The 57,671-nt window shown below is 44.1% G+C and carries 52 protein-coding genes (1 of these 52 running past the window's edge); 33 read left to right on the top strand and 19 right to left on the bottom strand.

Annotation, left to right across the window (positions count from 1 at the left end; all coding sequences use genetic code 11):
* Positions 1–390: the 5' portion of a ribulose-phosphate 3-epimerase gene (gene rpe, locus Q4B82_RS02350; protein WP_303064824.1), read on the bottom strand. It extends 288 nt beyond the left edge of the window; only the first 390 of its 678 coding nucleotides appear in the window; its start codon is at positions 388–390; its stop codon lies beyond the left edge, outside the window.
* A gap of 100 nt (positions 391–490) precedes the next feature.
* Positions 491–1,684 (bottom strand): amino acid aminotransferase, encoded by a 1,194-nt coding sequence (locus tag Q4B82_RS02345; protein WP_303064823.1) that lies wholly within the window; start codon positions 1,682–1,684, stop codon positions 491–493.
* A 66-nt stretch (positions 1,685–1,750) separates the two neighbouring features.
* On the opposite strand from Q4B82_RS02345, the gene Q4B82_RS02340 reads away from it, so the two are divergent.
* Entirely contained in the window at positions 1,751–1,975 is a 225-nt protein-coding gene (locus tag Q4B82_RS02340; RefSeq protein WP_303064822.1) for a hypothetical protein, read from the top strand.
* Here Q4B82_RS02340 and Q4B82_RS02335 read toward each other — a convergent pair.
* Genes Q4B82_RS02335 through Q4B82_RS02320 form a run of 4 tightly spaced genes read right to left on the bottom strand, consistent with a single transcriptional unit; the run spans position 1,970 to position 4,683 of the window.
* Positions 1,970–2,563 (bottom strand): outer membrane lipoprotein carrier protein LolA, encoded by a 594-nt coding sequence (locus Q4B82_RS02335; RefSeq protein ID WP_303064821.1) that lies wholly within the window; start codon positions 2,561–2,563, stop codon positions 1,970–1,972. The two genes, Q4B82_RS02340 and Q4B82_RS02335, sit on opposite strands and share 6 nt — an antisense overlap.
* A 23-nt stretch (positions 2,564–2,586) precedes the next feature.
* Positions 2,587–3,024 (bottom strand): thioesterase family protein, encoded by a 438-nt coding sequence (locus Q4B82_RS02330; RefSeq protein ID WP_303064820.1) that lies wholly within the window; start codon positions 3,022–3,024, stop codon positions 2,587–2,589.
* Positions 3,017–3,949, bottom strand: coding sequence for a glycosyl transferase family 2 (locus Q4B82_RS02325; RefSeq protein ID WP_303064819.1), 933 nt, complete (start codon positions 3,947–3,949; stop codon positions 3,017–3,019). The genes Q4B82_RS02330 and Q4B82_RS02325 overlap by 8 nt, the downstream gene beginning before the upstream one ends.
* Complete coding sequence (locus Q4B82_RS02320) at positions 3,946–4,683, bottom strand: glycosyltransferase family 2 protein (RefSeq protein ID WP_303064818.1); 738 nt, start codon at positions 4,681–4,683, stop codon at positions 3,946–3,948. Before Q4B82_RS02320 ends, Q4B82_RS02325 begins: the two co-directional genes overlap by 4 nt.
* Before the next feature lie 132 nt (positions 4,684–4,815).
* Here Q4B82_RS02320 and Q4B82_RS02315 point away from each other — a divergent pair, with 132 nt between their 5' ends.
* Both Q4B82_RS02315 and Q4B82_RS02310 read left to right on the top strand, forming a co-directional pair.
* Entirely contained in the window at positions 4,816–5,196 is a 381-nt protein-coding gene (locus Q4B82_RS02315) for a CidA/LrgA family protein (protein ID WP_303064817.1), read from the top strand.
* A complete protein-coding gene (locus Q4B82_RS02310) occupies positions 5,189–5,902 on the top strand; it encodes an LrgB family protein (RefSeq protein ID WP_303064816.1) in 714 nt (237 codons plus the stop codon). The genes Q4B82_RS02315 and Q4B82_RS02310 overlap by 8 nt, the downstream gene beginning before the upstream one ends.
* 193 nt (positions 5,903–6,095) lie before the next feature.
* On the opposite strand, the gene Q4B82_RS02305 is transcribed toward Q4B82_RS02310, so the two are convergent.
* The 5 genes from Q4B82_RS02305 to Q4B82_RS02285 form a co-directional block, all read right to left on the bottom strand.
* Positions 6,096–7,748, bottom strand: a complete 1,653-nt coding sequence (locus Q4B82_RS02305; protein ID WP_303064815.1) for an AMP-binding protein — start codon at positions 7,746–7,748, stop codon at positions 6,096–6,098.
* Positions 7,693–8,751: an FAD:protein FMN transferase gene (locus Q4B82_RS02300; RefSeq protein ID WP_303064814.1), complete on the bottom strand. Its 1,059-nt coding sequence runs from the start codon at positions 8,749–8,751 to the stop codon at positions 7,693–7,695. The genes Q4B82_RS02305 and Q4B82_RS02300 overlap by 56 nt, the downstream gene beginning before the upstream one ends.
* Positions 8,752–8,823: 72 nt before the next feature.
* Positions 8,824–9,819: an SDR family NAD(P)-dependent oxidoreductase gene (locus Q4B82_RS02295; RefSeq protein ID WP_303064813.1), complete on the bottom strand. Its 996-nt coding sequence runs from the start codon at positions 9,817–9,819 to the stop codon at positions 8,824–8,826.
* A gap of 62 nt (positions 9,820–9,881) precedes the next feature.
* Positions 9,882–12,158, bottom strand: a complete 2,277-nt coding sequence (nrdA, locus tag Q4B82_RS02290) for a class 1a ribonucleoside-diphosphate reductase subunit alpha (RefSeq protein WP_303064812.1) — start codon at positions 12,156–12,158, stop codon at positions 9,882–9,884.
* A 239-nt stretch (positions 12,159–12,397) separates the two neighbouring features.
* Positions 12,398–13,306, bottom strand: a complete 909-nt coding sequence (locus Q4B82_RS02285) for a LysR family transcriptional regulator (RefSeq protein ID WP_303064811.1) — start codon at positions 13,304–13,306, stop codon at positions 12,398–12,400.
* A gap of 265 nt (positions 13,307–13,571) precedes the next feature.
* Here Q4B82_RS02285 and Q4B82_RS02280 point away from each other — a divergent pair, with 265 nt between their 5' ends.
* From Q4B82_RS02280 to Q4B82_RS02260, 5 genes are all read left to right on the top strand, one after another.
* A complete protein-coding gene (locus Q4B82_RS02280; RefSeq protein ID WP_303064810.1) occupies positions 13,572–14,837 on the top strand; it encodes a M23 family metallopeptidase in 1,266 nt (421 codons plus the stop codon).
* A 141-nt stretch (positions 14,838–14,978) separates the two neighbouring features.
* The gene (gene thrB / locus Q4B82_RS02275; protein ID WP_303064809.1) at positions 14,979–15,905 is read left to right on the top strand and encodes a homoserine kinase; all 927 of its coding nucleotides are present in this window, start codon (positions 14,979–14,981) and stop codon (positions 15,903–15,905) included.
* Between the two features lie 31 nt (positions 15,906–15,936).
* Entirely contained in the window at positions 15,937–17,859 is a 1,923-nt protein-coding gene (mutL, locus tag Q4B82_RS02270) for a DNA mismatch repair endonuclease MutL (protein WP_303064808.1), read from the top strand.
* A gap of 98 nt (positions 17,860–17,957) precedes the next feature.
* Positions 17,958–19,199 carry a murein hydrolase activator EnvC gene (locus Q4B82_RS02265; RefSeq protein ID WP_303064807.1) on the top strand — a complete coding sequence of 414 codons (1,242 nt, stop codon included), beginning with the start codon at positions 17,958–17,960 and terminating at the stop codon, positions 19,197–19,199.
* Positions 19,200–19,262: 63 nt separating this feature from the next.
* Positions 19,263–19,649 (top strand): diacylglycerol kinase, encoded by a 387-nt coding sequence (locus tag Q4B82_RS02260; RefSeq protein ID WP_303064806.1) that lies wholly within the window; start codon positions 19,263–19,265, stop codon positions 19,647–19,649.
* Between the two features lie 414 nt (positions 19,650–20,063).
* On the opposite strand, the gene fmt is transcribed toward Q4B82_RS02260, so the two are convergent.
* The 5 genes from fmt to Q4B82_RS02235 all read right to left on the bottom strand — a co-directional run bounded on the left by fmt (position 20,064) and on the right by Q4B82_RS02235 (position 25,230).
* Positions 20,064–20,993, bottom strand: coding sequence for a methionyl-tRNA formyltransferase (fmt, locus tag Q4B82_RS02255; RefSeq protein ID WP_303064805.1), 930 nt, complete (start codon positions 20,991–20,993; stop codon positions 20,064–20,066).
* Positions 20,994–21,106: 113 nt separating this feature from the next.
* The gene (locus Q4B82_RS02250) at positions 21,107–21,847 is read right to left on the bottom strand and encodes a pseudouridine synthase (protein ID WP_303064804.1); all 741 of its coding nucleotides are present in this window, start codon (positions 21,845–21,847) and stop codon (positions 21,107–21,109) included.
* 74 nt (positions 21,848–21,921) lie between these two features.
* The gene (locus Q4B82_RS02245) at positions 21,922–23,124 is read right to left on the bottom strand and encodes a heme biosynthesis HemY N-terminal domain-containing protein (protein WP_303064803.1); all 1,203 of its coding nucleotides are present in this window, start codon (positions 23,122–23,124) and stop codon (positions 21,922–21,924) included.
* Between the two features lie 3 nt (positions 23,125–23,127).
* Positions 23,128–24,453: a uroporphyrinogen-III C-methyltransferase gene (locus tag Q4B82_RS02240; RefSeq protein ID WP_303064802.1), complete on the bottom strand. Its 1,326-nt coding sequence runs from the start codon at positions 24,451–24,453 to the stop codon at positions 23,128–23,130.
* A gap of 51 nt (positions 24,454–24,504) precedes the next feature.
* Entirely contained in the window at positions 24,505–25,230 is a 726-nt protein-coding gene (locus Q4B82_RS02235; protein ID WP_303064801.1) for a uroporphyrinogen-III synthase, read from the bottom strand.
* Positions 25,231–25,406: 176 nt separating this feature from the next.
* On the opposite strand from Q4B82_RS02235, the gene Q4B82_RS02230 reads away from it, so the two are divergent.
* From Q4B82_RS02230 to nfsA, 17 genes are all read left to right on the top strand, one after another.
* Positions 25,407–27,071, top strand: coding sequence for an electron transfer flavoprotein-ubiquinone oxidoreductase (locus Q4B82_RS02230; protein WP_303064800.1), 1,665 nt, complete (start codon positions 25,407–25,409; stop codon positions 27,069–27,071).
* 112 nt (positions 27,072–27,183) lie between these two features.
* Entirely contained in the window at positions 27,184–27,771 is a 588-nt protein-coding gene (locus Q4B82_RS02225) for a DUF1415 domain-containing protein (protein ID WP_303064799.1), read from the top strand.
* Positions 27,768–28,424, top strand: a complete 657-nt coding sequence (locus Q4B82_RS09490) for a YbaN family protein (RefSeq protein WP_368501322.1) — start codon at positions 27,768–27,770, stop codon at positions 28,422–28,424. Before Q4B82_RS02225 ends, Q4B82_RS09490 begins: the two co-directional genes overlap by 4 nt.
* Positions 28,425–28,467: 43 nt before the next feature.
* Positions 28,468–29,574, top strand: coding sequence for an FAD-dependent oxidoreductase (locus Q4B82_RS02215; protein WP_303064798.1), 1,107 nt, complete (start codon positions 28,468–28,470; stop codon positions 29,572–29,574).
* 9 nt (positions 29,575–29,583) lie between these two features.
* Positions 29,584–30,198 carry a thiamine phosphate synthase gene (thiE, locus tag Q4B82_RS02210; RefSeq protein WP_303064797.1) on the top strand — a complete coding sequence of 205 codons (615 nt, stop codon included), beginning with the start codon at positions 29,584–29,586 and terminating at the stop codon, positions 30,196–30,198.
* A gap of 58 nt (positions 30,199–30,256) precedes the next feature.
* On the top strand, positions 30,257–30,451 hold the full coding sequence (thiS, locus tag Q4B82_RS02205; protein WP_303064796.1) for a sulfur carrier protein ThiS: 195 nt from the start codon (positions 30,257–30,259) through the stop codon (positions 30,449–30,451).
* A 21-nt stretch (positions 30,452–30,472) separates the two neighbouring features.
* Entirely contained in the window at positions 30,473–31,261 is a 789-nt protein-coding gene (locus Q4B82_RS02200; protein ID WP_303064795.1) for a thiazole synthase, read from the top strand.
* Positions 31,262–31,357: 96 nt separating this feature from the next.
* Positions 31,358–31,837 (top strand): S-ribosylhomocysteine lyase, encoded by a 480-nt coding sequence (locus tag Q4B82_RS02195; protein WP_303064794.1) that lies wholly within the window; start codon positions 31,358–31,360, stop codon positions 31,835–31,837.
* Positions 31,834–32,547, top strand: a complete 714-nt coding sequence (locus Q4B82_RS02190; protein ID WP_303064793.1) for a 5'-methylthioadenosine/adenosylhomocysteine nucleosidase — start codon at positions 31,834–31,836, stop codon at positions 32,545–32,547. Before Q4B82_RS02195 ends, Q4B82_RS02190 begins: the two co-directional genes overlap by 4 nt.
* Positions 32,548–32,621: 74 nt before the next feature.
* On the top strand, positions 32,622–33,374 hold the full coding sequence (locus tag Q4B82_RS02185; RefSeq protein WP_303064792.1) for a Nif3-like dinuclear metal center hexameric protein: 753 nt from the start codon (positions 32,622–32,624) through the stop codon (positions 33,372–33,374).
* Between the two features lie 457 nt (positions 33,375–33,831).
* Positions 33,832–34,215, top strand: a complete 384-nt coding sequence (gene sdhC / locus Q4B82_RS02180) for a succinate dehydrogenase, cytochrome b556 subunit (protein WP_303064791.1) — start codon at positions 33,832–33,834, stop codon at positions 34,213–34,215.
* Complete coding sequence (gene sdhD / locus Q4B82_RS02175) at positions 34,209–34,556, top strand: succinate dehydrogenase, hydrophobic membrane anchor protein (RefSeq protein ID WP_303064790.1); 348 nt, start codon at positions 34,209–34,211, stop codon at positions 34,554–34,556. The genes sdhC and sdhD overlap by 7 nt, the downstream gene beginning before the upstream one ends.
* Positions 34,557–34,560: 4 nt before the next feature.
* The gene (gene sdhA, locus Q4B82_RS02170; protein WP_097114594.1) at positions 34,561–36,321 is read left to right on the top strand and encodes a succinate dehydrogenase flavoprotein subunit; all 1,761 of its coding nucleotides are present in this window, start codon (positions 34,561–34,563) and stop codon (positions 36,319–36,321) included.
* 155 nt (positions 36,322–36,476) lie between these two features.
* Positions 36,477–37,181 (top strand): succinate dehydrogenase iron-sulfur subunit, encoded by a 705-nt coding sequence (locus Q4B82_RS02165; protein WP_097114595.1) that lies wholly within the window; start codon positions 36,477–36,479, stop codon positions 37,179–37,181.
* Between the two features lie 107 nt (positions 37,182–37,288).
* On the top strand, positions 37,289–37,537 hold the full coding sequence (locus Q4B82_RS02160) for a succinate dehydrogenase assembly factor 2 (protein ID WP_303064789.1): 249 nt from the start codon (positions 37,289–37,291) through the stop codon (positions 37,535–37,537).
* A gap of 77 nt (positions 37,538–37,614) precedes the next feature.
* The gene (gene gltA / locus Q4B82_RS02155) at positions 37,615–38,898 is read left to right on the top strand and encodes a citrate synthase (RefSeq protein ID WP_303064788.1); all 1,284 of its coding nucleotides are present in this window, start codon (positions 37,615–37,617) and stop codon (positions 38,896–38,898) included.
* Positions 38,899–39,212: 314 nt separating this feature from the next.
* Positions 39,213–39,959 carry an oxygen-insensitive NADPH nitroreductase gene (gene nfsA / locus Q4B82_RS02150; protein WP_303064787.1) on the top strand — a complete coding sequence of 249 codons (747 nt, stop codon included), beginning with the start codon at positions 39,213–39,215 and terminating at the stop codon, positions 39,957–39,959.
* 797 nt (positions 39,960–40,756) lie between these two features.
* On the opposite strand, the gene Q4B82_RS02145 is transcribed toward nfsA, so the two are convergent.
* The 3 genes from Q4B82_RS02145 to Q4B82_RS02135 all read right to left on the bottom strand — a co-directional run bounded on the left by Q4B82_RS02145 (position 40,757) and on the right by Q4B82_RS02135 (position 44,173).
* Positions 40,757–41,749, bottom strand: coding sequence for a hypothetical protein (locus Q4B82_RS02145; RefSeq protein WP_303064786.1), 993 nt, complete (start codon positions 41,747–41,749; stop codon positions 40,757–40,759).
* A gap of 72 nt (positions 41,750–41,821) precedes the next feature.
* Positions 41,822–43,339, bottom strand: a complete 1,518-nt coding sequence (gene putP / locus Q4B82_RS02140) for a sodium/proline symporter PutP (protein ID WP_303064785.1) — start codon at positions 43,337–43,339, stop codon at positions 41,822–41,824.
* A 462-nt stretch (positions 43,340–43,801) separates the two neighbouring features.
* Positions 43,802–44,173 carry a SirB2 family protein gene (locus Q4B82_RS02135; protein WP_303064831.1) on the bottom strand — a complete coding sequence of 124 codons (372 nt, stop codon included), beginning with the start codon at positions 44,171–44,173 and terminating at the stop codon, positions 43,802–43,804.
* Between the two features lie 130 nt (positions 44,174–44,303).
* Between Q4B82_RS02135 and parC the strand changes: the two genes are divergently transcribed.
* The 8 genes from parC (at position 44,304) to proB (ending at position 57,285) form a co-directional block, all read left to right on the top strand.
* A complete protein-coding gene (gene parC / locus Q4B82_RS02130; RefSeq protein WP_303064784.1) occupies positions 44,304–46,583 on the top strand; it encodes a DNA topoisomerase IV subunit A in 2,280 nt (759 codons plus the stop codon).
* Positions 46,580–48,187, top strand: a complete 1,608-nt coding sequence (locus Q4B82_RS02125; RefSeq protein WP_303064783.1) for a sensor histidine kinase KdpD — start codon at positions 46,580–46,582, stop codon at positions 48,185–48,187. The genes parC and Q4B82_RS02125 overlap by 4 nt, the downstream gene beginning before the upstream one ends.
* A complete protein-coding gene (locus Q4B82_RS02120) occupies positions 48,184–49,848 on the top strand; it encodes a sigma-54 dependent transcriptional regulator (protein ID WP_303064782.1) in 1,665 nt (554 codons plus the stop codon). Before Q4B82_RS02125 ends, Q4B82_RS02120 begins: the two co-directional genes overlap by 4 nt.
* Before the next feature lie 93 nt (positions 49,849–49,941).
* Complete coding sequence (locus tag Q4B82_RS02115) at positions 49,942–51,780, top strand: SurA N-terminal domain-containing protein (RefSeq protein WP_303064781.1); 1,839 nt, start codon at positions 49,942–49,944, stop codon at positions 51,778–51,780.
* Between the two features lie 71 nt (positions 51,781–51,851).
* On the top strand, positions 51,852–52,703 hold the full coding sequence (panC, locus tag Q4B82_RS02110; RefSeq protein WP_303064780.1) for a pantoate--beta-alanine ligase: 852 nt from the start codon (positions 51,852–51,854) through the stop codon (positions 52,701–52,703).
* A gap of 74 nt (positions 52,704–52,777) precedes the next feature.
* Positions 52,778–54,667 carry a monovalent cation:proton antiporter-2 (CPA2) family protein gene (locus Q4B82_RS02105; protein WP_303064779.1) on the top strand — a complete coding sequence of 630 codons (1,890 nt, stop codon included), beginning with the start codon at positions 52,778–52,780 and terminating at the stop codon, positions 54,665–54,667.
* A 327-nt stretch (positions 54,668–54,994) separates the two neighbouring features.
* Positions 54,995–56,035, top strand: coding sequence for a zinc-dependent alcohol dehydrogenase family protein (locus tag Q4B82_RS02100; protein WP_303064778.1), 1,041 nt, complete (start codon positions 54,995–54,997; stop codon positions 56,033–56,035).
* 113 nt (positions 56,036–56,148) lie between these two features.
* Entirely contained in the window at positions 56,149–57,285 is a 1,137-nt protein-coding gene (gene proB, locus Q4B82_RS02095) for a glutamate 5-kinase (protein ID WP_303064777.1), read from the top strand.
* Positions 57,286–57,671: the final 386 nt, after the last annotated feature.

Raw genomic sequence — 57,671 nt, 5'->3', positions numbered from 1 at the left:
ATCCAAAACATTTTCTAAAACCGAAACCGATGTAGCGGGATTCAAAACCAAACCTGCTTGCTTGCCCAAACTGTGAATCAATTGCAAACTTCTGTCCACATGGCGACTGGCTTCGGGATGGAAAGTAATCATGTCTGCTCCCGCTTGGGCAAATGCCACAATCAAATCATCAACAGGCTCTACCATCAAATGTACATCAATCGGAGTTCTGCCTGCATAAGGTTTAATCGCAGCACAAACAGCAGGACCAAAAGTTAAATTCGGCACATAATGGTTGTCCATCACATCAAAGTGAATCCAGTCTGCACCTGCGGCAATGACGTTTTTCACTTCTTCACCTAAACAGGCAAGATTGGCGGCAAGAATACTGGGGGCAATGCGGTATGTCATAAGAATTTTCCACAAAATGAATTGAACAAATTGAATGAAACAAGCAAGCTGCCTGAAAGCAAAATATGCTTTCAGGCAGCCTTTTATTATCGGCTTAAATTCACAAATCAGCAAACACCGCTGCCAACGCATTGGCAACATAATCAATATTGCTATCGTTCAAACCTGCCACACACAAACGCCCTGTCTGCAGCACATATACCGCAAATTCATCTTGCAGACGTGCAACTTGATGAGGCGATAATCCCGTGTAGCTGAACATGCCGCGCTGTTTCACAAAATAGCTGAAATCTTTTTCAGGCAATTTTTGGCTCAAAACAGTGTACAATTTTTCACGCATGGCACGAATGCGGTCGCGCATTTCGTACACTTCGCTTTGCCATTGTTGGCGAGTTTGTGGATTGGACAATACGCCATACGCTGTTAAACCACCTTGTGCAGGTGGGCTAGAATAAATGCGGCGCACTCCGAATTTCAAACGACCGAGTACCAAATCGGCTTCTACACTATTTGGCGCAAGCACACACAGACCGCCTACGCGCTGACCGTAAAGCGACATGTTTTTGGAAAACGAACAACTCACAAACAGAGCCACGCCCAATTCTGCTGCACGGCGAATGGCATAGGCATCACTGTCAAAATCACCACCAAAACCCTGATAAGCAATGTCCATAAACGCAATCAATTTGCGTGCTTGCACAATGTCCAAAACTTCGTCCCATTGTGCTGGATTTAAATCCACGCCCGTTGGATTGTGGCAACAAGGATGCAAAATCACGATGCTGTTTTCAGGCAGCGTATGGAAAAATGCCGTCATTTCAGCAAATTTTACGCCTACTGTATCGGGGTCATAATAGGGATAAGTTGCCACTTCGCAACCTGCTCCCTCAAAAATGCCACGATGATTGTCCCAAGTAGGGTCGCTCACATACACTTTGGATTGTGGAAACCAAGCATGTAAAAAATCCGCCCCCAATTTCAATGCACCCGAACCGCCCAAAGTTTGTACCGTTGCCACACGTTTTTCATGTAAAACGACATTGTCTTCCCCAAATAACATTTCAGCAATTGCAGTACGCAAACCTGCATGACCCTCCATAGGTAAATAAGGCTGTGCGCCATTGCCCACCGCTTCACTTGCTTGGCGTACACTTTCAGGCAGCGGCATTTTGCCAGTATTATCAAAATAAATGCCAATGCTCAAATTCACTTTATTCGGACGTGGGTCGGCTTTAAATGTTTCCACCAAACTCAAAATCGGGTCGCCCGCATAAGGCTCAATATGTTGGTACATCAATATTCTCCTACAAAATAAACAATAAACTGAGATTTCAGCTATCTGAACAGTACACGACATTTTATGTCAAACCGTGTGGAGTATGTCCCCAACACCATTTTCAGGCAGCCACCTAATTTTGTGTCGTATGCGAAAGGTCGCCTGAAACAAACACATTGTATCGCCGATTGCATGGATAAAACAGTTTTAAATCACCTGTTGTTTATGGAAAATCATCAAGAATGTTTGATAAAAACTTGTATATCTATGCACCAACTCAAATGGTTTCAGGCAGCCTGCAATTTATAAAGCCTGCTGTGCGAATTCAGACAAGGTTTGATTGATTTGAATGTGTTTGAATTGCATCACAGTTCGGTCGCCCTGTTTCTCATGTAATTCAATGCGTCGCACCACATTGTCACCCTGTATGTCAATTTGTTTGAAAATTTGTTGCATCAATACACTTTTGGGTAGCAATTGTAATGTCCATTTTTGTGGGCTGCCTGAAAGTTGCAAAACAAATTGTTTTTCCAAACCTTGTGTGTTACCACCCAATAAATCCAAAAACAATTGAATTTGTTGGCTTTGACCCGATAGTTTGCCATTATTTGGATTCAACCATGTTTTGCCATTCCATTGCATAATGCCATCGCTGCGTACACGCAAAATGCTGTTAAAGGGTTTTTGCATTTGCCACAACAAACCTTTTTGTGGCATCAATACGAATTGTCCTGATGTCAGCATGGGTTTGGATAGGGATTTTAAATGTCGCTCTTGTGTGAATTCGCCCTGTAAATGATTGGGCTTTTGTAATGTTTTTGCCAATTCACTGGTGGAAAACGCCCACAAAATGGGACTGAACAAGCACAATAAAGCGGAGAATAAATGTTTTTTCATGAAATATACCCTTGATATGTTTTTCAGGCAGCCTGAAAAGTGGGGTAGGTTTGCACAGCATGAAGCCAACTGTTTGGTGTTTGAAACTGCAATTCACCGCTTTCTTGCGCTACAACTGCTTGTGTGGTACTGGCTCGGGTTAATTTAGCACCTGTTTGGACATCAAAAATGGTGTAATCAATCCGTAAACAACTTTCTATTTCTACCACCGCCAACTCCACACGGATTTTTTGCCCAAATCGTGCAGGTTTGATGTATTTAAATTGCATTTGCACAACGGGCCAACTGTAACCCTGTCGCCCCATCTCATTGTAATCATATTGAATGCTTGCCAAAAAATCACAGCGTGCCATTTCTAAATATTTCACATAATGCCCATGCCAAACAATGTGCATGGCATCAACATCAAAAAAAGGAATGGTCAATTCCATGCTATGACGACAATAAACGTGTTTAGCCATCGTGTTTATCATTCCAAAAATTGTAAAAATTAAACCATTGTAAAGGATTTTGGCGGCATTCTTCTGCCAAGAAATTGGCAAATTGTTGTGCAGCATACACCACTTCGGTTTGACGTGTACCACGTTGCCATGTTTGCGTGTCCATAAACCGCCTTAATTTCAAATGATAACGTCCATTTTGTTTGACACAAAATAGCGTGTGAATTTGCGTTTTCAATAAAGCCGCCAACAGCCATGCACCTTGTGGCATTTGGGCAGACTGACCCAAAAATGTAACCTCAACGGTTTTTTCACCACGCACAGGTACACGGTCTGCCGCAATCGCCAACCATTCGCCTGCTTCAATTCGTTGGTTCAGCATCATCATGAGTTGCGCGTCCAAATCGTCCACTTGAATCAACTGAATACGGTCTGCTCCTGCTTTTTCCAATGCCACATTAAAGGCTTGTGCATGGCGATTGTGTACCAAAACATTGAGTTTAAAATGCTGATGATGTGACACCAGCGCACGACAAATTTCCACATTACCGAAATGGGAACACACAAAAATTTGTCCACGAGCACTGTTTTTGATTAAAGCATATACATCATCTGGGTCGTGCAAAACCAAGTTTTCATAAGTTATTTTGCGTTGCCAAACGGCAAAACGATCACAAATTGCCGTACCAAACGCCAAAAATTGCTGAAAAACGGGCATGGTTTCAGGCAGCCTCACATCTGAAAAAGTGTTTTTCAAACGTTGTTGATACCGCGTAATGTTGCGGCGCATTTGTGGTGCAGTCAAATAAAAATACGCCACCACAAAAACAATGCACGGTTTCAGCAAGAAAGCAGGCAAATGACGTACCATAAATGCTGTTAAATTCAGAAACAGGCGATTGCCACGTTCATTTTGTGCTGCCCAATGTTGATGTTGTGTTGTCATTTTTCAGGCAGCCTATCGCGTTTTAAACCGAAACACCGCAGCAACATTCCAAAAAACAAGCGTGCGTGCATTTTGCTAATCAAAACATTGTCTTCCCACGCACGAAAATGCGATACGCCCCCTGCTTCATAGCGTACTGGTGTTTTAATCCAAATAAAAGGAACACCTAACCAATGTAGGCGTACCAAAATTTCATTGTCAAAATCCATACGGTCGCCCAAATTGACCGTACGCAATAAGTGAACACAAGGTGCAAGCGGATACAAACGAAAACCACACATGCCGTCTTTAATATCCGTAGATAAAGTATGAATGCCATTCCAAAAATCGGTGATTTTGCGACCATATAATCTGGATTTAGGTGCATCATCGCTATATTGTGGTTGAGCGCAAATCACCGCTTGGGGATTATCTCGGGCTGCCTGAATGAGTTTAATGCTGTCATTCAAATTGTGCTGTGCATCTGCATCAACTTGTAAAACATGGGTATAGCGATGTTGTTCGGCATACCATAAACCTGTTTTCACAGCCGCACCTTTGCCACCATTTTTAGAACGAAAAACAACATGAACGTGTTCTGAAACCAAATCGCGCAAAAGCGCATGACATTCATCACGCGACCCGTCATCTACCACCAATACTGTCAAATCCAAATCGCGCATGGCGGCAACAACTTGGGCTATGGTTTTGGGGTGGTTGTAATGAGGAATTAGGGCAAGAATATGGGGGTTCATGGATTGTTTCATTGTGTAAAAGTTTTCAGGCTGCCTGAAATCGTGCTTATTCTGCGTTACAGTGTTTTTTGCTATTAAATTGTGATAGGATAAACAATTTTTGTTATTGTTTTTGCATTTCAAGGTTAATTCATGCAGCTCATGGGTTTTTTATTGGTTTTTGCTTGTTTATTTGTCGGCGAAATGGTGGTTTTTATCACAGGTTTACCCTTACCGCCAAGCATTATTGGGCTTTTACTTTTGTTTACTTTATTATCCAGCAAAAAAGTTAAATTGAATATGGTTCAGCCTGTGGCAAAAACCATGTTGGACTATTTGGCGTTTATGGTGGTACCTGCCTGCATTTCCATTATTCAATATTTAGACGTGATTCGTACTGATGCTTTTCCGATTGTTTTGAGTACGATATTGAGTACTTTGCTGGTGTTATGGCTAACAGGCAAAACCCATTCTTTTACGCGCCATGCATTGAAAAACCGTGCCAACAACGACAAAGGAGAACATGATGAATGAATGGACATCGGTGTTCAATAGCCCATATTGGTTGTTGTTTTTACTGTTTTTTTTATTTCAATTCAGTTTATGGCTGAAAAAACGCCTGAATTTGGCACTCATTAATCCTACTTTGATTACCACAGTAGGATTGATTGCTTATTTATTAGCAAGTAACACACCTTACGAGAAATTCAACGATGCCAGCCGTTATATTACCTTTTGGTTGCAACCTGCGGTGGTGTGTTTGGCCGTGCCTTTGTATGTGCAATGGCAGAAAATCAAATCACAATGGCTGGCAATTATGGTTTCACAAATCGTGGGCTGCGTGGTGGGCATTGCATCGGGTGTTTTATTGGCACTTTGGCTCGGTGGTAGTCAACAAGCTGCTTTATCGGTAGCAGCAAAATCTGTAACCATGCCGATTGCGATTGAAGTTACCCGCAATATCGGTGGTGTGGTGGGCATCAATTCTGCAACGGTATTGATTGCAGGCGTTTTGGGACAAATTGTCGGTCTGGCTTTTTTTGCCCTAACCCAAATCAAAAGTCCAATGGCACAAGGTGTCGCAATGGGAACGGCCTCACACGCTTTGGGCATTGCCAGTATCATGCACTTTGGGGCGCGTTATGTGGCTTATGGTACAGTGGGCTTGATTGTGAATGGCATTTTAACAGCGTTTATCGCACCTTTATTGGTGCCTGTGCTAATGAAAATGGCGATTTGAATTTTCAGGCAGCCTTAAAGACAATACGACAAAAATCTTTTAGGCTGCCTGGAACTTATCTTCTCTCTCGTTTGGAACGCAGACTTGCGAATTATTAAATTGATACCGCGTAGTTCAGATACTTGTATCCAACCTACGAAGAACTTGGCACATCTGCCAGATGGGAAAGAAACAGATGTGTCAAATTGTCGCGTTACGCAAACACAATCCGACCCGAAGCATAAATAATCTCATCATTGCTCAATTTAAACACGAGTTTGTCTTTTTCCACATCATATTGTAATAACACAGAAACCACATCATTTGGACGCAAAAACTGCTGATATTTCAAATTTTCCACACGCACAATCGAACGTTTTCCCCATGCAAAACGGGCAGCCAAATCCAACACCCATTGCAATTCAATTACACCAGGTACAAGCGGAAATTGGGCAAAATGTCCTGAAAAATATAATAAATCCAAAGGCACGCTCCCTGTAAAACACCAAGTATCAGGCTTTTCAGGCAGCTTGTGTTCTTTCCAAATGGGTTCGGTTTGTGGAGTGGTTAAGGCTGCCTGAAAATCAGCAGCAGCAATTTTGGCTTGTGCGTTACGTGGTAATGCACAAGCCAAACGCCAATAACGCGGTAAAGCAACGGCATCTTGTGTATCAGCAAGAAAACGCTTTAATTCTGCCAACACAGCCGCTCTACCGCGTTCGCGCAAAGCCACAATCCCAGTCTCATTCAATGCCAGCCAAACGGCAATGCGTTGATGCTTGGGATGTTGCCCACAATGTGCATCTGATAGCCATTCATGGCGCAACAATTCATGTTCAATCTGTGTGAGCGACACACGCTTATCTTCAAATTTTACGATGCGGTCTTTTCGTCCTAACAAAATAAACCCTTCTGCTTGCATTTCCGCCACATCAGCACTTTGCCACACGTCATCTATCCATGGTGATTGTATCGCCAACGCACCATCTGCATCTTGTTGTAACAGTACCTGTTCAAATGGCTGCCAGCATTTATCGTATTGACGCGCGGCCACCACACCTGTTTCAGTACTGCCATAAATTTCATAAGGACGCACAGCATGCTTCTCCAACAAATCTGCCGTATTTTCAGGCAGCGCACCGCCTGCGGACACTATACCAATCAAGCTGCCTGAAACCGCTTGCCAGTTGCGTGCTTCGCCCATGCGATTTAATACCGCAGGACTGACAATCCACACTGCTTGCTCTACTGATGCTGCTTCCAACAACAAATCTTCTGGATACACTGCTTGACGGCGCACAATTTGCCAGCCCATTGTCAGCGATAAGGCAAAACGGAATGTAAAACCATACATGTGTTGTGGCGACACGCTGCCAATCACACTTGCACCTTGTTGTCCGAATGGCATCACAGCTGCCAAAGCCAATGCTTCTGCTTGCATTTGTGCCACCGTCTTCACAACGATTTGTGCTACACCACTTGAACCCGAGGTTTTCAATACCGCCTGTGCAGACAAAGCTATGGCAAAGTCCTCAACCTGTGTGTCGGGTAAAGCGGTCAAACATTCAGGCAGCTGCCACACACGACCCTTATCTAGGCTGCCTGAAAATTGCACCACACAATCTGCTGAATCACTCAATACCATATCAGCCGTTTTCGCCCAATTCACATTCTCGTTTGCCAAATTCGGTAACAATAAAGCGCGCGCACCAGCATGCCAAGTTGCCAATAAAGCGCAGGTAAACCATGCTGCATCATCAAACCACAATGCCACAATTTGAATGTTCTGCGCTTTCAGGCTGCCTGAAAAATCAAGGCTGTGCCACAAATTTAGTAAATTCAGGCGATTGTTTCGTTTCAAAGCCATTTTCGGTTTTGATGATGAAAAACACCGCCAATTTGTGCCGTTCTGCAACGCGCATGGCTTCCGTTTCGCCTAACACAAACAAGCCAGTTGCCAAACCGTCTGCCGTCATCGCGCTGTCGGCAATCACACTGACCGATGCCAAATTGTGGCTAATCGGCTGTTGCGTGCGCGGATTAATGATGTGCGACAAGCGTTTACCGCGCTCATCGGTGTGGAAATTGCGGTAATCGCCCGAAGTCGCCAACGCACCATGCCCCAAAGATACCACAATTTGACTGTTTTGTTGTTGCGCTAAACTGGGCTGCTCTATGCCGACTGACCACGCTTTTCCTTGCAAATTTAAACCTTTGCCACGCAATTCGCCGCCAATTTCCACCAAATAATTTGCCACACCCAAAGTCTCTAAATGCGACGCAACTTTGTCCACACCAAAACCTTTGGCGATTGCCGACAAATCCACATACAAGCCGTCTACTTTTTTGGTGAGTGTGGCGAATTTGCCGTTTTCAGCGTGCTGAAAAATCAATTTATCTATACCAACCATTTGATTTATTTTTAATAATTCTTCGGTTGTAGGCGATTTGTTCACGGATTTGTCTGCGCCAAAACCCCACGCATTCACTAACGCGCCCAACGTAACGTCCAATGCACCTTCGGTTTGCGTATGTAAGCGCAAGGCTTCTGCCAACACGGTGGCAAAATCATTACCAATCGGCATGGCATCTGCGCTGGCGGGCATTTGGTTGAATTGGCTGATTTCTGAATTTTTGTCATAAGTGGACATTTGGCGATTAACTTCTTTCAGTAAATCATCAATTTGCTTTTGTACTTGTTGGCTGTTGGGCAATTTTTGATTGGGCTGAGTGATGTATTTAACGGTGTAAGTCGTCCCCATCGTTTTACCGTTGAGCGTGGTCATTTGGGCGGTGGGTTGAGATGGGGAACAGGCATTTAAAAGTATACCCATACACATCAATAGAATTAAGGATATGATTTTTTTCATATTTTTATTACTTAAACGGGATTAAAGGCTGCCTGAAACAGTTCAGGTAGCCTATTTTTATCTTTATTACTATTACTCGCCTTGCCAACGTTTGAATATCAGGGAAGTGTTCACACCACCAAAAGCAAAATTGTTATTGACCACATAATCGGTTTGAATATTGCGTCCAGCGTTACCACAAATGAAATCCACATGACCGCAATTTTCATCAATATGCGTCAAATTAAGGGTGGGTGCGAACCAAGCATCACGCATCATCTCAATGGAAAACCAACTTTCCAATGCACCACATGCACCCAACGTATGCCCGAAATAACTTTTTTGTGAGCTCATGGGCACGAAACCGAATACGTCTGCGGCAGCTTGGGTTTCTGCAATGTCGCCTTTTTCGGTGGCTGTACCATGCCCATTAACATAACCCACTTGTTCTGCACAAATACCTGCATCTTTTAATGCCAATTCCATACAACGTTGCATGGTATCTTTTTGGGGTTGGGTAACATGACTGCCATCGCTATTGGCACCATAACCCACAATTTCAGCATGAATTTTTGCACCGCGTGCTTGAGCGTGTTCCAAACTTTCCAATACCAAAATGCCTGCACCTTCGCCAATAACCAAACCATCTCGGTTTTTATCGTAAGGACGCGGTGTCAATTCAGGTTCTGTATTGCGACGACTGGCAGCGTATAAACTGTCAAACACATAAACTTGTGATGGACAAAACTCTTCGCCACCACCTGCCAACATACTGTCCCAATCTTCATCTTCCAAAGCAGGAAAAGCATTGTCTCGGGTTAATCCTGCATTCAATACCACACCATAATACGCGCCATGCTCTGCTACATCGGCAGTTAAAATCTCACGACAAGCGGCACGGTTTGCCACATCAAATTGCAAAACACGCACTTGCCTGCCTAAATCACGAATTTCCGCAGCCACCATTTCGGCTTCGCCAATGCGACTACGACAATGCAGCACAATATCCAAACCATCTTGTGCCAAAGCCAAAGCGATTGCTTTACCAATACCGCGATTAGAACCTGTGATTAAAACGGTTTTATTCATGTTGTCTCTTAAAAACGGATTTTTAAAAAGCTGCCTGAAACTTTTCAGGCAGCCAATTCAAATTAGATTTTGCACGCACCACCCGCACAACTATCGTCCTGCAAATCAAACTGTGTGTCATCTGCACCATCGCGTGTATTATGATAATACAATGTTTTCAAACCATATTTATATGCAGATAACAAATCTTTCAACATTTGGTTCATCGGCACACGACCACCTTCAAAGCGTTTGGGGTCGTAGCTGGTATTAGCAGAAATCGCTTGGTCCACAAATTTTTGCATCACACCAACCAATTTCAGATAACCCTCGTTACCGCCCATTTGCCACAACGTTTCGTATTGTCCACGCAAACGATCAATTTCGGGTACAACTTGTTTCAAAATGCCATCTTTGGACGCTTTAACCGTTACCAAACCACGCGGCGGCTCAATGCCATTGGTGGCGTTGGCAATTTGCGAACTGGTTTCACTGGGCATAAGCGCAGTTAAAGTACTATTGCGTAAACCATATTTTACAATATCCGCGCGTAACATTTCCCAATCTAAATGCAAAGGTTCAGTACAGAATTTGTCCAAATCCGATTTGTAAGTATCAATCGGCAAAATGCCTTGTGCGTAAGTCGTCTCGCGAAACAAAGGACATGCGCCATATTCTTTCGCCAAATTCACAGACGCTTTCAATAAATAATATTGAATGGCTTCAAAAGTGCGATGAGTTAAGCCAATTGCACTGTCATCACTGTATTTTGCACCGTTCTTCGCCAAATAATAGGCATAGTTAATCACACCCACACCCAAAGTGCGGCGATTCATGGTCGCTTTACGCGCCGCAGGAACAGGATAATCTTGATAGTCCAATAGTGCGTCCAAAGCGCGGACAACCAAATCACTTAATGCTTCAAATTCACCCAAATCATTGATTGCACCTAAATTCAATGCAGATAAGGTACACAAAGCAATTTCGCCCTTTTCATCATTAATATTGTCTAATGGCTTGGTGGGCAAGGCGATTTCCAGACACAAATTGGATTGACGCACAGGAGCAACTGTCGGGTCAAATGGGCTATGCGTATTGCAATGATCCACATTTTGAATATAGATGCGCCCTGTACCTGCTCGTTCTTGCATCAAACTGGAAAAAAGTTCTGCCGCAGCAACTGTGGTTTTGCGTATGCTCTCATCTTGTTCATATTGCACATATAGGCGTTCAAATTCATCTTGGTCGGCAAAAAATGCTTCATACAAACCTGGTACTTCATTGGGCGAAAATAAGGTAATGTTGCCGCCTTTAATCAAACGGGTATAGAGCAAACGATTGATTTGTACACCATAATCCAATTGGCGAATGCGGTTGTCTTCCACACCACGATTGTTTTTTAACACCAATAAGCTTTGTGCTTCAATGTGCCAAAGTGGATAAAACAATGTTGCTGCACCACCGCGTACCCCACCTTGTGAACATGATTTAACGGCTGCCTGAAACATTTTGAAAAACGGAATACAACCTGTATGACGTGCTTCGCCACCGCGAATTTCGCTGCCTAAACCACGAATACGACCACCATTGATACCTATACCTGCACGCTGGGAAACGTATTTCACAATCGCACTGGTTGTGGCATTGATGCTGTCTAAACTATCATCACATTCAATCAAAACGCAAGAACTAAATTGGCGTGTAGGTGTACGCACGCCTGCCATAATTGGTGTAGGCAAGGAAATCTTAAATAGCGAAACAGCATCATAAAAACGTTTCACATAATCCAAACGCGTGTTTTTGGGGTATTGAGCAAACAAACACATTGCCACCAAGATGTACAAAAACTGTGGACTCTCATAGATTTGCCCTGTAACACGATTTTGTACCAAATATTTGCCTTCCAGTTGTTTAACTGCGGCATAAGAAAAATTTAAATCGCGTTCATGGTTCAAATAGTCATTGAGTTCATTAAACTCTGCTTGGCTATAATCATTTAATAAATGCTTATCGTATTTCCCCATGTCCACCATTTTGCTGACATGAGCAAACAAGTGCGGTGGCGTGTAATCACCATAAGCGATTTTACGTAAATGAAACACCGCCAAACGTGCGGCAAGATATTGATAATCTGGCGTTTCTTCTGAAATCAAATCGGCGGCGGATTTAATGATGGTTTCATGAATGTCTTGGGTGCGAATGCCATTGTAAAACTGAATGTGCGACTTCATTTCCACCTGCGATACCGACACATGATTCAGTCCTGCCGCCGCCCATTCAATCACACGGTGGATTTTATCTAAATTGATGTTTTCCAAACGCCCATCGCGTTTGGTTACTTTGATTGTGCTGGTGTTCATGATGTGCTATCCAAAAATAATAAAAGGCAAAACGCGATTTCCGTGATTGCGGTGGCGTTTTGCGGTTCAATTTGATTGGGAGTAATGATACGTTTTTTTAGACGACCTGAACAGTCTTGACGAAAATATTTTAGATTTAAACACATGTTTTAAAATAAATTTTATTTACTTTAAAATACAAAAAATCCGCATAAAAAAGTAAATTTTTTATAAACAGCAGTTTACATCATACAACATTTTCAGGTAGCCTCAATCTCCCTTAAATTATTAGGCGACCAAACTCTTCTAACGCATTCCAATAACAGTTGTAGAGCAGGATCTTCGCCAAACTCGTCCAAATAAATGAAATTCAAAGGCAAACTTTGCTCAAATTCGTCCAAAATGGCAATCGCCTTACCTTGTTCCTGCGCAGCAAGTGCGGTATGTTTGGGCACCATTGCCAGACCCACACCGCTTGCTGCCAAATCAATAATAGTCTGTGGATAATCACAGATAATTTGTTTTTTTGGTGAGAGTTTATGATGATGCCAAAATTGTTTCAAATTTTTGTGGCTGCCTGAAATACCCGACATTTCCACCCATGTGTAGTGGTTTAAACTTTTGGGCAAGCCTGCTCGCAGATTTTTTTCGTCTTGCAATGGACAAATCAATGAATAAGCGATGTTTTCCAGAAAATGGGTTTGTAAACTGCGTTGTTCTAAATGCCCAAGAAAAAAACCACCATGTAATTTTTTCCCCAATAGACGACTGAGAATTTCGCCACTCATGCCATATTGGATGTGTAATTGAATATCGGGGTGTTTGAGCATGATGCAGTTGGTCAATTCGGTTACTTTATGTGAAGCAATCGGGTGAATCAAACCCAATTGTGCGCTGGCAGCAAAATGTTCTGACAGGCTTTTGGCGAAAACGTCCACACGGTGTTTGTGTTGCAATAAGGCCTCGGCTTCGGGCAACAGAACTTCGCCTGCTCGTGTCAGTTGCATACCATTATTCGTACGGACAAATAAAGGAGTACCCACGTCATTTTCTACGGCTTTAATCTGTGCCGAAACAGCAGGTTGTGAGAGAAACAGCTTTTCTGCGGCTTGGGTTAAATTGCGGGTATGCGCCACAGTAATGAATGCACGCAGTTGATTGATGTCCATAAGTTTCCTATTGATTTATTTGTGTAAATGCACCCAAAACAGCCGCGCATTCTATCATTGTTTTGCCTTTTGATGAAACCGTTATTGTGTCAACTTAATACTACCATCGCTTTTCAGGCAGCCTGATATTTCATGTAAACATGACATGAGACTGGCATCAATTCAACAACAATTCAGCATAAAACTGCTATTATCTCCGTTTTGACGATGCTGATTTTGTACCACAACCATGAAGCACTTTACCCTTTTTATCAAACGCAACAAAATGCTGCTATTTTTTTTGCTCATCATATCTTTATCAGTTGGAATATGGGCGTGGACAAATACAAATGCACACATTGATTCTGCAATACCACTAATTGAATCTGTACAACAAGAGTTGCCCCTTCCCTACACCGCTAAACCTGCCATCAATTCAGCTTACTGGCATGATGAAACAGTACAAACAGGCGACAATTTAAGTTTGGTACTAGAACGTTTGGGTATAAGCAAACACAATATTCAAACTTTTTTACAAAACAGCCCGATTGATACCCAAAAATTGCAACTTCAAGCAGGACAAATCATCAGCGTACGCATTGATGCCGAACAAGCAATCAGCAACATTCAGTTTTTCCACGATGATGATAACGGCGAACGCAATTTGATTGTCATTCAAAAAATAAAGGACAAATGGCAACTGCACACAGATACAGTCGATACCGTAACCCTACCATCATTGCGTTCAGCCATTGTGGGGACATCGGCATCAGGTGCAATGGCACGAGCAGGCATGCCTGTAGAAATTCGCACAACACTCAAAGAAATCTTTGCCGATAAAATCAATTGGGATAATTTACACGAAGGCGACCACATCAGCGTTTTATATGAAAGCCTGTATTTTCGTGGGCAAGAAGTCGCTACAGGCAATATTTTGGCAGCCGAAATAGAACACAATGGGCAAATTTTTCATGCCTATTATTTTGAACACAGCAACGGTAGCGGCACTTTCTACGATGAAAACGGAGCAGCCCTAAAAAAAGGTTTTGAAGGACAACCCATTGAACATTTCAGTCGCATCTCTTCACCTTATGGTATACGCGTTCACCCTGTTTTGGGTGTGGTCAAAATGCACACAGGCATAGACTACGCCGCCCCAATTGGCACAAAAATCCTAGCACCCAGCGATGGCACAGTTAGCTTCACAGGCTGGAAAGGCGGTTACGGTCATACCATTATGCTGACACACAACAATGGTATAGAAACCCTTTACGGTCATATGTCAGCATACATTAATGGTGTGGTAGTCGGCAAACACGTCAAAGCAGGAGATGTGATTGGTTTAGTGGGCAGCACGGGACGTTCAACAGGTCCACACCTGCATTACGAAGTCCGCATCAATGGACAACACGTCAATCCCGCCACCGTTGCCCTGCCCACACCACAACTTTCCATTCAGCAACGGGCTGCCTTAAAAAAATACCGCGAAGCAACAGACAACACACTCAAAACCGTGCGCGGTTTACCCGTTATGGTTGCACAACACGATTAAATGACCATTTGCGTCATTTTCAGGCAGCTTAAAACCACCTTATCAACCCAGAATTAGATTAATACCAACACAATACAAAGGCTGCCTGAAACCCATTATTTTGCTATCATATGCACTTCTTTTTTCAGGCAGCTTCCAACCATGTCCGTTTACACCAGCGTTTCCGATGAAGAAATGCGTCAACTGCTCACACGCTACCCACTCGGTCGTTTCAAATCCCTACAAGGCATCGCACAAGGCATTACCAACAGCAATTATTTTTTGCACACTACCGAAGGCAGCTATGTTTTAACCGTCTTTGAAACACTCAAAGCCGAAGAATTACCTTTTTTCATGGATTTAACCCGTCATTTAAGCAAAAATGGCGTAGCTTGTCCTGCACCCATTGCCCAGCACGATGGCAGTTTAACCACCACCTTATCGGGCAAACCTGCTTGCATTGTCAGCAAACTTTCAGGCAGCGACACATCATTTCCCACCGCCACACAATGTCGCAACACAGGTGCAATGTTGGCAAAAATGCACTTGGCAGGACAAAGTTTTGAGCAAAACATGAACAACCCCCGTCATGCCACTTGGTGGACACAATCCATGCGCGATTTATTGCCCATGCTTGCACACAAAGACGCACAATTATTGCAAGATGAAATCACATTCTTGGCACAAAATCCCGACACCGATTTACCCAATGGCATCATTCACGCCGATTTATTCAAAGACAATGTCTTATTAGATGGTGAACAAGTTGCAGGCTTCATTGACTTTTATTATGCCTGTAATGGCAGTTTCGTCTACGACATTGCCATTGCCGTAAACGACTGGGCACGCCGTGCCGACAATCACATTGACACCAACTTGGCACACGCATTTTTAGACGGCTATCAAAGTGTTCGCCCCTTAACCCAAGCCGAAAATGATTATTTACCAATTGCCTATCGTTCAGGCTGCGTGCGTTTTTGGGTCTCGCGCTTACTGGATTTCCATTTCCCTGCCGCAGGAGAAATGACCTTCATCAAAGACCCAGATGTTTTCCGCAATTTGCTTTTGGCATACCGAGAGGCTGCCTGAAAACCATATTCTTGAATTTTAAAGTCCAACCATGTCCCGAATTGCCCCTTTACCCGACCATTTAATCAACCAAATCGCCGCAGGCGAAGTGGTTGAACGCCCTGCCAACGCCTTAAAAGAAATTGTGGAAAACAGTTTGGACGCAGGTGCAAGCCAAATCCAAGTGGAACTGGAAAACGGTGGTATTAAACTCATTCGTGTCAGCGACAACGGCAGCGGCATTCATCAAGACGACCTCATTCTCGCACTTTCACGCCATGCCACCAGCAAAATCCGCAACTTATCCGATTTAGAACGCGTTGCCAGTATGGGATTTCGTGGCGAAGGTTTAGCAAGCATTGCTTCCGTATCACGCTTATTACTTATCAGTCGTACCCCAGATAGCCCTCACGCATGGCAAATTCGTGCCGAAGATGGCACTTTGGGACACATTACCGCTGCTGCTCACCCAGTTGGTACAACGATTGAAGCCGCAGAACTGTTTTTCAACACCCCAGCACGGCGCAAATTTTTGAAATCCGAAGCCACCGAATACGCCCATTGTGCCACCATGTTGGAGCGTTTGGCTTTGGCATATCCCGAAGTGGCATTCAGCTTGATACACAATGGCAAAACCATTTTTGATTACCCCACACACAATCAAAACGAACGCATTGCCGCTGTTTTGGGTAGCGATTTTCAGGCAGCCTGCCTGAATATTGCAGGTGAAAGTGGCAATTACCGTTTACATGGCAGTATTTCCAAGCCCACTTTCGCCAAAGGGCGCAGCGACAAACAATATTGTTTTGTAAACCGCCGTTTTGTACGTGATAAAGTCATGCTCCATGCAGTTAAACAGGCTTATCGTGATGTATTGCACCACCAAATCACACCTGCTTTCGCCCTATTTTTGGAAATGCCACCTGAAATGGTAGACGCCAATGTCCACCCAAGTAAAACCGAAATCCGCTTTCGCGATAGTCAAGCTGTACATCAACTGGTTTTTCACAGCTTAAACAAAGCCCTAGCTGATACACGCGCTGATTTAACCGACAGCATCAGCCATGCCACACATTTATTACATGACAAGTCATCTGTACTTTCAGGCAGCCTAAATCGTGATGACAACACAAATAACAAACCCTTCTTTTCAAATAGCATCAATGCCATCAATCAAACCCACTTTGCGGGCAGCCACCCACCCGTTGCCTATTCTGCCACACCCATTCGCACACCACAGCAACGCAGTTTAAGTTTGCGTGAAAGCCGTAAAGCCATAAACACTTACGCTGAACTGTATCGCAAAGACAATGAATTAGCCGAATATGAGCAAACAAGGCTGTCTGAAAGCCCCATGCAACCCGAGCCAATATACGATGCTGACCAAGAAGACTACCCTTTAGGTTTTGCCATCGCACAACTTTTGGACATTTACATTCTCGCACAAGCACACAATAGTCTGATTTTGGTGGACATGCACGCCGCCGCCGAGCGTGTCAATTACGAAAAAATGAAAGCCCAGCGACTTTCAGGCAGCCTATCAAGCCAGTCTTTACTGATACCGCCTGTATTTACCGCCACTCATGAACAAATTGCCGCTGCACAAGAATTTGCCGATATTTTACCGCAATACGGTCTGAAAGTGGCAATCCACAATGAAACCCAACTGGCTGTACTGGCTGTTCCTCAAATGCTAGGCAAAGCCAATCCCGAGCTTTTGCTACAAGATGTATTGCGAGAACTTACCGACAATGGCAGCAGCCAAACCATTGAAACATTAGAAAATCAACTGTTATCCACTATGGCATGTCATGGTTCTGTACGCGCAGGTCGCCGCTTAACGTTGCCTGAAATGAATGCCTTATTACGCGACATGGAAAACACACCACGCAGCAATCAATGCAACCACGGTCGCCCTACTTGGGTGCGTTTGAGTTTAGACGATTTGGACAAACTGTTTTTACGTGGACAATAAACCAAGCTGCCTGAAACATTTTTCAGGCAGCCTAATTATCTGTTTTATTGAATTGATTGTGTTTATAATCACGCTGTTTTAATTTTGTAAAACCCACCATGAAATACCATTTTGCCCCCCTGTTATTCACCTTATCTTTATTTGCAGCACCCAGTTTCGCTCAAAAAACCACATCTAACACACAATTAAACCATGTGCGTCAAGCCATTGAAGCAACACAAAAAGATTTAGATGAGAAACAAGCCGCACAAAAAGCCACCGAACAACACTTGGAACAAACCCGCTTGGCTTTAGAGAAAATTCAGCGCGAGTTAGAAGAACTCAATCGCCAACAACGAAATGCGTGGGAAAAACTACAAGAATTGCAAACCCGCTTAACCCAGTTGCAAACTGAAACCGCAGGTACAAAAGCCCAAGTATCGCGCTTACTGATTGCCAACTACAAAAACCGCCGTCCCAATGCGGTGGTACTGTTTTTGGAAAATGCCGACCCCAATCAAAAAAGCCGTTTTTTGAATTACACACGCTACATCAATCAATCCAATGAGCGCGTGCTGAAATTGCTTACCCAGCAACAAAACGAATTAAGCCAGCAAGAAACCGCCATCAATACCGAATTGGAACGTTTGCGCCAGCTGACTGTGGCGCAACAGAAAAAAATGCGCGAATTAGGTCAAAATCGCAGCAAAGCCCAAACCGTTAGTCGCCAACTCAATGCCGACATCACTCGTCAAAAAGCCCATTTAGACAAATTGCGTGAAGATGAGCAACGTTTAAGCAATGTGATTGCCGACATCAGCGCACGCCGTTCTGCTGAACGTCAAGCTCAAGCCAATGCACAAACCCAAGCAGCTCAACAACGCGCCCAAAATGCATCTCAACAAAATACCGACAATACCTCAAATCAAAACGATGCTTTAACTTTATCCGATAGCCAAACCATTTCTGAAAACAGCGGTTTAAGTCGCAAAAAAGGTCGTCTTCCCTTACCTACACAAGGCAAAATCAGCGGACGCTTTGGTGCAGAACGCGTCAGCGGTGGTGTATGGCGTGGTTTATTCATTGAAACCCCTGTTAGCGCAGTCAACAGCATTGCCGCAGGTAAAGTTTCCTATGCAGCCCCTTTAACAGGCTATGGCAACACCATCATCATTGACCATGGTGAGGGCTATATGTCGGTGTATTCAGGTTTAAGCAGCATCGCTATCAGCAATGGCAGCCACGTCAAAGCAGGACAAACTATTGGAAACAGTGGCAAATTGCCCGCAGGTGAAGAAGGCTTGTATTTTGAATTGCGACACCGCAATCAAGCCATGAATCCAAGTGGATGGGTCAAATAAATTTACCCTTTTTAAGCTGCCTGAAACCCAAATAAATATCAAACAATTAAATGGAAAAATCAGATGAATCAACAAGAACCAACCCATGTAAACGACATGAAAGGCAAAGGTGGCATTACTCGTATCATCAATGCCGCCCATTACTCCAAAGATGGTTTACACGCCGCTTGGCAAAATGAAGCCGCATTCAGGCAGCTGGTCTGGCTCAATGGCATTTTGCTGATTTTGGTGTGGTGTTTAGATTTGGGCAACAACACCCGCATGATTTTAATTACCGCATCGTTCTTATCACTGATTGTGGAATTGTTCAACACAGGCATAGAAGCCATTGTGGATTACATTTCATTGGAAAAACACCCTTTGGCAAAACGTGCCAAAGATGTCGGTTCCGCAGCACAATTGCTGGCAATGATTTTATTGACGATTTTGTGGGGTATTGCCTTATTTTAATGGGTTAGAAATAAGAAAATTTATGGTTGTTTCAAATAGTAAATACATAATGGCGTTGACAATGCTGTATATCTGTATTTGAAAAGACCATAAATTAGGGACTTGCACCCACCATTTTAATGTATTTGGCTTACTTTCTTAAAAAAACAGTTACCGAAGACAAAACCGTTTTTCTGTCGTAAATTGTCAAGCTGCCTGAAACAGAATAACTCGCATTTTCTCTGTGAATGTAGTATTCCACACTTTGAACAAACACACGCCAAACTCTCCGCAGGTCGGATACTTATATCCGATATTTTCCTGAAATCACAAGATTTATCGAATACAAGTATCCAATTTACGCTGTATCAAATTGGATAACTTGGTAAATTGGTACGCTTTTTTGTAGCAACACGAAACAAGTTCGGGCAGCATTCACGCAAAAAATTCGCCCACCGCCACATCGCGTCCAGCCAAAAAATCTTTGCTATTCAAACGTTTTCCGCCAGCCGCTTGCAATTCGCTTATGCAAATTGCGCCATCGCCACACGCCACGATGATGCTGTTGGCGTTTGCCGCCAGCACCGTGCCTGCCGTGCCATTTTGCGCCACCGGGTGTGCCGTCCAAATTTTCATCGGCTTGCCCTGCCACAGCGTCCACGCGCAAGGCACGGGGTTGAACGCGCGGATTTTTCGCGCCACGATTTCGGCAGATTCTTGCCAGTTGATTTGCGCCTCGTCTTTGGACAATTTTTGTGCGTAAGTGATGCCATTTTCAGGCTGCGGCACACTTTTCAGGCTGCCTGAAACTTGCAAACGCTGCAAATCCGCCACAATCGCTGCCGCACCCAATTTCATCAATTCATCGTGAACTTCGTTGGCGGTGTCGGTGTTTTTGATGATGTAGCGGTGTTCGCTGACGATTGCGCCCGTGTCCAAACCCGCGTCCATTTGCATGATGCACACGCCCGTTTCCGTGTCGCCCGCTTCAATCGCGCGTTGAATGGGCGCAGCACCGCGCCAACGCGGCAGCAAAGACGCATGAATGTTCAGGCAGCCATGTTGGGGCGTGTCCAGCACATCTTGCGGCAAAATCAAACCATAAGCCGCCACCACCATCACATCGGCTTGCACATCGCGCAAGATTTGCAAAGCCTCATCGTTGCCACGCAATTTTTCAGGCTGCTCAACGCGCAAACCGTGCGCCAAAGCCGCCAATTTCACAGGGCTGGCTTGCAACTGCATACCGCGACCTTTGGGGCGGTCGGGTTGGGTCAAAACCAAAGGCACATCAAAGCCAGCGTCCACAATCGCATTTAAGGCAGCCGCCGCAAAATCGGGCGTGCCAGCAAAAATCACTTTCATTGTGCTATTTCCTTTTTTGTTTCATCAATCACTTTTCAGGCAGCTTGAAACCTTTGCAAAAATTTCAGCCTATTCCTAAAAAATGCTTACTCGTGTTTGAAATACATGTAATCCTAAAACCGCTCATTGCTTGACAAATAACGCCATTTTCCTTCGGGCAATCGCCCCAATTTGATTTTGCCAATCCGAATGCGTTTTAAACCCACTACACGCAAACCAACCAGTTTACACATACGGCGAATTTGACGTTTTTTCCCCTGCTTTAACACAAAACGCAGTTGATCTTCGTTTTGCCATTCTACTTTGGCAGGGCGCAATTTTTCGCCGTCCAAACTTAAACCGTGATTGAGTAAAGCCAATCCATTTTCAATGAGCTGTCCTTTTACGCGTACCAAGTATTCTTTTTCGCTGCCTGAATGTTCACCAATTAATTGTTTGGCAATGCGTCCATCTTGGGTTAAAACCAATAAGCCAACTGAATCAATATCCAAGCGTCCTGCGGGTGCCAGTCCTTTTTTGTGATTTTCTTGAAATGCAATGCGACTGGTGTCGCCGTCCCAGTGATTCTCGGCAGTAATCAGCTCCACCGCCGCCCGATAATCTTTTTCAGGCTGCCCACTGACAAAACCAATGGGCTTGTTCAATAAAATGGTTACGCGTTCGGCTTGTTTTTGGTATGCCAATTTGTCTAAATCAATGCGGTCGCTGGGCAGAACTTTTTGCCCCAATACCGCAATTTGTCCGTTTACTTTGACCCAGCCTTGTTCAATATAGCTGTCGGCTTCACGGCGAGAACATAAACCCAATTCTGCCATGCGTTTGGACAGGCGAATGGGAGAAATTGCATCATTCATTGCGTTTCTTTCATCAGAATAAATCAAGCTGCCTGAAACCGTTTTGGCTTTCAGGCAGCCTTTGTCATCGGGAATTATGCCGTTTCATTTTCCGCTAAATTGTCTAATACCAAGCGGCGTTGTGCCACAGCCTGTTGGGTTTCATTCATCTGTTCCAATACTTTTGCCAATACCAAGCGTGCCACATTACTGGGAGAGATGGCAAGGCTGGCTTCTAAATAAGCTTTGGCTTTACCCCACAGTTGCTGACTGTATGCCAATTCACCTAAATGCATCAATAACTTGGCATCATCGGGATTATGTTTGAGCCACGCATCGGCGGTATCAATTGCTTTACGTTGTGCGTATTCATCCAAATAGGGGACGCTTTGCACAAAGCTTGGTAATAAATCGGCATTTTGATTAGTGGGATAATGTTTGTTCACCCAATCTACCGCCTGCCCATATAAACCAAGTGAAACGTATTTTTGAGCAATGCTGACACTTAATGCACCATATTGATGCGCTTCAGGAATACGTTTCAGGCAGGCTTTTATGCTGGCTGCATCACTTACCATGTCAATTAGACTGCGATAAGCCTGTTCGGTATAAGCATTGACTTCTGATTGACCCATCGCACCTGCTCGGTTCAATTTGTCAATTTTATCCAACACCAATAAAGGCTGATTTTGTGCAGCAGCTTGACGTAGTTGTAACCGTACCAAACGTGTTAAGCGTGGATTGATTTGTGCAGCAGCTTTGAGATTGTGTTCCGCTTTATCGTGGTCTTGGGCATTAATGGCACTTTCTGCTACCAACAAATAACGTGAAAGCTGTTGTTTTTCAGGCAACTTGGCAATTTCAGCAAGGTATTCATCACGCAAAGCCACATTGCCGCTTTGGTCGGCGGCGTGCGCACCCAACATCAATGCCAAAACACGGTTTTTTCCTACTTCTTTATTTTTCAATAATTTAGCGGTCAATTGTTCTGCATCTTGATAACGTCCTTCAAAAAATGCCAAGCCTGCTGCATTCAATGTTTCTGTTGCCTTACGACCTTTTCGGCGACTACCGAATAAACTCAATTTTTCAGGCGTAGTCAAAATCCCAATCAGCAGCTTAATCAATAAATACAACACAAAAACCGCGATAATTAAGCCCAGAATAAAGGCATGAAGATTGATGCGTATCAAATGGGTTTCCACCATAATGAACACATTACCGCTGTATGTGGTTGCCATGATTGCCAAACCAATGGCAATAGCAAACAAAACCACAATCCAAATCAACTGTTTCATGGTTTACTTCCCTTCTTTTTTCGTACTGCTTTGACTGGCTGCCTGAACCACTTCGCTGGCTGTTTTGACTTTTGATATTTCAAGCAATTCTGGATTGGAAGCAATTTTTGGTGCAAACGCATGACTGGCACTTTGTGCAACGGGTGTAGAAGCAGGAACTGATACGGCAGAAGCAGTCATTGCTGGTGCGGTTTCAGGCAGCTTCACAGGCAACGCTGTGCGGACGTTGTTTTGATATTGTCGCACGGCTGCCAAACTGTTTTTCAAAGCATCATCAGATACCATGCGTACTTCCAATGATTTTAACTCTTCCAATTCTTTTAACCATGCCTGTGTATTGGGCGATGCGGTGTCAAAATACTGTTTTACCGTTGTTGCAACCGCATTCAAATCGTTTTGATAGATTTCACCATTGTGTTGCAGTAAAGCCAAACGCGCATCAAGCAAACGTAAACGCAGGTTTTCACGCACAAAATAAACTTGTTCGGGTGAAAGCAACATGGTATCCGAGCTGCTTAAATGGCGTACTTCAAACATATTTTTGGTTAAAGCTACTGTACTATCCCAAGTACGTTGCCAAAAACCACCTGATTGTGGTATCGCTTCGGGGGCATTTTTTTCTTTTAGGGTATCGTCCAAAGTCAGCGGTAAACTGGATACCGCACTTTGCAAACGGTCTAAACGCAAAGTCAAAGCCGTTACATTCAAATATGGACGGTTTTTCAAATCTGCCAAATCTTGACTAATTGCTTGTTTAATCGGCAATAATTCCGCTTGTTCAAAACGACTTAGGCGTTGCTCCACATTTTCCAATACCCCAACCGCCACAGGCACATTGCCTGATAAAATCAGTTGCTGCGAAGCAATATTCAATGTAACTTCGGTTTCATCAACCAACCAATTCACGCGACCTTTCAGCAATTCAGCATAAGCCGCATCAATGCCTTTGATGTGTTGTGTGGTGGCATTTTGTGCATGGTTTAGTTCCATCAATTGCTGATGTAATTTTTCTTGTTGATTTAAACTGTTTTCCAATAAAAGTGCGTTTTGACTATTGCCCAAACCCGCTTTATCCAATTCACGAATAAAACGCAAATCTTGGTTTTTCAAGGTATTTTGACCTTGAACAAACAACAAACCACTTGCACCTAAAGCCAAAACAGACAATACCAATGCACCGACAGCAAAACCTTTGCCACCATTTTGTTGCACCACAACAGGCGATGTAGCTGCCTGAACAGGGTTGGATAAGGTATTTTGAGCATGATATTCGCTGTTTATGACGGTGTTTTTGTCATCTTGCGTGGGTGTATTAGGGGTATCGCTCATCATGGTCTCCGTATCTGAAAATGTGTTAAAACACAGATGAATTGTAAATTTTTAATTACTGTTCAATATATTGAGTGCAAATTGCAAGTCTGGCACCACATGAACGTTGAGCGCACCCAACTCAAACAAAACTTGGGCAATGCGCGTGTGATGCGTGAAGTATAACAAGGATTGCAGCTTTTGCGCCATTGTCTGCGGCACTTGTTCAAATAAGGCATATGCTTGTTGCACCGAAGTTAGCCATGCTGCTTGTGCTTGGGCTGCCTGAAACACCGACCAATCCAATTTCTGTATTTCTCGACGATAAATTTCAGCAAATTGAACTTGAAAACCACGTTGCCTTAATTGTTGCGCCAAAAATGTACGCCCACCTTCGCCACGCACAATCAAAATATTGGCATTTTCAGGCAGCCTGTCCCAAACAGGCAATGCCAATGCCGCTTCGCTGTCATTTCCTGTTTGACTAACCCAAATTTCCGATGCCCCACTTTGTCGCAACATCTCTGCGCTGGCTTGTCCTACTGCAATGTGTCGCGCATTTTGCCAATCGTGTACTTGTAAAACATCAGCCGCCATCTCTACCGCAGTAGGACTGACCCAAAAAACCGCTGCCGCAGCCCACATTTTTTCAGGCAGCATATTCATGTTTTCAGGTAGCTCTTGAATGCAAATCGGCGAAAATGGTACAGCTTGCCAAGCATTTTGCTGACATAACACACAGTCTGCTACCACGCGATTGGCTGGACGCACCAGCAAAATGGTTTTTTGCACACTCATCAATCGTTCTCAATCAAGCAAAACCAAATTGTACGGCAGTTTAAGGCTGCCTGAAAACTGCTGCAAAAAATGTTAAAATACAGTTTTCATATTTAGTTAGGCAGCCACCATCGCATTTTCTGATTTTTCAGGCAGCCACATAACCACATTCATACATAAAAATCAAAAGGAACACCATGAATCCCACCCAAATTGAACGCGACAGCATGCAATATGATGTGGTGATTGTTGGCGCAGGCGTGGCTGGCTTAACCGCCGCCATCAAATTAAAACAAATTGCCCAACAAAATCAACGTGAAATCAGCATTTGCGTTTTGGAAAAAGGCAGCGAAGTGGGCGCACACACCCTTTCGGGGGCGATTATTGACCCGATTGCTTTGGGCGAATTGTTTCCGAATTGGCGCGAATTGGGCGCGCCGCTCACACGCACGGTTACGCAAGACAAAATTTTGTTTTTGACTGAAAATCAATCGTTTACCATGCCGATTACGCCACCCAGTTTTCAAAACGAGGGCAATTACATCATCAGCTTGGGCTTGTTGTGCAAATGGCTGGCTGAACAGGCCGAATTGTTGGGCGTGGAAATTTACGCAGGTTTTGCCGCCAGCGAGATTTTGTATCACGAAAATGGCAGCGTAAAAGGCGTGGCAACAGGCAATATGGGCGTGGACAAAAATGGCAGCCCCACCGAAAATTTTCAGGCAGGCATGGAATTGCACGCCCAACAAACGCTGTTTGCCGAAGGCGCGCGCGGTTCGTTGAGCAAACAAATCATCAAACAATTTGCGCTGGACAAACACAGCCAACCGCAAACTTATGGTTTGGGCATTAAGGAAATTTGGGAAGTGTCGCCCGAGCAATGTCAGGCAGGTTTGGCAATGCACACCGTGGGTTATCCTTTGGACAGCAAAACCTATGGCGGTTCATTCATTTATCATTTGGACAACAATCAAATTGCCATTGGTTTGGTGGTGGGTTTGGATTATCAAAATCCCTATTTGTCGCCTTTTGAAGAAATGCAACGCTTGAAACTGCACCCCGCCATTCGCCCCATGCTGGAAGGCGGCAGACGCATTGCCTATGGTGCGCGCGCTTTGGTAGAAGGCGGCTTGCAAAGTTTACCTAAATTGGCGTTTGAAGGTGGGGTTTTGATTGGCGATGCGGCTGGTTTTTTGAACGTGCCGCGCATTAAAGGCAGCCACGCGGCAATGAAATCTGCCATGCTTGCCGCCGAAGCGATTTTTCCGATTTTGGACGATTTGGGTGATGCACTGCCTGAAAAAGGCAAAATCGCCACACAGTATCAAACTTTATTTGAAAACAGTTGGTTGTATCAAGAATTGCACCAAGCGCGCAATATTCGCCCTGCGTTTAAATGGGGTTTGCTGCCTGCCATGGCATACACGGCTTTGGAACAATATGTTTTCAAAGGCAAAACGCCTTGGACAATTTCCCATCACGGCAGCGATTCAGGCAGCCTGAAAAAAGCCGATTTGTTTCAAGCCATTCACTATCCCAAGCCAGATGGCAAGCTCACTTTTGACCGATTGAGCAGCGTGTTTTTGGCAAATGTGTCGCACGAAGAAAATCAACCCGTTCATTTGCAATTAAAAAACCCCAGCTTGGCAATCGATGTGAATTACCGCGATTATGCCAGCCCCGAAACGCGCTATTGCCCTGCTGGTGTGTACGAAATTGTGCAAGAAAACAACGTACCGCGTTTGCAAATCAATGCCGCCAACTGCGTGCATTGCAAAACCTGCGACATCAAAGACCCCACCCAAAACATCAATTGGGTTTGTCCAGAAGGTGGCGGTGGACCCAATTATGGCGCGATGTAGTTTTCAGGCAGCCTGACCGAAATATCGGCTTTCAGGCAGCCTGAAATATGTTAAACTCGGTAAATAATTAAACCCATTACCATTTTCAGGCAGCTGAAAAACAATGCCATTTATGAATACCCACATACCATTTGATGATGAAACCATTATTCTCCACACAAATGCATGGTTAGAAAAAGCCGTTATTGGTTTGAATTTATGTCCTTTTGCCAAAGCTCCTTACGTTAAAGGACAAATTCGCATCGCGGTAAGCCATGCCAAACATTTAGATGGTTTTTTAGAAGATTTAGACCGCGAACTGCAATTATTACTGGAGAAGTCACCACAAGAATTGGAAACCACTTTATTGGTTCACCCCACTTTGTTTCCTGATTTTTTGGTATTCAACGATGTGTTGGACATCGCCGAAGCCACTTTATCTGATAATCAAGCAGAAGGCATCATTCAAATTGTCCCATTTCACCCTGACTTCCAGTTTGCCAACACCGATGCAGACGACATCAGCAATTATACCAACCGTAGCCCCTATCCCACTTTACACTTAATCCGTGAAAACAGCATTACCAAAGCCACAGAAGCCTTTCCCGATCCATCTGTGATTTTTGAACGAAACATCAAATTGTTACAAGAAATGGGACAAATAGGTTGGGATAAACTGAACATACCACGCTGTCCTTTTTCCCATGAGAAGCCATCATGAATCCTATTTACCAAAATTACCTTTTCAGTGTCATGTGCGTGGCTTTATTCATCATTCCTTTTGTAATGATTGCCATGTTACCCCCTAGTCGCCACAAAAGCCTATTATTGCGTACCTTTATCTGCATCAGTCTATTAATACTGACAATATTGGCTTTGGTTGCGGTATTTTTACCACAAAGTTTATCCCATATCGCAGCTTCACAAACCTATTTTTGGCTGTTATCCAGTTTATTGCTGATTGTGCCGATTGTGGTCATCATCGCCATGCCGCAAAGCAAATTACGCAGCATTTTTATCAATGGTGTATTATGGCTGATTGGTGCAATTTCACTAATATTGGGTATCATGGGTGCAGTATTACCCGTTTTACCCACCACACCATTTATTCTGCTGACCGCTGCATGCTGGGGACGCGCTTCACCGCGTTTTCACCGTTGGCTACACCAGCACAAATTCTTTGGTCCCATGGTACGCGACTGGGAAGAACGTCGTGCCATTCCCAAACGTGGTAAATACTTGGCTTGGAGCATGATGGCATTGTCGTCCATCGGTTTAATTGTAAAATTCCCTGAACGATGGTACGTTGGCGTAGGCACAGGCATTGTGTGCCTGTGTGTCGGTTTATGGATGGCACGTTTACCCAATGCCTGATTTTCAGGCAGCCTGAAAATCCCCATTTTTTGAAACCTGCGAAATGAATTCAAGCACACTCAATATCGCCGTTTTGGGCGGCGGACTACTGGGACGTTTAAACGCACTGGCTTTGGCTCGTGAAGGCTTTCGTGTTTCGTTGTTTGACAAAGGTACACCCCAAGGCGAACAATCCGCTGCTTTTCAGGCAGCAGCCATGTTGGCACCTTTGGCAGAATCATTGGATTCACCGCCTGAAATCATATGTTTAGGACAACAAAGTATGGCTTTGTGGCGTGAACTCATCAACAGCCTGCCTGAAAAACCCATGATGCAAGAAAATGGCAGCTTAATTGTGTGGCACCCACAAGATAAAGCCTTATCACAACATTTTGCTCAACATCTGCAACGCACAACAGGCATGCATAATCCCATGCAGCGTTGGCAAAGCAACGATATTGCTCAATATGAACCACAACTAGCAGGACGTTTTGGCACAGGTTTCTATTTACCATATGAAGGACAATTAGATGGGCGACAAATCTTATTGTCATTAAATACCGCATTAATGCACCATCATGCCGCCTGTCATTGGCAACAAACCCGAACACCAAGCGATTTATACAATGATTTTGATTTTGTGTTGGATTGTCGTGGTTACGGAGCCAAAAACGATTGGAACAGGCTGCCTGAAAACAATCATCTGCGTGGCGTACGTGGCGAAGTGGCACGGGTTTTTGCCCCTGAAATCACGCTCAATCGTCCCATTCGCCTGCTGCATCCCCGTTACCCACTCTATATTGCACCCAAAGAAAACCATGTTTTTGTGGTCGGCGCAACCCAAATTGAAAGCGAAAGCCAAACACCCTGTAGCGTGCGCTCAGGTTTGGAGTTACTTTCTGCTTTATATGCCATACACCCCGCTTTTGGCGAAGCCAGTATTTTAGAATTGGGCGTGGGTTTGCGCCCCACCCTAATGCATCACAAACCCGAAATTCGTTACAATCTCAAACAAGGTTTAATTGAAATCAATGGCTTATTTAGACATGGCTTTTTAATTGCCCCTGCGGTAACGTCCGCTGCACTGCGTTTACTCAAATTATTGGCTTCGGGTTCAAATATTCCCGAATGCGATGATGAGAACGGTTTACCTTATATTAAGGCTGCCTGAAAGAATACAATGACTTTTCCACGTTTAATTCGCCCTTTAAAATTTTATGCTGTGCTGCCTGATGCTAACTGGATCATTCGCATGGTTAAGGCAGGTGTCCATACCGTACAGCTGCGAAACAAAACCTTACAAGGTAAAGCCTTGTATCAAGAAATTGAACGTTGTGTGGCAGCCTGCCGCCACAGCAAAACCCAATTATTCATCAACGACCATTGGCAAATGGCAATCGATGCAGGTGCTTATGGCATACATTTGGGACAAGAAGACATGGATACTGCTAATTTTACCGCCATTGCCCAAGCAGGCTTACGCTTGGGTTTAAGCACCCATTCCATTTCCGAACTTGACCGCGCCTTATCGCTTGCCCCCAGTTATGTTGCCAGTGGCGCGATTTTTCCAACCGCCACCAAGCAGATGCCTACTGAACCACAAGGTTTAGAAAAATTGCGTGCTTATGTACAACAAGCAGGCAATACACCTGTGGTTGCCATCGGTGGCATTGACTTAAATAATGCCCAAGCCGTTTTGGCAACAGGTGTGGCTTCTTTAGCTGTGGTACGCGCCATAACCGAGTCCGATAATCCCGAATTGGTGGTCAAAGCTTTTCAGGCTTTGTGGCAATAATAAGCTGCCTGAAAAACAATAAAACAAATCGTGTTTACATAATCAGGAGAGAAAAACCATGAAACTGATACTCAATGGCACACCTTTTGAATTTTCAGGCAGCCTACTGATTGAATTGCTTGACCAAGTCGCACCACAAACCCCTTTTGCAGTTGCCATCAACACCGTTTTCATCACCAAAAGTGCTTATGCCACAACGGTTTTACACGAAAACGATGTTTTGGACATCGTGCACCCAGTAGCAGGTGGTTAATCGCACACACTCGGAGAAACCATGTTACAACTCTATCAACACATCTTTCCTTCTCGCTTAATGCTCGGCACAGCCGCCTACCCTACGACCGAAATTTTGCACCAATCGCTACAAATGGCACAACCCGCCATGATAACCGTAGCCCTGCGCCGAGCCACCCAAGCAAACGAAACGCACGGACACAGTTTTTGGCAACTTTTACAACAAACAGGCATACCCATTTTACCCAATACCGCAGGGTGTCAAAGCATACAAGAAGCGGTTACCACCGCACAAATGGCGCGTGAAGTCTTTGAAACCAATTGGATTAAACTGGAACTGATTGGCGATGACGACACTTTACAACCTGATGTGTTTCAACTGGTCAGAGCCGCCGAAATTCTGATTGCAGACGGTTTCAAAGTACTGCCCTATTGCACCGAAGATTTGATTGCCTGTCGCCGTTTATTGGATGTAGGTTGTCAAGCCCTGATGCCTTGGGCAGCTCCGATTGGTACAGGTTTAGGTGCAGTACATACCTACGCGCTGCAAGTTTTGCGTGAACGCCTACCTGATACCCCCTTAATCATTGACGCAGGTTTAGGCTTACCGTCTCATGCCGCACAAGTTATGGAATGGGGTTTTGATGGCGTATTGCTCAATACCGCCGTTTCGCGTTCAGGCAATCCAGTTGGCATGGCACAAGCTTTTGCACTTGCCATTCAAGCAGGTCGCGCCGCTTTTGAAGCCAGCCCCATGCCAGCACAACAACGCGCACAAGCCAGTACACCAACAGTAGGACAACCTTTCTGGCACTCAACCGAATATTAAACAACAGTATTCAAGCTGCCTGAAAACACACAAAACTTTCAGGCAGCCTATTTTACATTTATAATCCAACACTTTTCCACCTAAACAAAATACATCATGAATACGATTACTTCCGAAAAAAAAATGAATGTTGAGAGTTTCAATCTTGACCACACCAAAGTCAAAGCTCCTTACGTTCGTCTTGCCAGCGTAACAGATGGCGAACATGGCGACATCATATACAAATACGATTTGCGCGTGTGCCAACCCAATCAAGACCATATGGAAATGCCTGCCCTACATTCTTTAGAACACTTAATGGCAGAATTATCACGCAACCATTCCGACAAAATCGTAGATATCAGCCCTATGGGTTGCCAAACAGGTTTTTACGTTACCCTACTTAACATGCCAGAATACCAAGATGCGCTGGATTTAATTGAAAAAACCCTAAATGACGTTATCTACGCCACAGAAGTACCTGCTTGTAATGTGGTTCAATGCGGTTGGGCAGCCAGCCACAGTTTAGAAGGTGCACAAAAAATCGCACGCGATTTATTGGCAAAACGCCAAGAATGGGAAGAGATTTTTGCATGAGCATCAAAGCACAAACCATAGGCATCATCGGCGCAATGGAAGCCGAAATTGCGCTACTGGAAAGTCAACTCAATGATTTACAAACCCATTCTTTTGTCAATGACAATTTCATCATTTACACAGGGAAGATTGCGAGTAAAAACATTGTTTTGAGTTTAAGTGGCATAGGCAAAGTCAATGCCACCATTGCCACCACCTTATTAAGTGAACACTTCCACCCCGACATCATCATCAACACAGGCAGCGCAGGCGCAATGAGCGCAGACTTGCACATTGGCGATGTGGTCATCGGCACAGAAACCGCTCATCACGATGTGGACGTTACCGCTTTTGGCTACACTTTCGGTCAAGTCCCCAAGCAAACCGCGCGTTACGCCAGCAATAGCCAACTTATCCACACCGCTACACACGCGGCACAATCTTTCAAAAACGCACATGTGCAACAAGGCTTAATCGTCAGTGGCGACCAATTTATCCACCAAATAAACGATAAAGCACGAATTTTGAAATATTTTCCCGATGTTTTAGCAGTAGAAATGGAAGCAGCAGCCATTGCCCAAACCTGCACTCAACAAAAACTGCCTTTCGTCATCATTCGCGCCATTTCCGATGGTGCTTCTGATGATGCCTCAATCAGTTTTGAAGAATTTTTGCAAATCGCTTCCCAACATTCAGCACAAATGGTGTTAAACATCATCAACGCACTCTAAAACTGTTTCAGGCAGCCTAAACACACAATCAGGCTGCCTGAAAAATACTAACCTCATTTCCATTCTCAATCAAAATGACCACACGCCAAGCCATAATTAACTGGTGCAACCAAACTTTGCACATTGACCAATTCAAAGACTACGCCCCCAATGGTTTACAAATAGAAGGTAGGGACAACATCAAACGCATCATCACCGCCGTAACTGCCAGCCAAGCCGCAATTAATTATGCCATTGAACAACAAGCCGATATGATTTTGGTACATCACGGTTTTTTCTGGAAAAGCGAACCTACCGTCATCACGGGTTGGAAAAAAAACCGCATCGCCAGTCTCATCAACAACAATATCAATATGGCAGGCTACCACTTACCACTTGATGCACACCCTACTTTGGGCAATAACGCCCAACTTGCCATAAAAATGAACTGGCAACACCACGCCAGTTTTGGTGAACAAAACCTACTCAACATCGGTATGCTGCCTGAAAACCAACAAACCCTACCAGCCCTACTCACACAACTGGAACAAAGATTAGACAGAAAACCCATTTATGTAGGTACGGTTTCAGGCAGCCTAAAAACCGTTGCATGGTGTACAGGCGGTGCACAAGGCTATTTTCAGGCAGCCATAGAACAAGGGGCGCAAGTTTACATCACAGGCGAAATTTCCGAAGCCCAATACCACCTTGCCAATGAAACAAACACAGTTTTCATATCCGCAGGTCATCACGCCACAGAACGCTACGGTATTCAGGCATTAGGTGCGGCATTGGTCGCCGAATTTGGTGTAGAACACCGTTTTTTTGATGAAGCCAATCCAGCATAATTGAAACAGCACAAAGCAAGCAGCCTGAAAACATGAAAAAGCTTTCAGGCAGCTTTTTAATTTATACAACTTTATAAGTATAAGAACCTGTATGCATCATCTTGCATAGGGTCGTAGAAGTGAAAAAGCAGGACAAAACGACTACCTGCTGTATTCATCTTCGCAGCCGCATCATACAACATCAGATGCGGTTATTTTTAACAATCCATTTACATTTCAACTCCCCCTATCCACAACACATTTGAAAATCAATATCATGTAATTGGTTTACAAATAAAGGGAAATTCAATTCTGTCATTAAATTTCAAATAATTTTTTTCACTTAAATACTGTTCAAAATGTGCTAAACAATGTAAATTACACAGTTGCGCAGTTTATCCTTGTGTTTTCGGTACAAAGAAACTGCCGTTTTTGAGTTTTGAGTATTTTTTAATAAATTTGATGAAGAGGGACTGAAATGCAGACAAAAAACAGACCTGTATTTCTTGATTTACAGGTTTTAACTCGCCACCTGCCCATTCCAGGCATCGTTTCCATCATGCACCGAATTTCAGGTGTAGTACTGTTTATGCTGCTGCCCGCCTTACTGGCATTATTGGCTGGCTCATTAAGCAATGGTGAGACATTCGCAACTTACAAAGCATGGGCGGATAACGGGTTCATTAAACTGATTCTTTGGCTGGTTTTATGGGCTTATATCCATCATTTGTTTGCAGGCATTCGCTTTTTACTGATTGATGCACATATTGGCGTAGAATTACAAACAGCACGCAAATCTGCTCGCATTGTGTTAATTGGTGCAGCAATAGTCGCTTTCGTATTGGGGATTGTATTATGGTAAAACGCAAATTAGCAGGCGCACATTATGGTTTACGTGATTGGGCAATGCAACGTGCTACTGCCGTAGTTATGCTGGTTTATACAGTATTATTTTTCATGTTTCTCATTGGTATGGCAGGTGCGGAAGATTACAGCGAATGGCAGGCATTTTTTGATAAAACATGGGTAAAAGTATTTACCCAAACAACCTTTATTGCCTTATTCTTGCATGCATGGGTAGGCATTCGAGACCTATGGATGGACTACATCAAACCTTTTGGTTTACGTGTATTTTTACAATGCGCCACCATTGTTTGGTTGGTAGCTTGTACTGTTTATTCATTCTATGTAATCTGGGGCTAACACCATGACTTATCCGATTCGCAAATTTGATGCCGTAGTAGTCGGCGCAGGCGGTGCAGGTTTACGCGCAGCCTTACAATTATCACAAGCAGGCGTGAACACCGCCGTATTGTCCAAAGTGTTCCCCACCCGTTCGCACACCGTAGCCGCACAAGGTGGCGTATCCGCCTCATTGGGCAATGTGCAAGAAGACAACTGGCACTGGCACATGTACGACACCGTAAAAGGTTCAGACTGGCTGGGCGACCAAGATGCCATTGAATTCATGTGCAAAAATGCCGTAGATGCCGTGGTGGAATTGGAACACATGGGCATGCCCTTTGACCGCGTAGAAAGCGGCAAAATCTACCAACGCCCCTTCGGTGGACACACCGCCGAATACGGCAAACGCGCCGTAGAACGCGCTTGTGCCGTTGCCGACCGCACAGGTCATGCCATGTTGCACACCTTGTATCAACAAAACGTCCGCGCTGGCACCAATTTCTTTGTGGAATGGACAGCTTTGGACTTAATCCGCGATGACAATGGCGATGTAGTAGGCGTTACCGCCATGGAAATGGAAAGTGGCGATGTGTACATTTTCCACGCCAAAGCCGTGTTGTTTGCCACAGGCGGTGGCGGTCGCATTTACGCTTCATCTACCAACGCGTTTATGAACACAGGCGATGGTTTGGGCATTTGCGCCCGTGCTGGCATTCCATTGGAAGACATGGAATTTTGGCAATTCCACCCCACAGGCGTGGCAGGTGCTGGCGTGTTGATTACCGAAGGTGTACGCGGCGAAGGCGGCATTTTGTTGAACGCACAAGGCGAACGCTTTATGGAACGCTATGCGCCAACCGTGAAAGATTTGGCTTCACGCGATGTGGTTTCACGTGCCATGGCGATGGAAATTTACGAAGGTCGCGGTTGCGGTCCCAACAAAGACCATGTGTTGTTGAAAATTGACCACATTGGCGCGGACAAAATCATGAATAAATTACCGGGTATTCGTGAGATTTCCATTCAATTTGCTGGCGTGGACCCCATTAAAGACCCAATCCCCGTTGTGCCTACCACACACTACATGATGGGTGGCATTCCCACCAATTATTTGGGCGAAGTGGTTGTGCCAGAAGGCGACAATCCCGAAAAAGTGGTTAAAGGCTTGTATGCCGCAGGCGAATGTGCTTGCGCGTCCGTGCATGGCGCAAACCGCTTGGGTACCAACTCTTTGTTGGACTTGGTGGTTTTCGGTAAATCGGCTGGCGACAGCATGGTTAAATTCGTTAAAGAAACCGATTTCAAAACCCTGCCTGAAAACGCGGGGGCATTCACACAACAACGTCTTGACCGTTTGAACAACCAAACAGGTGGCGAAAATGTGGACGCTTTACGCAATGAATTGCAACGCACCATTCAATTACACGCTGGCGTGTTCCGCACAGACGCGATTTTGAAAGAAGGCGTGGACAAGGTTTTGGCTTTGGTGGAACGCGCCAAACGCACCGAAATTGGCGACAAGAGCCAAGTTTGGAACACCGCGCGCATTGAGGCATTGGAATTGGACAACTTGATGGAAGTGGCAAAAGCCACCATCATCTCTGCCGAAGCCCGTAAAGAATCACGCGGCGCACACGCTTCCGATGACCACCCCGACCGCGATGACGTAAATTGGATGAAACACACGCTGTTCTATTCTGCCGACAACCGTTTGGAATACAAACCCGTACACACCAAACCTTTGACCGTTGAATACATTGAACCTGCAAAACGTGTTTACTAAACAATAATTTGCTTTTCAGGCAGCCTGAAAAATTTGGGATACCGTAGGGTGCAACTGCTTGCACCAAATCAGAAAATATGGTGTTTCAAAATACACCCCACGCCCACAAAAATGACGTTCAGGCAGCCTGAAAATCCAAAAGGAACAAAACCATTATGGAAAAAATCCGCGTACAAGTGTACCGCTACAATCCCGACAAAGATGCCAAGCCGTACATGCAAGATTATGAATTGGAAATTTTGCCTACAGACGTTAAATTATTGGACGCATTGGTTAAATTGAAAGCGCAAGACGACACCTTGTCGTTCCGCCGCTCTTGCCGCGAAGGGATTTGCGGTTCAGACGGCATGAACATCAACGGCAAAAACGGCTTGGCGTGTTTAACCGACATTCGCAGCCTGAAACAACCCATCGTGTTGCGCCCCTTACCTGGTTTGCCCGTTATCCGCGATTTGATTGTGGACATGACGCAATTTTTCAAACAATATCACAGCATTAAGCCCTATGTGGTAAACGACACCGCCAAACCCGAACGCGAACGCTTGCAAAGCCAAGAAGACCGCGCCGAATTGGACGGTTTGTACGAGTGCATTTTGTGTGCGTGCTGCTCCACCGCTTGCCCATCGTTCTGGTGGAACCCCGATAAATTCGTAGGGCCCTCTGGCTTGTTGAACGCCTACCGTTTCATCGCCGACAGCCGCGACACCATCACCAATGAGCGTTTGGACAATTTGAACGACCCCTACCGTCTGTTCCGTTGCCACACAATTATGAACTGCGTGGACGTTTGCCCCAAACACTTGAACCCCACTCGCGCCATCGGCAAAATCAAAGAAATCATGCTGGAACGCGCGGTGTAAAAGTAATAATTATCTTGCAGCACTTTATCAGTACTACCTGAAAAGTGCTGCAAAAATAAAATTCCCGCCATAACAAAAAGTGATAATTAACCAAAAAAACCGCAAACATGGCACAATTTAACGAAATCGCCAAACGGCGCATCCACTTTCAAACACGCCGTGGATTGCTTGAATTGGACATTGTTCTCAAGCGTTTCATGGAAAACCATTTTCAGCATTTAAGCGATGAAGAATTAAGTATTTTCGTGGACATACTTGAATTACAAGACCAAGAATTTCTTGCTCTGGTCAATCAAGTGGAACAACCACAACGTACTGACTTCATACCTTTGTTGGAAAAAATCAGACAAACCTGACAGCAACACACCTTTCAGGCTGCCTGAAACTTTTGCAAAATCATCAGTAAATAAACTTACACCCCAAGGAGCAAAAGATGTCTAAAACCGTAAAACTGCAAGGCGAAGGCTTTGAAACCATTGAATTGCCCGTATTAAGTGGTACACTGGGCAATGATGTTATGGATATTCGTGCATTCAGCAAAGGCACGGGTATGTTCACATTTGACCCAGGTTTCGTTTCAACAGCCAGTTGCGAATCCAAAATTACCTTTATTGATGGTGATAAAGGTCTACTTTACTATCGTGGTTACCCAATTGAACAACTTGCTGAACACAGTGATTACCTTGAAGTTTGTTATCTGTTGATTTATGGCGAATTGCCCAATAAACAACAAAAAGATGAATTCGTGCAAACCGTAACCAAACACACTATGGTACACGAGCAGCTCACTTGGTTCTTCCGTGGTTTCCGCCGCGATGCACATCCCATGGCGATGATGGTTGGTGTGGTAGGCGCGTTGTCTGCATTTTATCAAGATAGTTTGGAAATTGCCGACCCCGAACACCGGAAAGTTGCCATTTACCGTTTGGTTTCCAAAATCCCAACCATCGCAGCAATGTGTTACCGTTATTCAAATGGCTTGCCGTTCAATTACCCACGCAACGACTTATCTTACACCGCGAATTTCATGCACATGATGTTTGCCACACCTTGCGAAGAATACAAACCCAATCCAGTTTTGGTACGTGCATTAGACCGCATCTTCACATTGCACGCCGACCATGAACAAAATGCTTCCACTTCTACAGTGCGTTTGGCAGGTTCTTCAGGGGCCAACCCATTTGCATGTATTGCTGCAGGTATTGCCAGCTTGTGGGGTCCATCTCACGGTGGCGCAAACGAAGCCGTGTTAAAAATGTTAGACGAAATCGGTGATGTGTCTCGTGTTCCTGAATTTATGGAAGGTGTAAAAGCCAAAAAATACCGTTTAATGGGCTTCGGTCATCGTGTTTACAAAAATATGGATCCGCGCGCTGCCATCATGAAACAAACTTGTGATGAAGTTTTGCGTGAATTAGGCTTGGAAAACGACCCACAATTCAAACTTGCCATGGAATTGGAAAAAATTGCATTGAGCGACCCTTATTTCATTGAGAAAAAATTGTATCCCAACGTGGATTTCTATTCAGGCATCGTATTGAGTGCTTTGGGCATTCCTGTTTCTATGTTCACCGTGATTTTTGCTTTGGCTCGCACCGTAGGTTGGATTTCTCATTGGAATGAGAGTTTGAGCGACCCCAATGCCAAAATCGGTCGTCCTCGTCAATTGTACACAGGTTCAGCACGTCGCGATTTCGTTGCGGTAGACAAACGCTAATTTAAACCTCATTTAGGCTGCCTGAAGATTTCAGGCAGCCTTTTATAGTCATTTAAAATTATAAAATAGTACAGTATTACCAACGCTCTTATGTACGGATTTGTACACGGCAAACGTTGTCGCCTTGTCTGTGTTATGGTTAATTCATTTAGTGTAGAATCTTACTTATTGCACTATTTCTCTAATCAAACATGGATTTGGTGCAACAAATTACATCCCACAAAGAGTCTTATTTTCTATTAGATTTACTGTAATTTTAAACGACTGAATCATATTGCTTCTCAACCATTTTCAATTCAGAGGAAAAAATTCAAATGCTAAACAGTCAGCCAGCATTAGAAACCGCATTGGCACATCGTTCCATTCGCAAATTTACTGACCAAGCTATTCCTGAAAATGTATTGTCTGCCATCATTCAAGCAGGACAAATGGCTTCTACTTCCAGTTATATGCAAAATGTCAGCATCATTCGTGTTACCGATAAAGCCAAGCGTGCTCAAATCCGCGAGGTTTGTGCCAATGCCTACAAAGGTAAACTAGGTCATCATTATGTGGAAAATTGTGCCGAGTTTTTGGTTTTCTGTGCTGATGCAGCACGTCATTTGCATTTTGCACCCAATGCTCAAATTGATTGGACAGAGGTTTTGCTGATTGGTGCAGTAGATGCGGGCATTACAGCACAAAATGTTTTATTAACCGCCGAATCACTCGGTTTAGGTGGTGTTTACATCGGTAGCTTGCGTAATGATTTGGCACAAATTACCGAAATTCTGGCGTTACCATATGGCGTATTCCCTTTGTTTGGTATGTGCCTTGGTTATCCTGATCATGAACCAGGACAGCGCCCACGCTTGCCCATGAATATTGTGCTGTCTGAAAATACTTACCAAAACGCCAATGAAGTAGAATTACATACTTATGATGAAGTTGTGAAAGCTTACTACAAAGAACGCAGCAATCTTGATTTAAGTTGGGGCGACCAAATTCGCAGCAATCTTTGTACCGAAGTTCGCCCGCATCTTTTGGCTTTTGCACAAAAACAAGGGTTTGCAAAAAAATAAAATTGGATTTACTTCCGAATACATTAATCCATATATCACCCAAAATAAAGGCTGCCTGAAAACTTTCAGGCAGCCTTTATTTGGGACTATGTAGCGAAACTGACTTGTGAAGCAAAAATACACGTCAGCTTGTACACCTGATAAGCATTTTTAACGCCGAATTTGGCAATTTTTGACACAAATTCAACCGCAAAACGATACCGCTTCGCTACCAATGACCACTATTATTTATCAAATTTTCTGACATTTTGTTGGTCCATGCCACCAGCGCGATTCTAATAGTTGATTAGTCAATTTAAAACAGTATTCTTTACCATATTTAATTGCCGCATTATTCGCTTCTGATTGATTGGATGCCAACACTTGTGTCTTCACGTCATACTTACCACAGAAAACCGTACATTGCCAAAGCTGTTGAGAAGAACCAGAAGATGCAACAGAAGCTGGATTAGATGAATATCCACTATCATAATTACTGGACACAGGTGCATACTGAATTTTCTCACGCGCAATTTCTTGTGAATTTGTGGTTTTCCAGCTTCTTGGAATTTGGCTGCTGGCAAGGGTATTGCCTGTTAGTTGTCTTTCCCAAGATTGTAATTGGGCAATACCGATGCCTTACAAGTGTATTCGGTAACGCGGTTAGTAACGTTATATTCCGAACCCAAACCAAGCAGACGGAAAATACCCCTAGTTTTTGCCACATCATGGCTGTGGTATGTCGCTGTTTGTTGACAATTTGCTGGGCGTTGTAACGTAATATTTACCCCATGACCATAATTAACATTCAACGCAGCTCATCTGCCCGAAGCAGAATGTGTGATTTTTTCAGGTTTTAAATATTGCAAAACATAGCGATATTCATTGGAATTGAAAAAATCCTGCATATTGGCTTCTGATGCAAAATTGGGAATGCGTTTGGCTTGCGTCAATGATAAACGCTGTTTATAAAGTGTAGCACTCAATGTTTCCGCCCATAAAGGCAAATCTTTTGGCGATTTCAGTACCATGCGTGTGAAATTGTCAAACTTATCGCCATGCCCATTGATAACGCCAATGATGTTAAACACCGCAAGGCGTTGTTCATTGTTTTTAGCATTGACAAATGCTTGATAATATTCATCATCTCTCAACAAACCTTTGATGTTTTTGGCTTGTTTGATGCTGCTTTCATCGTGATAATTTGTCAAGGCTTGACGTGCATTTTTCTGTGCTTGTGCCAAACGGTCATCAAGATAACGACCTACTTTTTGTACAACTTGGGCATCGGTACTGTAATCCATTGTGCCTTTACCAATGCCTTTTAAATTGTCCGCCACACCTTTGCCATTTAAAGTTACGGCATTCACGGCAGCACCCACAACCTGAAATGGCGCAGAAATAATGGAACTCAACACACCACCCGCACTGACATTCCCTTTCACAAAAATGGATTTTTCTTGCAAATGTCGCAAGCCCAATGTGTGATAACATGGTTCGTAACGTGGGCTTTTGTTTTGTAAGGTCATACATTCATTGCGAATATTTTGTTGCTCATTGTATTTATTAGGCAAATACAAGGCTTCCACATCACTGCACTCAATTTTGCTTTGGAGTACATCAATTTCCACATTTTTATTTTGCACGGTAAAAAACACATGGGTTTTACCGTTATAGGTATTCAAATCTGCCATTGAACCTGTGTTGCTTTCAGGCAGGCTACTGATGAATTCCGAAGCTGGGGAACTTGCACACCCTACCAAAACCGTAGCCGATGCCAAAGGAAGCCATGCCAATAAACACAATTTCATGATTTTAATCTCCCTTGCCTAATGTGCATTTCAGGAGCTTACAAAGGCTCCTGAAAATGGTTAATTTTTTTATTAAGCTACTTCTTTACGATAAGCCGAATCAGCTTCATCAAAGCGTTTCAATACTTTTTCATCGGGTTTACCCATGAGCGATACGACAATTGCCACCACTCCGCAAGCAATAAAACCAGGTACGATTTCATACATGGTTGGCAAATTTGCTGCTTTAAGTGCTGGATTAACCCACTCTGCCCAAACCACACACACTACTGCACCTGTAATCATGCCAGCAAGTGCGCCATTAGCAGTCATATTGCGCCACAAAACAGACAAAATCACAATGGGACCAAATGCTGCACCAAAACCTGCCCACGCATAAGCAACCAACCCCAACACTTTACTTTCGGGATTAGACGCAATCAAAATGGCAATCACGGCTACTGCCAAAACCATTACACGTCCCACCCATACCAATTCACTTTGTGCCGCATTGGGTCGCAAAAAACCTTTGTAAAAATCTTCGGTAATCGCGCTGGAACAAACCAAAAGTTGGCAAGACAAAGTAGACATAACTGCCGCCAAAATCGCTGACAAAATCACGCCTGCAATCCAAGGATTAAACAAAATGGTGGTTAATGCAATAAAAATGCGTTCACTATTGCCTGCCATTGTTACTGCTTGGTCGGAATTAGCACCAAAGTAAGCAATGCCAAAATAACCCACAGCCACTGCACCACCCAAACACAAAATCATCCAAGTCATGCCAATGCGGCGTGCATTTACCAAAGACTTCACATTTTCCGCCGCCATAAAACGCGCCAAAATGTGCGGCTGACCAAAATAACCCAAACCCCACGCAGCAGTAGAAATGATGCCGATGAAAGTCGTACCCACAAACAAACTGCTGTATTCTTGACCTGAACTTTGTGCAGCTGCTTGAATAGCAACACTCATTTCATCAAAACCACCCACACCAACAAACACCATAACAGGCGTTAAAATCAAGGCAAAAATCATCAATGTTGCCTGCACCGTATCCGTCCAGCTCACAGCTAAAAAGCCACCTATAAAGGTATAAGCAATCGTTGCACCTGCTCCCAGCCACATGGCTTGCGCATAAGTCATGCCTTCAAACAAGCTTTGAAACAAACGCGCACCTGCAACCACACCTGAAGCGCAGTAAATGGTAAAGAAAAACAGAATGATGATTGCCGAAATCACTTTCATAGCCTGACCCTTTGCACCAAAACGATGATAGAAATAATCGGGTAAGGTCAAAGCATTATTGGCATACTCGGTATGCACACGCAGCCTGCCTGAAACAATCAGCCAATTAAGCCATGCACCAATGGTCAAACCAATCGCAATCCACGCTTCAGTTAAACCAGCTGCATAAATTGCCCCTGGTAAACCCATTAAGAGCCAACCCGACATATCAGATGCACCTGCTGACATTGCCGTAACAAAACTACCCAAACTGCGACCACCTAAAATATAGTCATCAAAGTTTTTAGTAGAAAAATAAGCTGCCAATCCAATCAACAGCACGGCAACCAAATAGATGCCAAAAGTAATGTACATGGGATTCATAAATCACCTTCTAAAATAATTAACAATGATGAAAAAACATTTTCAGACTACCTGAAACAAGACAACATGATTTCACAAAACGCAATTTAGCGTAAAATTATGAAAAAATCAATCTCGTGATTTATGGTCTTTTATCGGTTCATAGCCAAATTGCATAAATCATTTCAATGAAAACAACAATCTTTAATCATAAAAATATGGTCGTTTCAAATTAATACGGATAAAGGTGTTGGCAACATTATACTATTTGTATTGGAAACGACCATAAGAAGGCTGCCTGAAACTTTTCAGGCAGCCTCGTATATTCGCGCCCCAAGCTAGGAGGTAATTTGTAACAGTATCTCTGTCATCAAAACATCCTCTCAAACACAAGGCTTAATCGCCCCTAACTGAAATCCATACCGATTTTAAAGTTAGGGGCTCTAATCATGTCAAACAAACCATACAAACAACCTTATCAATTTAAATCAAAGGCTTAAAATGCGCCAAATACACCACCATGCCCATACTGCACAAAGTCAAACCATAAAAACCATACCACTTCACAGAACGTGGCACACTTTTTAAACACATCGCCCCAAAAATGATGTATACCAACACCAAAACAAATTTCATACCCAACCATTTGTTTGCACCAAAAGGTTGCCACGGCATAATGTGCAACATCAACATACCAGAAAACAACAACAAACTGTCATTGATGTGCGGCACAATGCCCAAGATTTTAGGGAGCGTTTTTTCAGGACGTACCGTTCGCAAAAAAAATCGCAAATTAAATAAAATCAAAGTAATGAAAACAAACATCATGTGTAAGCATTTTACAACAGGATACATTTCTTGCATCATAATCAACCATTATGTTAATCAAAATGGCAACCATTATACTGCGCCCGTTCAAAACTTTCAGGCTGCCTGAAATTCCATTAAAATGCGGTATTTTTTTATTGTCTCTAAATCCACTACCATGAATGCCGCCGACACCCTAGATTTAGCCCCATACGCCGAACGTGCCTACCTAGAATACGCCATGAGCGTGGTCAAAGGTCGTGCCCTGCCTGCCGTTCAAGACGGACAAAAACCCGTGCAACGGCGCATTTTGTTTGCCATGAAAGACATGGGCTTGACACACGGCACCAAACCTGTGAAATCAGCCCGTGTAGTCGGTGAAATTTTAGGTAAATACCACCCGCATGGCGACAGCTCTGCCTATGAAGCAATGGTGCGTATGGCACAAGATTTTACCTTACGTTATCCGCTTATTGACGGTGTGGGCAATTTCGGTTCAAGAGACGGAGACGGTGCAGCAGCCATGCGTTACACCGAAGCGCGACTTACGCCTCTGGCAGAATTATTGCTTTCAGAAATCAATCAAGGTACAGTAGATTTCATTCCCAATTACGATGGCGCATTTGAAGAACCTACTTCACTGCCAGCGCGTTTACCTATGGTCTTACTTAATGGTGCAAGTGGTATTGCTGTGGGCATGGCAACAGAAATCCCACCACATAATTTAGGTGAAACAGCAGCAGCAGCCATCGCATTATTAAAAAACCCTGACCTGCAAGTTATTGATTTGATGAGATTTATACCCGCTCCTGATTTTGCAGGTGGTGGACACATTATTACCCCACATAAAGATTTACTGCAAATGTATGAAACAGGTAAAGGCAGTGTGCGCGTGCGAGCACGTTATGAAATAGAAAAATTGGCACGTGGACAATGGCGCATGATTGTGACTGAACTGCCACCTAACACATCTGCTGCAAAAATTTTGGCAGAAATTGAAGAACAAACCAATCCCAAACCCAAATCAGGTAAAAAACAGCTCAATCAAGACCAACTCAATACACGCAAATTGATGTTGGATTTACTGGAAAAAGTACGCGATGAAAGTGACAACGACAATCCCGTTCGCCTTGTTTTTGAGCCCAAATCCAGCAAAACTGCTCCCGAATGGTTTGCCAACACTTTAATGGCACAAACAAGTTTAGAAGGCAATGTTTCAGTAAACTTAGTAATAATGGGCATGGACAATCGTCCTGCACAAAAAAACCTGAAAACCATTTTACAAGAATGGTTGTCTTACCGTATCGCAACGGTTACACGCCGTTTGCAACACCGTTTAGATGCCGTAGAAAAGCGCATTCATATTTTAGACGGTCGCATGATTGCGTTTTTGCACATAGACGAAGTCATCAAAGTCATTCGTGAAGCCGATGAACCCAAACCCGAATTGATGGCGACGTTTAATTTAACCGAAATCCAAGCCGAAGATATTTTGGAAATCCGTTTGCGCCAACTGGCACGTTTAGAAGGCTTCAAACTGGAAAAAGAACTGACCGAGTTGCGTGAAGAAGCAGACTGCCTGAAAAATCTATTGAGCAACGACAACGAAAAGAAAAAACTCATCATCAAAGAAATTCAAGCCGATGCCAAACAATTTGGCGATGACCGCCGCACCTTGGTAGCAGTTGCTGAACGTGCCACACTCACCCAAACCACCGCTGATGAACCAATTACGCTGATTTTGTCGCAAAAAGGCTGGATACGCAGCCGAGCAGGACATAGCTTGGATTTGTCGCAAACCGTATTTAAAGAAGGCGATGGCTTGCAACAAATTCTGGAAACGCGCAGCATACAGCCTGTTGTTGTGCTGGACACACAAGGTCGCAGCTACACCATTAACCCTTCTGATGTGCCTGGTGGACGTGGTGATGGTGTACCGATTGCATCGCTGATTGACATGAGCTCAGGTGCACAGGTTTTAACCCTGCTCACAGGTGCGAATGACGACCACTATTTACTTTCAGGCAGCGGTGGTTATGGTTTTATTTGTAAACTGGAAGATTTATTATCACGCTTAAAAGCAGGTAAAACCATAATGACTTTGGAAACAGGTGAAACCGCCTTAATGCCTGAAAAAGTGCATCTATCATCTTTGATTAATCCCGATTGTCAAGTGGTATTGGCAACCGAACAAAAACGCCTGCTCGCATTCCCCATCAATGAAATGAAAATCATGGCAAAAGGACGTGGCTTACAACTGGTTAGCCTGAACGATGGTGACAAATTGGCACTTTTAACAGTATTACAAAGCACAGAATACGCCATTGAAATTGAAGGGAAACGTGGTAGTATCACACAAGAAAAACTGAAAACCGCCGATATTGTGTCCAAACGCGGTCGCAAAGGTAAACCTCTTACGCTTTCAGGCAGCCTGAAAAGCATTAAGGCAATATCATGACATTTCAATCTTCTGCACACCAATTAGACGGTTACACCTTACGCATTACCAAATTACTCAACGCAGTACGTTTTGCCATTTTGCTGTTTGTATTGGTTTTATTGTCTTTAACCAATATCCTGCAAACCCATTATAACAGCCTATTTCACTTGGGTCTCAACAACAATGAACAGTATCTGCTAATTTGGTGCGCCACTTACGGTTTTCTGTCTATGTTCAGCTTTGCCAAACCCGAATGGCAAAAACAAAACATATCCAGCATACCCAATGCCAGTGCCGTGATAGACATTACCATGATGGGCGTACTTGCCTACTTAATGGGTGGTAGTTCATCGGGTTTTGGCATTTTGGTGCTGCCGTTTCTAGCAACTTCTTGCTTACTCGGTTATGGACGATATCCCCTACTCTACGGCAGCTACGCTTCCATTTTCATCATTTGGGAAATGATTTCACGCTTGTATCCACTCAATACGGTGTTTAATCAAAGTGTTGCTACATTATTATTCAACCAAATGCTATTGGTTGTTGCTTATTATCTCGTTCCCATTTTAACCTCCTATGCGGCACGACACATTATGGCAGAAACCCACAATGCCCAACGCAACCAACTGGCATTTGACCGTGTTAATGGTTTAAACAACATCATCGTCAATCGCATGCAAGAAGCCGCCATTGTTTTGGACAAAGAACAATATGTTTACTTACTCAACAGCAAAGCACAAAATTATTTTCCCAATTTAAAACGGTTTCAACATGCCGACATTTTCCAGTCTTACATCAAACATTGGCAACGCAACCCATGCAAAGAATTTGAAACATTTGGACCCATTAACGGTCGTTCCATGTATGTACGTGCCATTCCATTAATACAAAACAAATTTGAATTGCTTACCCTATTTATCCGCTCTGAAAACGAACGCACCAGCGAAGCACAAACCATTAAATTAACCGCATTAGGACAGCTTACTTCCAATTTGGCACACGAACTGCGTAATCCCCTTTCTGCCATGCGACACGCCAGCGGTCTATTAAATGAAACCGAAAACAACAATCCCCTTATCAAAAAACTGTGTGGCATCATAGACAACAACATCGGTCGCATTGACAAAATGATTGAAGACATCTCTGTATTGAGCAAACACGACCGTGCCAATCCGCAAGAAATCAATTTTAAAGACTATTGGAAACAATTTGAACAAGAATTTTTACTGACTTGTCCCGAAGCCAAAGGATGCCTGAAAACCCAACTGCCCATACAAGTTGCCAAAGCCCGTTTTGACCCCATGCACTTGCAACAAATTTTGTGGAATCTGTGCAACAACGCATGGCGACACAGCAAAAAAGGACAAAATGCCGTTATCATTACATTACGCACCCTTGATGATTACACCCTGTCTTTACACATCTGGGACGATGGATTAGGCGTGCCAGAACACCTGCGTCCACGCCTGTTTGAACCTTTTTTTACCACACAAAAGCAAAATCAAGGCACAGGATTGGGTTTATATATTTCACGCAAACTCGCCCAAGCCAACCGAGGCGAATTACAATACGATGTTACCGCCAAAGCCTTTGAATTGACCTTACCGAGAGTTCAACCATGAGTAAAAGCCTTAATCGCCCTGTTTTGGTTGTTGATGACGAAGCCGACATCCGCGACTTAATGGAAATGACCCTAATGAAAATGGGGCTATCCGTTGAAACCGCAGACGGTGTCATTACCGCCAAGCAAAAATTGGATACACAAAAATTTTCATTGGTTCTAACCGATATGCGTATGCCAGATGGTTCAGGCTTAGAAGTAGTGGAGCACATCATCAATCAAAGTTTAGACACCCCAGTTGCCGTCATTACCGCTTATGGCAACGCCGACCAAGCCGTACAAGCCCTAAAAATTGGCGCATTTGATTACCTGCAAAAACCCATTACGCTAGCGCAGCTGCGTACGTTGGTTAAATCCGCAATTAAAGTACAAGATGAAGCCGACAACCCCACTATTCAGGCAGCCCAAATGCTTGTTCAAACACCCCCTGTTGCACCAACTACTCCCTTTCAGACAACCACAAACACACCTCCGCCTGTTCCAGCGACACCAAGCATAGACGATTGGGACAGCGATTGGGCAATCGTAGCAGAAAGTCTGAATACTGCTGCCCAAGAACACACCCCACCACCCACCGCCACAACACCAGAAAACCGCACGCCCCGCAAAAGCATGACTCAATCGGTTCAGGCAGCCATGCAACAGCAGCCCACCGCCCCACTCAAAATAGAAGAAGATTTGCCCCGATTGCTCGGTTCATCGCCACAAATTGAGCAAGTTCGCAATCTGATTCGCAAACTGGCTGCTGCTAATGTGCCTGTTTACATTTCAGGCGAAAGTGGCTCTGGTAAAGAACAAGCTGCACGCTCCATACACGAACTTTCATCACGCAAAAACGGACCATTTATCGCGGTAAACTGCGGCGCCATTCCCGAAAATCTCATGGAAAGCGAATTTTTTGGCTACAAAAAAGGCAGTTTTACAGGCGCAGACCAAGACCGTCTCGGCTTTTTCCAACACGCAAACGGCGGCACATTATTTCTGGACGAAGTAGCGGACTTACCATTAGCCATGCAAGTTAAACTGCTGCGTGCCATTCAAGAAAAAGCCGTACGCAGAATTGGTGATGCTCAAGAAGCCAAAGTAGATGTACGCATTGTTTCCGCCACCCACAAAGATTTGGTGGCATTGGTAGAAAGTGGCGCATTCCGCCAAGACCTGTTCTACCGCCTAAACGTGGTAACACTCAATATGCCCGCCTTGCGTGATATGCACGAAGATTTGGCAAACCTGATTGCCCATTTGTTACACAAACATCACGGCAGCAACATCAGCATTACCCCAGCAGCCCGCGAAGCCCTTCTGCGTTACAACTATCCTGGCAACTTCCGCGAACTGGAAAACATCTTGGAACGCGCCGTTGCCTTGTCCAGCAACAACATGATTGACGTGGACGATTTACAAATCCACGCATCATCATTGGACAGAGACACCCCCATGCTGCCTGAAAACAGCCATGCCCCCCACGAAAACAACAACGGCTTGCCCCATTTCCAAATCGGACACACCCAAATTCAAGATTATTTAGACGAAGTAGAACGCCAAATTTTGGAATACGCCCTGCGTTTAACACAAGGCAACCGCACACAAGCCGCCAAAGTATTAGGCATCAGTTTCCGTTCCATGCGTTATCGTTTAGAACGCTTAAACATGACCGAATGACTTTCTTTCAGGCAGCCTATTTTAATGACAGGCTGCCTGAAAAACAGGTTACAATACGCCCTTTTTTAACCCTTTACCCAATTTGCAAACAAAATGTTCCACGCCATAGAAAAATTCCGTTTACCCGCTCAAATCCTGCTCGGCACGATTGCCATTTCCTTTATTGGTTTCGGCGTTACAGGTTTTGACTTTTCCGCAAACAGCCGTTACATCATCAAAGTTGGCGAGCAAACCATTACTCGCGCCGACCTTGACCAAGCCATACGCCAAGCACAAGTCCGAGGCGGCAACACCAACCGTGAAGCCGTTTTCAAAACCCTATTAGACCAAGCCTACCTATTAGAAGGTGCAAAAAACTTGGGGGTAGTCATTTCAGATACACAAATCAAACAGTCCATTGTAGACAATCCTCTGTTTCATGATGAAGCAGGCAAATTTGATGTCAATAAATTCCAAACTTTCTTAAAACACAATGGCTTAAATGAACAAAACTTCATGAATGAAGAGCGAACACGTCTTACCCAAATCGCACTTTTGGTAAGCCTATCCAGCACACCCGCTGCAGATACACAAGCCCAACAATTATTGAATATTGAACGTGCTGTCCGCACCATTCGCAGTGTACCCATTTCCCCCGAATCGTTTGCCAACAAAGTCAGTCTGAACGATGATGCCATCAAAAAATATTACGAATCCCACAAAGCCAATTATGCTTTGGAACAAGCTGTTAAATTTGAATATGTTCGCCTTTCGCCACAAGATTTGGCAGCCAAAGAAAATGTTAGCGATGAAGAGCTAAAAAAAGCCTTTGAAGAACAACAAAATAGCTTCAAATCTAAACGCCGTTTGGCACATATCCTATTTGAAGTTTCCAAATCAGCCGATGCCAGCCAACGTGAACAAGCACGCGCAGCAGCGGAAAAAACAGCAGCAGAATTGAAGAAACAGCCCGAAAAATTTGCCGAATTTGCCCAAAAATACTCACAAGACACCAGCAGCTCAAGCAATGGTGGAGATTTAGGTCATTACACCCAAGATGGTTCTTTGGGCAGCAAAACCCTTGAAGATGCCGCGTTTGCATTAAAAGAAGGCGAAATCAGCAACGTGATAGAAAGCGATTTTGGCTACCACATTGTGCGCGCCAGTGAAATTCAAGCAACCGATTTTGAAAGTCAAAAAGCCAGCTTGCGCCAAAACCTACAAGAGAAGAAAGCACAACAAACATACAATAAACTGCGCGAAGCCTTTGGCGATGATGCATTTGCCAACAACAACAGCTTAAAAACCGCCGCCGACAAACACGGTCAAAGCATACAAACCCAAAATGAATGGCTCACGCGTAGCAATTCAGGCAGCCTGAAAGTACCACAAGCCGTTGTAGAAGCCTTATTCAGCGAAGATGTGTTTACCCAAAAACACAATTCCGAAGGCATCGTTGCAGATGGCGCAACATGGTTTGTCCGCGCTACCGAAACCCGAGCCGCAGGCAGCCAAGCCTTTGACGACATCAAAGGCCAAGTACGAAGCGATTATTTACACAACGAGAGCACACGCTTGGCAAAAGAAGCTGCCGAAAAAATGCTGGCGGATTTACACGCAGGCAAAAAAGTAACGTTGGCTTGGTCGCCACAAGAAAACGTCACTCCCATGCAAATGCGCCAAGTTTTGCCTGCCCATGCTTATCAAATCTTAATGGCAACCATGCCGAAAAACGGGCAACCCGCTTACGCTTTACTGGATACGCCCACCGCCCCCCAACTGATTGAAGTACTTGCTGTACACAATCCGCAAGCCGATGCCAAACTGTTAAATGAAGCACGTCAAGCCGTTAGCCAAATCAATGGCAACAGTCTGATTGAAGCCTATTTAAACAGTTTACGCGCTCAAATCAAAACCAAAGAAGGTGCGGAACGCATCAACGACAACGAATAAATCATCAAACTGTTTTCAGGCAGCCTGCGTTTCATTGAAGGCTGCCTGAAAACACAAACCCAATCACAATCATGCAAATAATTCACAGCATTCAAGCCTTTCGTCAATGGCGCGACAGCATTTCAGGCAGCATCGGTTTTGTTCCCACTATGGGCAATCTGCACGATGGGCATCTTAATTTGGTTCACAAAGCAAGCCAACACGCCGAACATATTGTGGTTAGCATTTTCGTTAATCGCCTTCAATTTGGACAAGGCGAAGATTTTGACCGTTATCCACGCACTTTGGCGGCCGATGCCGCCAAACTAGAAGCTGCGGGCGTTGCGGTTTTATTTGCGCCTGATGAAAGCGAATTGTATCCCACAGGCAGCCAAACTTATTATGTGGAACCATCTACCTTACAAAATGAATTGTGTGGTGCGTTTCGCCCCAATCATTTTCGCGGTGTAGCAACCGTAGTGGCAAAATTATTCAATATCGTACAACCAAATGTGGCTTGTTTTGGCAAAAAAGACTACCAACAACTTGCCATTATCAAAAATATGGTTGCTGAATTGAATTTCCCTATTCAAATCATGGGTGTCGCCACAGTTCGTGCCGAAGATGGCTTGGCATTATCCAGTCGCAACCAGTATTTGTCTGCCACAGAACGCGAAAAAGCCACAGAAATTCATCGTTGTTTACAGAACATTGCTGCCGAATTGCGTTCAGGTAACCGTGCATTTTCCTTATTAGAACAAACTGCCACTACCGCTCTACAAACCAACGGTTGGATTGTGGATTATGTCGCCATTCGCCAGGCCGAAACCTTGGACACCCCACGTTTACAAGGTGCATGGGTCATTTTGCTTGCCGCACGTTTAGGCTCAACCCGTTTAATTGACAATTTAGAAGTGCTGCCTGAAACCGAAAATCCATATTGATGCGATTGGTTAAAGTAAAGCAATCTTTTCAGGCAGCCTGAAAACTCATTATTTTTTTAAAGAAAAAACACACCATGACCAATATCTTACTCTATACTTTCATTTACCTTGCCTTTGCCGTAGGCGCAGTTTTGTTGTCGCAAAAATTCGGTTTGGGCTCTGTACTGGGTTATTTGGCAGCTGGCATCATCATTGGTCCTATACTGGGTTTGGTCGGCAAAGAAACCGAGTCCATACAACATATTGCAGAATTCGGTGTGGTCATGATGCTGTTTTTGGTAGGTTTGGAACTCGCACCACAAATGCTGTGGCAACTGCGCCATAAATTACTTGGCTTGGGTGGTTTACAAGTGGCATTGTCTTTGGCTGCCATAACAGGCATTGCAATTGCCTTTGGCTACACATGGCAAATTGCCGTTGCCATTGCGTGCATTTTGACGCTCTCGTCCACCGCCATTGTTTTACAAACACTCAATGAAAAACAACTTTTGAGCACCTCTGGCGGACAATCGGGATTTGCGGTTTTGCTGTTTCAAGACGTTGCTGCCATTCCCATGCTCGCTTTATTGCCCTTACTGGCAACCGCCAGCGTCGCTTCACGCCCCGATGCACACAGCGCACAAAACTTGCTTGCCGACCAAGCAGGCTGGGTAACAGCATTGGTCAGCATCGCTGCCATTGCCTTGATTATTGTTGCAGTACGCTATGCTGTGCCACTGATTTTCCGTTTCATCATCAAAAGCCGTGTACGCGAAATGCTGACGGTATTTACTTTGGCTTTAGTGGTTGGCATTGCCACACTCATGTCCTTAATTGGTCTTTCTCCCGCTTTGGGTGCATTCATCGCTGGCGTGGCGTTAGCCAACAGCACCTACCGTCATGAAATGGAAAGTCAACTGGAACCTTTTAAAGGTTTATTACTGGGTTTGTTTTTCATCACAGTCGGCGCAGGCATGAATTTCAAATTACTTGGCCAAGAATTGCTGCTGATTTTGGTTCTCACTGCTGGTGTACTTGCTGTAAAAGCCCTTATTTTATGGATTTTAGGCAAAATTTTTAGGCTACCTCCATTAGCAGGTAAACTGTTTGCATTAAGTTTGGCACAGGCTGGGGAATTTGGTTTTGTGCTATTGTCGATTGCCCGACAAAACCATGTTTTACCCAATCACTTATCCGACCGCATTGCTTTGGTGGTGGCACTTTCCATGCTGTTCACGCCCTTATTGTTCATCATTTACGACAAAATCCTTGCCCCACGTGCCATCAAACAAGAAAACCACGAAGCGCGTAGCCATGATGAAATTCACGAAGAAAATCCTGTGATTTTACTAGGACATGGTCGTTTTGGACAACAAATCAACAGTATGCTGACTGCTTGCGGTTTCCACACCACCGTTATCGACAACCACGCAGAAATGATAGAAGGTCTAACCAAATTTGGCATCAAAACCTATTACGGCGATGCCACCAGTCCTGAATTGCTCAGCTCCATTGGTTTGGCAAAAGCCAAACTGCTGGTCGTAACAGTAGGCGACAGCCATCATGCTGTTGAAATCGTTGAGTTTGTGCGTCGCCATCATCCCAATTTACCGATTATCGCACGCGCATTTGACCGTTCACACGCTTTTGAACTACACCATGCAGGTGCCAACTTCATCATTCGTGAAACCGTTGATGCTGCCATACGCAGCGGAAGGATTGCTTTAGAACAACTGGGCATCACACCTGAAAAAGCGCATGAATTGGTTGAATTTTATGCTGCACGCGACCGTGATTTATCCGATAAACTTGCCCGAGTGTACGACCCCAGTATTCCTGTCTTTGCCAATGAATCCATAATTCATACCGTGAAAAAAGAAGAAGCAGAAACACACAAACTGATGACCGCTCTGCTACGCGGCGAAAGCACAGATTGGCAAGAAAATCCAAACAGTTGGACACGCATTAAAAAAGGCATTTCTTAATTGCTTCTTTTCAGACAATCTTAATAGTACACAACAAAAAATGATTTCCGTAGCAACTGTATTTCTAACCCTGTCAGGTAAAATACAGTTGCTGCATATTGTTGTGTACTGTCAGGCAGCTATAACAGATAGCTCATTTCAAACACCCATAACTTCTTTTCCAAAATGTTATTATATAACATTTTAACATAGTTAAATTTTTGACATCGATGTACAACAGGTCTATAAACAAACCAGCACACAGGCTTCTGGTTTAATATGATTAAAACAAACCCAGATAACCAGCCTTGCTGCTTTTTCCACGCAACTTTATAAGGAGCAATTAAGATGAAAGCTATGGTTTATCACGGTTCAGGCGACATTCGTTTTGAAGAAAAACCCAAAGCCAAAATCATTAACCCCACCGACGCCGTTGTCCGCATTACCAAAACCACCATTTGCGGTACAGATTTAGGCATTTGGAAAGGCAAAAATCCCGAAGTAGCCGATGGTCGCATTTTGGGACACGAAGGCATTGGCATTGTTGAAGAAGTGGGCGAAGGCGTTAAAAACATCAAAGTTGGCGACAAAGTCATCATTTCCTGTGTTTCTAAATGCTGTTCATGCGACAACTGTAAACAACAACTTTACTCACATTGTCGCAATGGCGGCTGGATTTTGGGCTATATGATTGACGGCACACAAGCTGAATACGTCCGTACACCCTATGCTGACAACAGCTTAATCAAGCTGCCTGAAAACGTGAATGAGGAAGTGGCACTCTTATTGAGCGATGCCTTACCGACTGCACATGAAATTGGTGTGCAATACGGCGATGTAAAACCTGGTGATACCGTGATGATTGCAGGAGCTGGTCCCGTAGGTATGTCCGCCCTTTTAACAGCACAGCTATACAGCCCCAGTATCTTAATTGTGGTAGACATGGATGAAAACCGCCTGAAACTTGCCAAAGAATTGGGCGCAACCCACACCATCAATCCTGCTTCTGGTAATGTGGTCGCACAAGTTTTGGACATTGTGGGACAAGATGGCGTTGATGTAGCGATTGAAGCAGTAGGCATTCCTGCAACTTGGGATATGTGCCAAGAAACGGTTAAAGCAGGTGGCAATATTGCTGTGGTCGGTGTACACGGTAAACCCGTTGATTTTAAATTAGAAAAATTATGGATTAAAAACCTGTCCATTACCACAGGTTTGGTCAATACCAACACCACCGAGATGCTGATGAAAGCCATTTCAACCAGCAGCGTGGATTACACCAAAATGCTGACTCACCATTTTAAATTCAGCGAATTGGAACAAGCCTACGATGTATTCAAACATGCGGCTGAACACAATGCCATGAAAGTGGTACTTACCGTAGAATAACCCTCTTTACTTTCGCTTTTCACAACATCAAAAGGCTGCCTGAAAAACCAAACGCTGCATCAATATGCAAAAAGTGGTATAACGGCAGCCATTTGATTTTCAGGCAGCCTCTTATGACCCATTCAGAACATCATTTCAATTTAGCTCATGCCAAACTCTTGGTCATGAAAGTCGGTTCCAGCTTGGTAACAGCAGAAGGACGTGGCATTGACCAAGCTGCCTTAAACAGTTGGGCAAAACAAATTGCCACCGTCAAAGCACAAGGTTGTGAAGTGGTATTGGTATCCAGTGGTGCCATCGCCGAAGGCATGAAACGCTTGGCTTGGTCAAAACGTCCCACAGCTGTCAATGAATTACAAGCAGCAGCCGCAGTCGGGCAAATGGGCATAGCCCAAGCCTACGAGCGTGCCTTTGCACCACATAGCATACACACCGCACAAATCTTGCTAACCCACGATGATTTACGCAACCGAACCCGTTATCTGAATGCACGCAGCACCCTAAAAACCCTATTAGCCAAAGGCATTGTCCCTATCATTAACGAAAACGACACCGTTACCACTGATGAAATCAAACTGGGCGACAACGACACATTGGGTGCATTAGTCTGTAATTTAATTGATGCCGATGCCTTACTCATTCTTACCGACCAACGCGGTTTATACGATAGTGACCCACGCAAAAACCCACAAGCCCAATTCATTTCCCACATTTGTGCCAGCCACCCCGATTTAGAAAACATGGCAGGAGGTGCGGGAACAGGTGTAGGCACAGGTGGTATGTACACCAAAGTTTTGGCTGCTAAACGCGCTGCATTAAGCGGCGCGTGTACTGTGGTGGCATCAGGACGAGAAACCGATGTTTTACCAAGACTTTTATCAGGCGAATCCATAGGTACTTTATTCAGCAGCGAATTTTCACGTATCAACGCGCGCAAACAATGGTTACTGGGACATGTGCAAATTTCAGGCAGCGTAGTTGCAGACAAAGGCGCGGAACAAGCCTTAATAAACAAACACAGCAGCTTATTGCCAGTAGGCTGTGTACGGGTTAATGGGCATTTTCATCGTGGTGAACTGATTGCAGTACTCAACCATGAAGGCAAAGAAATGGCGCGCGGCTTAAGCAATTACAGCAGTCATGAAGCTGAACAAATTCTTGGCTTATCTTCCACAGCCATTCATGATAAACTGGGCTACTCCCATGAAGATGAACTCATTCATCGCGACAATATGGTATTGCATCAATAAAAACTTAAAAAAACAATTTAGCAGGCTGCCTGAAACCTTTGCACAATCCATTTTAAAACGGATACAGTAATTGACTACCTAATCTGCTATTTTTTTAATTTTTTGATAAAAATGATATTTTCCAAAATCCCTAATAGGGCAAATATGGAATCTACCCCCACAAGCCAAGTTTTTGCAAAAGTTTCAGGCTGCCTGAAAACATTTAGTCCACAGCTTTTTCAAACAGCAAAAATATTTTCCCTTTTGAAACAAGCTAATCATTTTAAAAATACAAAAAACACTTGCCACAATCCCATTTTTCTGTTTTAATCCGCATCTTTCAAACACGGCCAGATAGCTCAGTCGGTAGAGCAACGGATTGAAAATCCGTGTGTCGGCAGTTCGAT

Origin of the sequence: Alysiella sp. (assembly GCF_030525755.1) — a bacterium.
Lineage (GTDB): Bacteria > Pseudomonadota > Gammaproteobacteria > Burkholderiales > Neisseriaceae > Simonsiella.
This window is presented reverse-complemented; position numbering and strand designations above follow the sequence as displayed.

What these genes read in the sequence shown, in the direction of transcription:
- panC (WP_303064780.1), top strand. Translation starts at nt 51,852, where the DNA reads ATGCAAATAATTCACAGCATTCAAGCCTTTCGTCAATGGCGCGACAGC.
- sdhD (WP_303064790.1), top strand. Translation starts at nt 34,209, where the DNA reads ATGGTAAAACGCAAATTAGCAGGCGCACATTATGGTTTACGTGATTGG.
- Q4B82_RS02135 (WP_303064831.1), bottom strand. Translation starts at nt 44,173, where the DNA reads ATGTATCCTGTTGTAAAATGCTTACACATGATGTTTGTTTTCATTACT.
- proB (WP_303064777.1), top strand. Translation starts at nt 56,149, where the DNA reads ATGACCCATTCAGAACATCATTTCAATTTAGCTCATGCCAAACTCTTG.
- Q4B82_RS02295 (WP_303064813.1), bottom strand. Translation starts at nt 9,819, where the DNA reads ATGAATAAAACCGTTTTAATCACAGGTTCTAATCGCGGTATTGGTAAA.
- Q4B82_RS02340 (WP_303064822.1), top strand. Translation starts at nt 1,751, where the DNA reads ATGTCAAACCGTGTGGAGTATGTCCCCAACACCATTTTCAGGCAGCCA.
- Q4B82_RS02165 (WP_097114595.1), top strand. Translation starts at nt 36,477, where the DNA reads ATGGAAAAAATCCGCGTACAAGTGTACCGCTACAATCCCGACAAAGAT.
- Q4B82_RS02100 (WP_303064778.1), top strand. Translation starts at nt 54,995, where the DNA reads ATGAAAGCTATGGTTTATCACGGTTCAGGCGACATTCGTTTTGAAGAA.
- Q4B82_RS02280 (WP_303064810.1), top strand. Translation starts at nt 13,572, where the DNA reads ATGCTGCTATTTTTTTTGCTCATCATATCTTTATCAGTTGGAATATGG.
- Q4B82_RS02120 (WP_303064782.1), top strand. Translation starts at nt 48,184, where the DNA reads ATGAGTAAAAGCCTTAATCGCCCTGTTTTGGTTGTTGATGACGAAGCC.
- Q4B82_RS02215 (WP_303064798.1), top strand. Translation starts at nt 28,468, where the DNA reads ATGAATTCAAGCACACTCAATATCGCCGTTTTGGGCGGCGGACTACTG.
- Q4B82_RS02260 (WP_303064806.1), top strand. Translation starts at nt 19,263, where the DNA reads ATGAATCAACAAGAACCAACCCATGTAAACGACATGAAAGGCAAAGGT.
- fmt (WP_303064805.1), bottom strand. Translation starts at nt 20,993, where the DNA reads ATGAAAGTGATTTTTGCTGGCACGCCCGATTTTGCGGCGGCTGCCTTA.
- Q4B82_RS02200 (WP_303064795.1), top strand. Translation starts at nt 30,473, where the DNA reads ATGTTACAACTCTATCAACACATCTTTCCTTCTCGCTTAATGCTCGGC.
- Q4B82_RS02325 (WP_303064819.1), bottom strand. Translation starts at nt 3,949, where the DNA reads ATGACAACACAACATCAACATTGGGCAGCACAAAATGAACGTGGCAAT.
- nrdA (WP_303064812.1), bottom strand. Translation starts at nt 12,158, where the DNA reads ATGAACACCAGCACAATCAAAGTAACCAAACGCGATGGGCGTTTGGAA.
- Q4B82_RS09490 (WP_368501322.1), top strand. Translation starts at nt 27,768, where the DNA reads ATGAATCCTATTTACCAAAATTACCTTTTCAGTGTCATGTGCGTGGCT.
- nfsA (WP_303064787.1), top strand. Translation starts at nt 39,213, where the DNA reads ATGCTAAACAGTCAGCCAGCATTAGAAACCGCATTGGCACATCGTTCC.
- thrB (WP_303064809.1), top strand. Translation starts at nt 14,979, where the DNA reads ATGTCCGTTTACACCAGCGTTTCCGATGAAGAAATGCGTCAACTGCTC.
- Q4B82_RS02305 (WP_303064815.1), bottom strand. Translation starts at nt 7,748, where the DNA reads ATGGCTTTGAAACGAAACAATCGCCTGAATTTACTAAATTTGTGGCAC.
- Q4B82_RS02330 (WP_303064820.1), bottom strand. Translation starts at nt 3,024, where the DNA reads ATGGCTAAACACGTTTATTGTCGTCATAGCATGGAATTGACCATTCCT.
- Q4B82_RS02320 (WP_303064818.1), bottom strand. Translation starts at nt 4,683, where the DNA reads ATGAACCCCCATATTCTTGCCCTAATTCCTCATTACAACCACCCCAAA.
- Q4B82_RS02300 (WP_303064814.1), bottom strand. Translation starts at nt 8,751, where the DNA reads ATGAAAAAAATCATATCCTTAATTCTATTGATGTGTATGGGTATACTT.
- Q4B82_RS02285 (WP_303064811.1), bottom strand. Translation starts at nt 13,306, where the DNA reads ATGGACATCAATCAACTGCGTGCATTCATTACTGTGGCGCATACCCGC.
- Q4B82_RS02245 (WP_303064803.1), bottom strand. Translation starts at nt 23,124, where the DNA reads ATGAAACAGTTGATTTGGATTGTGGTTTTGTTTGCTATTGCCATTGGT.
- parC (WP_303064784.1), top strand. Translation starts at nt 44,304, where the DNA reads ATGAATGCCGCCGACACCCTAGATTTAGCCCCATACGCCGAACGTGCC.
- Q4B82_RS02265 (WP_303064807.1), top strand. Translation starts at nt 17,958, where the DNA reads ATGAAATACCATTTTGCCCCCCTGTTATTCACCTTATCTTTATTTGCA.
- mutL (WP_303064808.1), top strand. Translation starts at nt 15,937, where the DNA reads ATGTCCCGAATTGCCCCTTTACCCGACCATTTAATCAACCAAATCGCC.
- Q4B82_RS02250 (WP_303064804.1), bottom strand. Translation starts at nt 21,847, where the DNA reads ATGAATGATGCAATTTCTCCCATTCGCCTGTCCAAACGCATGGCAGAA.
- putP (WP_303064785.1), bottom strand. Translation starts at nt 43,339, where the DNA reads ATGAATCCCATGTACATTACTTTTGGCATCTATTTGGTTGCCGTGCTG.
- Q4B82_RS02105 (WP_303064779.1), top strand. Translation starts at nt 52,778, where the DNA reads ATGACCAATATCTTACTCTATACTTTCATTTACCTTGCCTTTGCCGTA.
- sdhC (WP_303064791.1), top strand. Translation starts at nt 33,832, where the DNA reads ATGCAGACAAAAAACAGACCTGTATTTCTTGATTTACAGGTTTTAACT.
- Q4B82_RS02195 (WP_303064794.1), top strand. Translation starts at nt 31,358, where the DNA reads ATGAATACGATTACTTCCGAAAAAAAAATGAATGTTGAGAGTTTCAAT.
- thiS (WP_303064796.1), top strand. Translation starts at nt 30,257, where the DNA reads ATGAAACTGATACTCAATGGCACACCTTTTGAATTTTCAGGCAGCCTA.
- Q4B82_RS02125 (WP_303064783.1), top strand. Translation starts at nt 46,580, where the DNA reads ATGACATTTCAATCTTCTGCACACCAATTAGACGGTTACACCTTACGC.
- Q4B82_RS02230 (WP_303064800.1), top strand. Translation starts at nt 25,407, where the DNA reads ATGAATCCCACCCAAATTGAACGCGACAGCATGCAATATGATGTGGTG.
- thiE (WP_303064797.1), top strand. Translation starts at nt 29,584, where the DNA reads ATGACTTTTCCACGTTTAATTCGCCCTTTAAAATTTTATGCTGTGCTG.
- Q4B82_RS02240 (WP_303064802.1), bottom strand. Translation starts at nt 24,453, where the DNA reads ATGAGCGATACCCCTAATACACCCACGCAAGATGACAAAAACACCGTC.
- Q4B82_RS02225 (WP_303064799.1), top strand. Translation starts at nt 27,184, where the DNA reads ATGAATACCCACATACCATTTGATGATGAAACCATTATTCTCCACACA.
- Q4B82_RS02335 (WP_303064821.1), bottom strand. Translation starts at nt 2,563, where the DNA reads ATGAAAAAACATTTATTCTCCGCTTTATTGTGCTTGTTCAGTCCCATT.
- gltA (WP_303064788.1), top strand. Translation starts at nt 37,615, where the DNA reads ATGTCTAAAACCGTAAAACTGCAAGGCGAAGGCTTTGAAACCATTGAA.
- Q4B82_RS02345 (WP_303064823.1), bottom strand. Translation starts at nt 1,684, where the DNA reads ATGTACCAACATATTGAGCCTTATGCGGGCGACCCGATTTTGAGTTTG.
- Q4B82_RS02115 (WP_303064781.1), top strand. Translation starts at nt 49,942, where the DNA reads ATGTTCCACGCCATAGAAAAATTCCGTTTACCCGCTCAAATCCTGCTC.
- Q4B82_RS02315 (WP_303064817.1), top strand. Translation starts at nt 4,816, where the DNA reads ATGCAGCTCATGGGTTTTTTATTGGTTTTTGCTTGTTTATTTGTCGGC.
- Q4B82_RS02235 (WP_303064801.1), bottom strand. Translation starts at nt 25,230, where the DNA reads ATGAGTGTGCAAAAAACCATTTTGCTGGTGCGTCCAGCCAATCGCGTG.
- sdhA (WP_097114594.1), top strand. Translation starts at nt 34,561, where the DNA reads ATGACTTATCCGATTCGCAAATTTGATGCCGTAGTAGTCGGCGCAGGC.
- Q4B82_RS02160 (WP_303064789.1), top strand. Translation starts at nt 37,289, where the DNA reads ATGGCACAATTTAACGAAATCGCCAAACGGCGCATCCACTTTCAAACA.
- Q4B82_RS02310 (WP_303064816.1), top strand. Translation starts at nt 5,189, where the DNA reads ATGAATGAATGGACATCGGTGTTCAATAGCCCATATTGGTTGTTGTTT.
- Q4B82_RS02190 (WP_303064793.1), top strand. Translation starts at nt 31,834, where the DNA reads ATGAGCATCAAAGCACAAACCATAGGCATCATCGGCGCAATGGAAGCC.
- Q4B82_RS02185 (WP_303064792.1), top strand. Translation starts at nt 32,622, where the DNA reads ATGACCACACGCCAAGCCATAATTAACTGGTGCAACCAAACTTTGCAC.
- Q4B82_RS02145 (WP_303064786.1), bottom strand. Translation starts at nt 41,749, where the DNA reads ATGAAATTGTGTTTATTGGCATGGCTTCCTTTGGCATCGGCTACGGTT.